We start from the raw sequence: 40,449 nt of genomic DNA, 5'->3' as shown, positions 1-40,449 counted from the left end.
CGCCTCCTCCGCCCGTGGCTCGGCCCCCGCCTTCGCTCGCGCCTCGGTCCGTGTCACCGCGGTCCGTGTCACCGCGGTCCGCGGCACCTCGGCCTCCATCGCCTCGGCCCCCGCCGCCCCGGTCCGCGTCGCCGCCGGGCCGGCCCGGCCGCCGCGGACACGTCCGCCGGGACGACCCACAGCGCGGCCGCACCGCACAGCACCGTCGCCCATGTTCGCCGCATCGCCCCCACGTTTCTCCCCTCTCCTCACGTCTCCTCACGGCTCCCCGGGCGGGAACCGCATCCCCCGTCCGGACGTGCTCTCCCTCCTGGACGGTCCCTGGCCCAGGCGCCGATCGGACGCTCCGGGCCGCACCATGCCGACGGTCCGAGGACACCCGGCCGACGGTCCGAGGGCACCGTGCCGACCGTCTGACGGCACCCGGTCGACAGTCCGGCCGTCCCCGACCGGCCGCCGTAACCTAAGCCCGCCACAGCCCCGCCGTCACCGGGTCCGGCGCCCCCGGTGCGAAAATGCGCGCTATGGATCGATTTTCAGCGGCGGGAAAGCCCGCGTCCGCGCGGGACGGCGCCGCGCGCGACTCCACGAGCGGCGGCGGGACGTTCGAGACCGGGTTCGCCCCGGGCGAGTCGTCCGGTGACGCGTACGGTTCGCCAGGACCGGGCCACGAGCACTCCGGCCCACCGTCGACCGCCGACCGGGCGAACCGGCCCGGGACTGCCGCGACGCGATCCGGCAGCACCGAGGCCGGGCCCGGTACGACCGAGCCGCGATCCCGTGCGGACGAGGCGCGGTCGGACACGGTCCAGGCGCGGTCCGGCCCGGCACGGGCGCAGACCGGCACCGCACAGGCGCAGACCGAGACCGCACAGGGGCGGTCCGGCACCGCACAGGCGTGGGCGGCGCTCGGCGGCGATCCGGCGCTGCTGGCCCGGGTCTCGCGCGAGCGGCGCCCCGGCCTCCTCCCGTCCGCGCTGCCGGTGCTGGAGCTGGCCTCCTCGGCGGTGACCGCCTGCTCGCTGGCGGCGGCCGAGTTCTCCTGCGTCCGGGCCCGCAGTGCGCTGCTGCCGCCGGTACGGGTGGACGACGGCGCCGTGGCCACCGCTTTCCACAGCGACCGGCTGGTGCGCATCGACGGCCGTGCGCCGGTCACTTTCGCCCCGCTGTCCCGGTTCTGGCGTACGGCCGACGGCTGGGTGCGCACCCACGCCAACTACCCGCACCACCGGGCCCGCCTGCTGTCCGCGCTGGGCATGCCCGACCACGGTCCGGCCGAGGACGAGGCGGCCGCGGGCCGGGTGGCGACCGAACTGGCGGGCCGCCGGGCACACGACGTCGAGGAGACCGTGTACCGGGAGGGCGGCCTGGCCGTCGTCGTCCGTACGCCGCAGGAGTGGGCCGCGCACCCGCAGCGCCAGGCGGTCGCCGCCGCCCCGCTGGTGACGGTCAGCAGGCTGGACGCGGCCCCGACACCGGCACTGGACGGGCCGCCGGGACCCGGCGGGCTGCGGGGCCTGCGCGTCCTGGACCTCACCCGGGTGCTCGCCGGCCCGGTCGCCACCCGCACCCTGGCGCTGCTCGGCGCCGACGTGCTGCGGATCGACGCGCCGGAGCGGCCGGAGTTCCTGGACACGCACGCCGACACCGGCCTGGGCAAGCGCTCCACGCTGCTGGACCTGTCCAGCCGCGCCGGACAGGCCACCTTCGAGGAACTGCTGGCCTCCGCGCACGTGGTGGTGACCGGCTACCGGCCCGGGGCGCTGGACCGGTTCGGGCTGGCGCCCGAGTCGCTGATGGACCGCCGGCCGGGCCTGGTGGTGGGCCAGCTCAGCGCGTGGGGCGCGGGCGGGCCCTGGCACCGTCGGCGGGGCTTCGACAGCCTGGTGCAGGCGGCGACCGGCATCGCGTGCCTGGAGGCGGCGGACGGCGCGGGCGGCGCCGGCCGCTCGCCGGATCTGGTGCCCGGCCAGTTGCCCGTCCAGGCGCTGGATCACGGCACCGGCTATCTGCTCGCCGCGGGTCTGCTGCGCGCCCTCACCGAACAGCGCACCGGTACGGCGGGCTCCCGGCTGGTACGGCTCTCGCTGGCGCGGACGGCCCACTGGCTGCTGTACGACCTGCCCCGTGGGCCCGGTTCCGGCGCGGACGCGGGGACCGGCGCGGACGAGGCCGAGGAGGAGGCGGACGAACAGCCGCCGCTGGACCGGAAGCCGTGGCTGGCCGAGGCCGACAGCCCGCTGGGACGGCTGCGGTACGCGCTGCCCCCGGTTGGTTTCGGCCCGCCGGAGTCGGCGGGTGCGGCGGCTGCGGGTGCGGCGGCTGCGGCAGGTCCCCGTGGCGGGGGCGGAGGTGGCACGGAGGTGGCCCCGGACGCCGCGCGCAGTCCCCGCGACTGGGCGCGCATGCCGGGTCCCGTGGGGGGCGACCCCACCGAGTGGACCTGACGGCCTCCGGGGCCGCGGAGTCCTCAGGGCCGGACGTTGCCAGGGTCAGAGATTCCCAGGGCCAGGGTTCTCAGGGCCCGGCCGAGAACCCCAGCAGCCACTCGCCGAACACGACGAGGACGAAACCGAGTGCCAGCACGGCCGTCGCCACCCGGGTGCGGCCGCGTCGGCTGAGGGCGATGGCGGTGCCCGACAGGATCAGTGCGACGCCGTAGAAGCCGACGGTGAGGACCGATGGGGCCGAACCCAGACGGATGACCAGGGCCACGGCGACGGCGAGCATGACGACGGCGGACAGGACTATGCGTACGCGCCGCGCCTGCCGGGGCGTCAGCGACGGCCGGCCCTCCTCGTCCCCGTGCGCGTACGGCTCATGCGCCTCAGGCGGCTGGTGCACCTCGCGCAGCTCATGCGCCTCACGTATTTCGTGCGCCTCACGCGCCTCGTGCGGGACGCGTTCCTGGCGCGCTTCGTGCGGGACGCGTTCCTGGCGCGCTTCGTCCGGACCGTGTTCCTGACGCGCTTCGTCCGGGCCGGGCGCCTCGTGCGCTCCGGACGCGCCGCCGCCCGGTGCGGTGGCCGGGGCGTCGGCGCGGGCGCGGTCTTCCGTGCTGACGTGGGGGGAGGAGGACGAGGGCGAGTTGGCTTCCGGCATGCACGGGAGCGTATCTGCCCGTGCTTCCGGGCGGGACCCTCGGCCACCCCGGTGCGGGACCGCCGGGAACCCCGGTGCGGCCCCGTCGTGGCTCCGGGGCGGCCCCGGCGGGCGGCCCCGCCCCGCCGCGCTCAGCCTTCCTTGCCACCGCCCGCCCAGGCGCGGAGCGCCTTGCGGCTGTCGAACTCGCCGAGATTCGTGTCGATGGGGTCGCTGGTGTACTGGTGGAAGCGCCAGCGGTGCTTGACGCCGGGCTCCCCCGGCTTCCCGTTGTAGTGCGCGATCCACAGGCCGTCGCCGGCGAACGAGGTCTTGTCGCGGTTGAGCCAGAAGTCGACGTTGCAGTACAGCAGGACCTTGTGTTTGGGGGCCTTGTCCTGCACGTACTTGATCCAGTCGTCCTTGTCCTCGTTGCTGACCTTCGGGTCCTCCCAGTCCAGCGCGAGCATGTCACCGGCGACGAGGTCGATCTTCGAGAGGAAGTAGTCGGCCTGCTTCTTCATGCTGCCCGACCGCACGAAGTGGTAGAACCCGGTGACCAGGCCCGCGTCACGGGCGGTCTTGCGCTGCTTGACCCACTTGGGGTTGGTGTAGGACGTGCCCTCGGTCAGCTTGATGAAGACGAATTCGATGCCTCGCGTGCTGTAGTCCGCCGGCTGGTACGAGGAGACATCGATGCCCTTGATCATACGGTGCGCCACCCACTCTCAATTCACTCTCCGAAGGAGGCTGATTACTCCTTGATACCCGCCGGGCGTCACACCGTACCGCCGCAGCTGGCGTGAGGCGTACGGAAGTTGTCGCACCGCGTGACCGGCGCGTCGGGAGGTGCGGGAGGCGTGGTGAAGGCGCAGGATCGGGTACTGCGACACTTGCGCGTAGGCGCGCCGTCCCGTGCCCCCGCGGCACCGGATGTGCGCCCGCGCCCGTTGGCACGACGTCACCGACGTCATCGACGTTACGGAGAGGGACCACCATGGCCACCACACGCACCGCCCACACGGTCTGGAACGGCAACCTGACGGAAGGGGCGGGCGCCGTCACCTTCGACTCCTCCGGCATCGGCGAGTACCCCGTCTCGTGGGCGGCCCGCGCGGAGGAGCCGGGTGGCCGGACCAGCCCCGAGGAGCTGATCGCCGCCGCACACTCCAGCTGCTTCTCGATGGCGCTCTCCAACGGCCTCACCAAGGCGGGCACCCCTCCCACCAAGCTGACCACCAAGGCCGCCGTGGACTTCCAGCCGGGCACCGGCATCACCGGCATCCACCTGACCGTGGAGGGTGAGGTGCCGGGCATCGACCAGGCCGCGTTCGCCTCGGCCGCCGAGGACGCCGCCCGGAACTGCCCGGTCAGCCAGGCGCTCAAGGGCACCACCATCACCCACGAGGCCAAGCTGGTCTGAGGCCGGCCGGGCCGGTCGCGTACCGGCCGGCCCGAGGCCCCCACCGGACCGCCGCTGGAGGCACACCATGCCCGAACTTCCCGAGGTCGAGGCGCTCACGGGCTTTCTGGCCGAGCGGATGACCGGCCGCACCGTCGCGCGCGTGCTGCCGGTCGCGGTCAGCGTGCTCAAGACGTACGACCCGCCCGTGCAGGCCGTCGAGGGCCGGACTGTCACCGGGGTGCGGCGGCACGGGAAGTTCCTCGACATCCGGCTGGGCGGCGAAGCGCCGCGGGACGACCGGAACGGCGGCGAAGCGCCGCGGGACGAGCTGCATCTGATCGTCCACCTCGCCAGGGCGGGGTGGCTGCGGTGGCAGGACGCGCTGCCCACCGCGCCTCCCCGTCCCGGCAAGGGGCCGCTCGCGCTCCGGCTCGAACTGGCCGACGCCCCGGGCGCCGGCGCACCGGACGGCGGGCGTCCGGGCGGCGGCGGGTCGGGCGAAGGCAAGCCGGCCGGTGGCGGGTCGGGGGAAGGCAGGCCCGGCGAGGGCTTCGACCTGACCGAAGCCGGCACCCAGAAGAGGCTCGCCGTCCACGTGGTGCGGGATCCGCAAGAGGTGCCCGGCATCGCGCGGCTGGGTCCCGACCCCCTCTCCCCCGCCTTCGACCGCGAGGCGCTCGCGGCCCTGCTGGCGGGCCGCCGCCAGCAGCTCAAGGGGCTGTTGCGGGACCAGTCGGTCGTCTCCGGGATCGGCAACGCCTACTCGGACGAGATCCTGCACGCCGCGCGGATGTCGCCGTTCAAACTGGCCGCCGATCTGTCCGAGGAGGAGGTCACCGCCCTTCACACGGCGCTGCACGAGACGCTCAACGGTGCCGTGGAGCGGGCACGCGGGCTGTCGGCGGCCGAGCTGAAGGCGGGCAAGCGGCTCGGCCTGCGGGTGCACGGCCGCGCGGGCGAGCCCTGCCCGGTGTGCGGGGACACCGTGCGTTCCGTCTCCTTCCGCGACTCGACGCTGGAGTACTGCCCCACCTGCCAGACCGGGGGCAAGCCCCTGGCCGACCGCCGGATGTCACGTCTGCTGAAATGAGGACCTGGCCGTGACCGACCGGTAACGGCTGTCGGCGGGAGGGTTGTTGTGAACGCTGTTGCACCGGAGCGCGGGTCGCGCGAGTTCGACGTCGTCCTGTTCGGAGCCACCGGATTCACCGGGCAGTTGACGGTCCGTCACCTGGCCGCGCACGCTCCCGCGGAGTGCCGCTGGGCGCTGGCCGGGCGGGACCTCGCCAAGCTGGAGGCCGTACGCGAGAAGCTGGCCGCCGTCCATCCCCGCGCCGCCGACGTCCCGTTGGTGACGGCCGACGCCGGTGACGGCCCTTCCCTGGCCCGCCTCGCCGCCCGCTCCCGCGTGGTGGCCAGCACCGTCGGCCCCTACATCCTCTACGGCACCCGGCTGGTGGCCGCGTGCGCCGAGGCGGGGACGGACTACCTGGACCTGTCGGGTGAGCCGGAGTTCGTGGACCTGATGTATCTGCGGCACCACTCCCGCGCGCGGGAGACCGGGGCCCGGCTCGTGCACGCGTGCGGCTTCGACTCGGTGCCGCACGACCTGGGCGTCCGCTTCACCGTGGAACAGCTCCCCGAGGACGTGCCGCTGAGCGTGGACGCGTTCGTCCGCACCCAGGCCGCCCCCTCCGGCGGCACGCTCGCCAGCACGCTGCTCGCCTTCTCCCGCGCCAACCGCATGGTCCGGGTGGCCAAGGCCCGTCGCGCCGCGGACCCGCGCCCCGCGCTCCGCAGGGTCCGGACGCCGGTGGGCCGGGTGCGCCGCGAGGACGAGCTGGGCGTGTGGGCGGTGCCGCTGCCCCTGCTCGACCAGCAGATCGTGGGCCGTTCCGCCGCCGCTCTGGAGCGGTACGGGCCCGACTTCACCTTCCGGCACTACGCGGCCCTCCCCCACCTTCCGATGGCCGTCGGCGCCCTCGCCGCGATGGGCGGCCTGTTCGCCGCCGCCCAACTGCCGGCCCTGCGCCGCCGCCTCTCGGCACGACTGGCCTCGGGCGAGGGCCCGGACGAGCAGCGGCGGGCCCGCAGCTGGTTCCAGGTGCGCTTCGTCGGCCGGGGCGGCGGGCGCCGGGTCGTCACCGAGGTGACGGGCGGCGACCCCGGGTACGACGAGACGTCCAGGATCCTCGCCGAGAGCGCGCTGTGCCTGGCCCATGACGACCTGCCGCCCACCTCCGGCCAGGTCACCCCCGCCGTCGCGATGGGCGAGGCCCTCACCGCCCGGCTGGCCCGCGCGGGGCTGGAGTTCCGGGTCCTGGAGGACGCGGAGGAGCCGACGGGGTCCAGGAGCACGGCGGGCGCGCCGGCCTGACGAAACGGCCCCGCGGTTGTCGGGGCGCCGCCGCGGCGGACCGGGGGTCAGGCTCCGAGGCGGTGGGCCGCGCGCCGGGCTTCCCCGGTGGCGCGGGCGGCGGTGAGGCCGTCCGCGTCCCGCGCGCCGCCCACGGTTGCGTAGGGGATGCCGGCGGCCCGCAGGGCAGGCTCCGCCGCGCGCTCGCTCTCCTGCCCGGTGGCGAAGACGACCGAGTCGGCGGGGATCAGCCGCTCGGCGCCGTCCGCCGCGCGCACCACCACGCCTTCCCGGGTGATCTCCCGGTACGAGACGCCGGTCACCGTCTCCACCCCGCACGCCCGCAGCCGTGCCGGCACGGTCCAGGGGGTGCCGGCGCCGGAGACGGCTCCCGGGACGGCACCGGCTCGGGGACCGCGCCGCACCAGGGTGAGCCGGTGCGGGCGCCGTCCCGGTGGTGCGGGAGGCGGGGCGCCCTCGCGCGGCCCGCGGGCCGCCAGGCGCTGCCCCGTGGCCACGAGGCCGCTGTGCCCGGTCAGCAGGTGCGCGAGGTCGAGGGCGATGCCGCCTGAGCCGAGGAGGACGACCCGCTCGCCGAGGGTCTGGGGCTGGGCGAATGCCTCGGGGTAGGTGAGGGTGTGCAGGAGGGGCCAGCCGGGGATGTCGGGCAGCCGGGGCTGAACGCCGGTGGCCAGGACGGCACCGTCGAAGCGCCGCAGCAGCGCCACGTCACCGAGACCGAGGCGTCGTCCCAGGTGGACGCGGACGCCGAGGTGGTCGAGCCGGGCCGCGCGGGAGCGGACCGCGGCGCCGAAGTCCTCCTTTCCGGGGACCTGCCGGGCCAGGCGGAACTGCCCTCCCAGCTCGTCCCGCGCCTCGAAGAGGTCGACGCGGTGGCCGAGCGCGGCCAGGGCCCGTGCCGCCTCCAGCCCGGCGGGGCCGCCGCCGAGCACGGCGTAGGAGCGGGCACGGCCCCGGGTCCGTCCGGGGCCGGCCCCGGTGCTGGGCGTCGCGACGGACCGACCGGTCGGTACGCTCGGCTCGTGCTCGTACCGGCCGGTCCCGGCGCGCACGGCGGTGGCGCGGTGGTCCGGCGTCGCCGCGCGCCGAGTGGTGAGGCGGTCCGCGCGCCCGCGACCGGTGGGGCCGACCGGGCTGGTCGGGCTGGTCGGGCCGACGGGGTCGGCCGGGCCGATGGAGTCGGGCGTGCCCGGGGCGTCGTTCATCGGTGCCTCCCTGGGAGTGCCGCCGCAGCGGTTCGCGGAGGACGCCAGTCTTCCGGACCCCGCTGGTGCCGCACTCGACCCGCGGCCACGTGTGTCGGGACCCCGGGGCGCCGGACGCGTCGTCAGGTCACGGAACCGTCGAGGTAGACCCACACTCCCTGGACCCGGACGAACCTGCTGCACTCCTCCTGCACCCCGCGCTCACCGTCGGCCCCCACCCAGTGGGCGCGGAAGGTCACGGTGCCCTCGTCGTGGAAGGCGCTGCCACCCGAGGTGGCGAGGATCTCCAGGCCGGTCCAGCGGGGCCCGTCCGCCAGGTCGAGCCGCGCGGGTCGGGTGCCGGGATGCCACGTCCGCGACAGGTAGGCCGCGTCGCCCACCGCGAAGGCGGTGTAGCGGGACCGCATCAGCTCCTCGGGGACGGCGGGCACCGCCTCGCCCCGGTGGAACCGCCCGCAGCACTCCGCGTACGCCGTGCCGCGCCCGCACGGGCACGGGGCCTGCGCGGCGGGGGCGGCGGGCCGGGGGGGGCGGCGGCAGCGGTGGAGCGGCGTCCCCGGGAGGGACCCTTGCGTCGGGACATGGGCCCATCATGCCGGACCCGGCCCGTCGTCCGGTCCCGGCCCGTCGGACCGGAGCCGCCTCGTCTTCCGGCCCCGGCCCGTCGTGCCGGACCCCTGGACAGCGGGCCGCCACGCGATCAGCCTTGCGGAACGATCAGTTCGCGTCGTGGACAGCCCGTCGAGGGCGAGGGTGAGGGACGCACATGTACCGGCCGGACCTGTCCCCCGTGGCCGACAGCCTCGCGCTGTCCGCACTGGTGGGAGCACTGCCCCTGCTGACGCTCTTCGTCCTGCTGGGCGGCCTGCGGCTGAAGGCGCACTGGGCGGGGCTCGCGGCCCTGGGCACCTCCGTCGTGGTGGCGGTGTGGGCGTACGGCATGCCCGTGGACCTCGCGCTGCTCGCGGGGACGGAGGGCGCGGCGTTCGGGCTGTTCCCGATCATGTGGATCGTGCTCGCCGCGCTGTGGGTGCACCAACTGACCGTCACCAGCGGCCGGTTCGCCGACCTGCGGGGCGCGTTCAACCTGGTCAGCGGCGACCCGCGCGTCCAGGCGCTGATCATCGCCTTCTGCTTCGGCGCGCTGCTGGAGGCGCTGGCCGGGTTCGGGGCCCCCGTGGCGATCACCGGGGTGATGCTGACGGCGCTGGGCTTCTCCCCCGTACGGGCCGCCGTCACGGTGCTGGTGGCCAACACCGCGCCGGTGGCGTTCGGTGCCATCGCGACGCCGATCATCACGGCGGGCAGCCTCACCGGTATCGCCCCCGAGGACATCGGCGCGTATGTGGGCCGCCAGACGCCGCTGCTCGCGCTGTTCGTGCCGCTGCTGCTGGTGGCGCTGGTCGACGGGGTGCGCGGGATACGGCAGACGTGGCCCGTCGCGCTGGTGTGCGGCGGGGCGTTCGCCGTGGCCCAGTTCGTGAGCGCGAACTACCTGTCCGTCGAGCTGACCGACATCATCGCCGCCCTGGTCGCGCTGGCCGCCGTCGTCGGTTTCCTGCGCGTATGGCAGCCGGGCGACGGGGAGCGCGTACGGGAGGACCTGCGACGGGCGGCCGGGCGGGAGCGGCTGGAGCAGCGGGAGACGGACGACGACACGGCACGCGCCGGTACGCCAGGCGACGGCACTTCAGGCGGCGACACCGCACGCGGCGGCGCGACGAGCATCCGCGCGACGGCGGGCGCGGCGGGTGCCGCGCCGCTGACCGGCTCCCGGATCGTGCTGGCGTTCGTCCCCTACCTCGTCGTCATCACCGTCTTCGCGGTCGCCAAGCTGTGGGAACCGGCCAAGGAGTTCCTCGCCGGCAGCGACGTCACCGTCCGGTGGCCGGGGCTCGACGGCGAGGTGCTCACGGCGGCCGGCAAGCCGTCGTCCACCACGGCCTACGTCTTCCCCTGGCTCTCCTCGCCCGGCTCGCTCCTGCTGCTGTGCGGCCTGCTGGTGGCCGCCGCCCACCGGGTCCGGCCGGTGGATGCCGTACGGGAGTTCGGGCGCACGGTGCTGACCCTGCGGTGGGCGCTGCTGACGGTCGGTTCGGTACTGGCGCTGGCGTATGTGATGAACCTGTCCGGCCAGACGATCACGATCGGGACGTGGATCGCGGGCGCGGGCGCCGCCTTCGCCTTCCTCTCCCCGCTGCTGGGCTGGCTGGGTACCGCCGTGACCGGCTCCGACACCTCGGCCAACGCCCTGTTCGCCACCCTCCAGCAGACGGCGGCGGGCAAGGCCGGTCTGGACCCGACACTGCTGGTCGCCGCCAACACCTCGGGCGGCGTGGTGGGCAAGATGATCAGCCCGCAGAACCTGACGATCGCGGCGACGGCCGTGGGCCTGCTCGGCAAGGAGGCGGTGCTCTTCCGCAAGGCCGTCGCCTGGAGCCTGCTCCTGCTGCTCGCGATCTGCCTGCTGGTGCTGCTCCAGTCGCACGCCCTGTCCTGGATGCTGCCCTGAGCGCCCGGGTACGGGCGCGTGGACGGGGCGGACGGGCGCGCGGACAGACGCGCATGGGCAGGCGCACGGATGCCCCGGGGCCAGGCGCCGGCTGCCGGGTGCCGGGTGCCGTGGAACGGCACCGGGGCCCGCACCTCAGTGGTGCGGGCCCCGGCGGTGGTACGACGCGTCAAGCGATCAGGCGGGGGTGATGTTCTCCGCCTGGGGGCCCTTCTGGCCCTGCGTGACGTCGAAGTTGACCTTCTGGCCCTCGTGGAGCTCGCGGAAGCCCTGGGCGGCGATGTTCGAGTAGTGGGCGAAGACGTCGGCGCCGCCGCCGTCCTGCTCGATGAAACCGAAGCCCTTTTCCGCGTTGAACCACTTCACAGTGCCGGATGCCATCTTCTTCTCCTTCAGGGTGGCTGGGAGCCGCACACCGCGTGGGCTCCGCGTCGCCGTCATGACCCCCATCCAGAAAGGCTCCGGATAAACAGAACGCGCCCAAGCCACGAAGCTCAGGCGCGCACAAGTCAATGGGTACCAAAACTGCAACATCACTAAGGTACCACGGCGCCCTGCCGGCTGGAAGAGACCCAGCTCACAGAGGCGACCGACCGCACCGGTGCGGCCTCAGTGGTGTCCGTCGTGGCCCGGGACGGTTCCGTCGGGTCTGGCGATCAGCAGCATGCCCGCCATCCCCATGTCGGAGTGGCTCTGGACGTGGCAGTGGTACATCCACGCACCCGCCCCCACGCCCTCGCCCGCGAGGAACTGGAAGCCGAAGGAGTCGGCCGGGCCGGTGATCTTGTTGTCGATGACCCGGCTGGTGTCCTCGGGGCCCTCCAGGAGCCCGGTGCGGTTGTCGGCCCAGCGGTGACCGTGCAGGTGGAAGGTGTGGTAGTACTCGCCGTGCGTGATCATGATGATCTCGACGCGGTCGCCGACCGTCGCCCTGAAGTCCGGCCCCTTGGCGCGGTTGTTGGTGGTCATGTCGTTGAAGACGATGGTGAACTGCCGGTCGGGGTCGGGCAGGATGTCGCCTTCCCGGCGCACGACGAGGGGCCCGTACAGGCCGTTGCGGATGCCTCCCGTGCCGTGCTCGGTGCCGACGACGTGGTCGTGGTAGTGCCAGTAGCCGGCGCTGCCGGGGCGCCAGGTGCCGTCCTTGCGGCGGCCGGGGGCGTGGGTGCGCCAGGTGTAGGTCCGCTTGCCGCCGGGCTCGACGTGGCTGCCGCTCATCCTGGTGCCGTCGTTGGCGATGTCGTAGTCCACCCCGTGCGGGTGGAGGCTGGCGGCCACGTCCATGGTGTTCTCGAACTCGATGTGGAGCGTGTCGCCCTCGATCAGCTCGATGAGCGGACCGGGGACCGTGGCCTTGCCCTTCTCCAGGCCGTATCCCATCTGCCCGTCGGGGAGCTTCTCGGCGTACATCGTGACCCTGCGGGTCGCGCCGCCCTTGCCCGCGCGGCGCACCTGGCCCGTGGCGGCCGGTGCCGCCCGCGTCGGCCCGGCGGCGGCCGTGAGTGCGGTGCCGCTGACGGCCGCGACGGCGCCGCCCGCCAGGAGCCGCCTGCTGAAGTCACGTCGGGTATGGGCGTCACGGTTTCCGGTCATCGTTCTCGTTCTCCCCCGGGCGGCAGGCCAATGGAGCGGTGCGTGAGGCGAGTTGAACGGATCAGCCTTCGGGACCGTAGCGCCGCGACGGGGGTTTATCCACACCCGGGACAAAGTTCGTCGAGTTGTGGTCATAGCCCTTGGCGAAGCACCGAAAGGGGTCTAGCTTCTGCCACGTTTCTGTGACCGAAGAGGGGTGGACAACCCATGCGGCACCAACCACACCCAAAACGGGCGAGACCCCGGCGGAGAAGGATCGCCGCACTGCTGGCGGGCGCCCTGGCCGCCGGTCTGCTCGGCGGCCCCGCGCTCGCCGGACCGCCGCCCGGCACACCCGCGCAGAAGCCGGCCCTGCCGAGTCCGCCGGGCGGCGAGGACGTGCGCGTCCTGGTCTTCCACGGAGCGACCGGCCAGGAGTCCCCCACCGTCGACGCCGCCATCGAGGCCATCGAGAGGATCGGGCGGGAGGGCCCGGCGCGCGAGCACTTCACCATCCAGGCCACCGACGACCCGGCCGTCTTCACGAAGGCGAAGCGGCTGGGCCGCTTCAACGCCGTCGTCTTCCTCACCGGGGACGGGGACGTGCTCGACCCGGAGCAGGAGGCCGGGCTGGAGAGCTTCATGGAGGCGGGCGGCGGGTTCCTCGGCGTCCACGACGCGGCGCGCGCCGAGCCGTACTCGGAGTGGTTCACCGGGCTGATCGGCGCCCGCCCGGCCGCGCACAGCCCCGAGAAGGCGCAGCGGGCCGTGGTGGAGGCCGGCGACCGGCAGCACCCGGCGACCAAGGAGCTGCCGGTCGCGTGGAAGCGCCTGGACAAGTGGCTGAACTGGAAGGACAACCCCTCCGGGAAGGTCCACACCGTCGCCCGGGTCCGCACCAACAGCTACGACCCCGGACAGGACGCGGGCAGCTGGGACCACCCGGTCTCCTGGTGCCGCGACTACGACGGGGGCCGCTCGTTCTACACCGCCATGGGCGGCACCGCCGCCAGCTACCAGGAGACCGACTTCCGCACCCATCTGCGCGGCGCCCTGCTGTGGACGACGCGGCTGGCACGCGCCGACTGCCAGGCCGCCATCTCGGCCAACTACGAGGCGAAGCGGCTGACGAAGCCGAACCAGCCGGGCCGGGCCGACCAGATCGGCGAGCCGCACGGGCTGGTCACGGCGCCGGACGGCCGGGTCCTCTACATCGGCCGGGGCGGCGCGGACGCGTCCCAGCCGGTGGTCACCGACTGGGACGACCCGGACATCGGCAACGGCAAGGGCCAGGTGCACATCTGGGATCCGAGGACCCAGAAGGTCACCCTCGCGGGCGAGCTGACCGTCTTCGGCAACAAGGGCGGCGGCGACGAGCTGGTCAAGAACGAGGAGGGTCTGCTCGGCATCGAGCTGGATCCCGACTTCGCCGACAACGGCTGGGTCTACCTCCACTACACGCCGCACAGCGAGATCGACCGGGACACGCACATGGCCAAGCGCCGGGTCTCCCGCTTCACCCTGGACGAGGAGACCGGCAGGCTGGACCTGGGCTCGGAGAAGGTCCTGCTCTCCTGGCCGGTGCAGATCCACAGCTGCTGCCACGCGGGCGGCGGCATGGCGTGGGACTCCAAGGAGAACCTGTACATCGCCACCGGCGACAACAACTCCTCCCGGTTCAGCGACGGCTACTCGGGCAACAACCCGGAGCCCGCCTTCAAGGGCGTCTCGTTCGCGGACGCGCGCCGCACGGCGGGCAACACCAACAACCTCAACGGCAAGATCCTGCGCATCCACCCGGAGGACGACGGCACCTACACGCTGCCCGAGGGGAATCTGTTCACCGGGAAGGAGACCGACGAGGGCGGCGGCAAGACACGGGGTGAGATCTATGTGATGGGCGTGCGCAACCCCGCGCGGATCGCCGTGGACAAGAAGACCGACACGCTGTACGCGGGCTGGGTCGGCCCCGACGCGGGTGAGCCGAGCCCCACCTGGGGGCCGGCGAAGTACGACACGTTCGCCAGGATCACCAGCGCGGGCAACCAGGGCTGGCCGTACTGCATGGGCAACAACCAGCCCTATCGCGACCGCAATCTGCCTGATCCGGGCAAGCCGCTGGGCTGGTACGACTGCGACCACCTCAGGAACGAGTCGCCCAACAACGACGGCCTGGTGAACATCCCCGCGGCGCGGCCCAACAACATCTGGTACGCGCCGCAGGGCGGTGGCCCGGACTTCCCGCGGAACGCGGACGGCGTGCCCAGCTACAAGCTCGACGAGCAGAAGCTCACACTCTCCTGGCTCAAGGGCGGCGGTCAGGCGGCGATGAACGGTCCGCTCTACCGCTACGACGGCGGTGGCGACGGCAACGGCGAGGACGGCAAGGGCAGATGGCCCTCCTACTGGGACGGCAAGTGGTTCGTGGGCGACCTGTACGACGGGGAGCAGCCGCGGCACGCGCTGGTGATGCCCGAGGGCGACAAGCCCGGGGCGCTGCCGGTCCACGCGGAGAGCCTGGATCAGATCGTGCCCGTGGGCGAGGGCGGCATCCGCAACCTCATGGACTGGAAGTTCGGCCCCGACGGCGCGCTCTACGTCCTCGACTACGGACGCGGCTTCTTCACCTCCGACGCCAAGTCAGCGCTGTGGCGCATCACTTACAAGGGCGGCGCGCCCACGCCGCTGCCCGGTGACATGGCCGAACCTGAGCTGCGGAAGGGAGCGGGCCGATGAGTCCCCGGGAGGTGAGAGCACGCCGGGAGCGGCGCAGAGTGCTGACCGCCGTGCTGGCGGCGCTGCTGATGGTGCTCGGACTGACCTCGGCCACGGCGTGGGGCCGGGGCGGTCCTGTCCCGAGCCCGGCCCCGGCCGGACGGGACAGCGCGAGGGCCGCCCAGGTGCTGACCTGGACGGCCGACGACGACATGACCAAGTACGCCTCGGCACCTGCCACGGCCGTGGCGGGCGAGGCGACGATCGTCTTCGAGAACAGCGCGGCCACCGGCAACACCTCCGGCATGGCGCACACCCTCACCTTCGTCACCTCGGACCCGGACTACAACCAGGACGTGGACCTCAACATCCTGGCCTCCCCCGGTGACGCGAAGGGGGGCAAGCACACGGCGCGGGTCACCCTGACCCCGGGCACCTACAAGTACCACTGCACCATTCCGGGGCACCAGCAGATGCAGGGCACGCTCGTGGTGACCGGCGGCGGCCCGGGCGAGGACACCACGCCGCCCGAGACCTCGGCCACGGTCGCGGGCGAGAAGGACGCCGACGGCAACTACCTGGGCACGGCGACGGTCACCGTGACCGCCTCGGACGCGGGGTCGGGCGTGGACACCGTCGAGTACGCCCTCGACGGGGGCGCGTTCCAGCCGTACACCGCGCCGTTGACGGTCACAGACGAGGGGGAGCACACCGTCCGGTACCGCGCCAGGGACAAGGCGGGGAACGCGGCCGGAGAGAAGGCGGCGACCTTCACCGTCGTCCGGCCGCCGGACACCGACACCACGCCGCCGACGGTGGAGGGCAGGGCCGAGGGCAGGAAGAACGCCGATGGCCACTTCCTGGGCAAGGCCACGGTCACGCTGACCGCCACGGACGACAAGTCCGGTGTGGACAGGACCGAGTACACGCTCGACGGCGGCCCCTATCTGGCCTACACCGAGCCGCTCGTCCTGGACCGGGCCGGGCACCACACGGTCGCCTACCGGGCGACGGACAAGGCGGGGAACACCGCGGAGCCGCAGAAGCTCTCCTTCCGCATCGTCGCGGGCGGCGGGGTGCCCTCGCCGGACTGCCCCGAGTACGACGAGCGGGAGACGGTCATCGTCGGCACCGTCGACACCGGCGTCCCCAACCGGATGACCCAGCGGCGCTGCACCGTCAACGAGCTGATCGAGGACGAGCGGGAGTGGACCTCGCAGGCGCTCTTCCTCAAGCACGTGCGGGGCGTCACCGAGCGGCTGGCCGAGGACGGCGTGCTGGTGCCCCGCGAGCAGAAGCTGATCAACCGGGCCGCCAAGCGCTCGGGCATCGGCACCCCGGGCCAGCACACCGGCTACCGCGATCTGTTCGACGGCAGCGAGGAGTCCTTCGCCGCGTGGGAGCAGGCCGGCGGCGGCGCGTTCGGGCTCAACGGCGACGGCACCATGACCAGCGACAAGAGCGTCGAGGGCATGGGCATGCTGTGGTACCCGAAGCGCCGGTACGGGGACTTCTCGCTGAAGCTGCAGTTCCGTGACGACGCGCCGGGCGGGGGCCGGGCCAACAGCGGTGTGTTCGTCCGCTTCCCCGACGTCCACGACCACCCGGAGGAGCCGCGCCCGGAGTGGGTGGCCATCAAGTACGGCCACGAGCTGCAGATCCTGGACCGCCCGGACGGCGACATGTACAAGACGGGCTCCGTCTACGGGTTCGACCGGGTGGGGCTCGCCGGCGCCGGCGTCACCCCGAAGGGCACCTGGAACGACTACGAAATCCGGGTGATCGGCCAGCACTACGAGATCCACCGCAACGGCAGGCTGATCAACGAGTTCGAGAACAGGGGCGGTCAGGTCTTCGCACCGCCGCGGGACGACGACCCGGGCACGGACGGGCGGCGCTACGCCTCGGGGTACGTGGGCCTCCAGGTCCACGGCACCGGCGACGTGGTCTCCTTCCGGAACGTCCGGATCAAGGAGCTGTAGCCTCCCGCCGTCCGGGCGCGGCCACGGGCGGTGCCGGTCAGCGGACCGGCACCGCCCGCACGCTGTCGGCCCGGCCCGGTCAGGCCGGGCGCTGCTCCGGGAGGCCCATCCGCGCGGTGAAGTCCTCGGGGGTGCCCTCGTAACCACGCAGCACCACCTTGTGGTGCCACTCCCCCGACTCGCCGCGCACGAACTCCGCGACCGTGGCCGCGGTGGCCTGCGGGACGCCGGAGAAGTCGTTGCCGGCCAGCTCCTCGTACCCCTCGCAGACCCGCACCGCGGTGTTGGCGATCTGGCCGAAGGTCTTGCGCCCCTCCCCCTGCTGGATGGCCACGCCGACGACGACCCGGACGTAGGTCTCCGCGAGCCGGTCGAGTTCGAGGGTCATCACCTCGTCGGAACCGAAGCCCTGCCCTGTCCTGCTGTCGCGGTTGAGCGTGATGGTGCCGTCGGGCGAGCGGCTGTCGAAGTGGACCAGGTAGCCGGGCGCGCCGTAGGGGTCGTCGGCGGTGTAGGTGGCGGCCACGATGTCGAGATCGTGATCCGGCTCCCCCATCGGGCTGGGATCCCACTTGAGGGTGACCTCCACCTTGCTGAGCCCCTTGCTGAGACTGCTCACCGTGCACCCCTCCTCGTCCCGCCGCCGGGCACCGCACCCGGCCGCAACCGGCCCGACCTTCGCGGCCGTTCCATCTTGCCATGCCGAACCGCCCCTCCTCAGTGCCTGTTCCGGCCTCTCCGGGAGGCTTCCCGCAGGCCCGCCAGCAGTTGGTCCTCGCTCGGCTCGGGGTGCGCCAGCCGGACGCCGTCCACGAACAGGACCGGGCCGGTGTCGCTGCCCAGCTCGCCGGTGCTGGCCAGTTCGGCGTCCAGCCACGCGGTCAGGTCGGGCTCCTGACGGACCCCCACCTGGGCCGCCAGCCGGGCCAGGACCCCGGGACCGGCGATGTGGAGCCCGTCCGTGAAGTACGCGCGGAAGAGCCGATCCGCCATCTGGAGTGCCCGGCCCTGCACCGCGGCCTGCGCCGTCAGGTGGTGCGCCGGGTAGCTGGTGGTGAACAGGGCGCGGTCGAAGCGGAAGACGAGGCCGTCCGCCGCCCCGAGCCCGCGGTCGGCACGGATCGCGCGGGCCACCTCCTCACCGCGCTCGCGCCGGTGCACCTCGAACAGCGGCTCCGCCTCGGCCGGGGCGTCGGGGCGGATCCGGTAGGGGCGCAGGGCATGGACGCACCGGCGGGAGACTGCCCGAGAACCGTCAGCTGCGGCAACGACCTGGGCCGGGCGCTGCGCCGGTGGCGGGACCGCGCCGACCCGGCCGACTCCGGGCTGCCCCTCGGCCGGGGGCGCAGAGCGGCCGGGCTGCGCCGCGAGGAACTCGCCGCGCTGGCGGGCATGTCGGTGGACTACGTCATACGGCTGGAGCAGGGCCGGGCCACCTCGCCCTCCACGCAGGTCGTCACCGCCCTGGCACGTGCGCTGCGGCTCTCGGACGACGAGCGGCGCCACCTGTTCCGGCTGGCGGGCCGCCCCCTTCCCGCCGACGGCCGCATGCCGGACCAGGTGCCACCCGGCGTACGGCGCTTGCTGACGCAGATGCCCGGCACCCCCGTCAGCGTGTACGACGCGGCGTGGACACTGCTGCGGTGGAACCCGCTGTTCGCCGCGCTGATGGGCGACCCGTCACCGCTGCGCGGCCGGGAACGCAACGTGCTGTGGCAGCACTTCGCGGGACGGGGGCCGGGGGCGGAGGTGGAGCCGGGGCCGGCCACGCGGGTGCGGCACACCGCGGAACAGGCCGCCCGTTTCGAGGCGGCGACGGTCGCCGATCTGCGGTCGGCCACCGCGCGCTACCCCGCCGACCCGCGGCTGCGCGGCCTCGTCGCCGCGCTGCACGAGTCCAGCCCCCGCTTCGCCGGACTGTGGGACGCCCATGCGGTCGGGTCGCACACGACGGCCGCCAAGACGGTCGACCACCCCCGGGTCGGGCCGCTGCTGCTGGACTGCGACGTGCTCCACGCTCCCGACAGCGACCTTCGCATCGTCCTGTACACGGCGGCACCCGGCACCGACGCGGCCGGGAAACTGGCGCTGCTGGACGTGGTGGGCACCCAGCGGATCTGAACCGGCCCGAGGTCGTCCCACGCCCGGACGGGCTGTACCGTGATCGCCTCCATGAGGCACAGAGCCCCCGGGCGGTACCCGGGGCGGGAACGGGACACACGGGACACAACGGTGTACACGGTAGGCGAGCAGGACGACCACGAGGAGATCTTCCCGTTCGTCGAGCACGAGGGAGGCCACTGGCAGGCCCCGGCCGACCTGGAGCGGCGGCTGTACAAGCTGAGCGAGGTCGACGAGAGCTACACCTACCTGCGCGCCCTCGCCCGGCACGGCGTCTACCATCCCGTACCAATCGAGCAGACCACCCGCGATCCGTCCCGGCGGCAGCCGCACATCAGCGAGGTGACCGGTTCCGACGGCGTCACCCGGGTCATGACCCAGGTCTACACCGACGGCGTTCTGCCGCGCCCGCACCCCTACGTCGTCTACGAGTTCATCACGCTGGGCACCCTCGCCCATGTCGTGCCGCCCGAGGTCGACGTGCTGGTCGTCAACGCGGCGACACCGTGCCAGGTGATCTTCCAGGTGGACGACGAGGAGCGGCGGGTCTGGTCGGACCTGCATGAGGAGCTGTTCGACCCGGACGCGCTCACCAACCGCATCGTCTCCCGCTTCACGGGCGCCCCCGGGACCGGACCGCTGCTGCACGGCCTCGCCGCCGGGGCGCACCTGTGCTACACCAACGGCGACCCCTGGAACACCCTCGACTGGCACGGCGCCGGCTACAGCAGCGAGGTGGAACGCCTGGAGGAGAGCTGGGGCGTCACCTCGCGCGAGGAGTGGCTGGAGACCCAGCAGCGGCTGCTGGAGTGCGAGGTCAGCCCCTGGTACTGGGACTTCGTGCTCGGCGCCCGGATCGCGCTGGAGAAGGAGCGCGGAAGCGGCGCGCGGGTGGACACGGGACAGTGGCGCGACTGCGTCGAGTCCACCCTGCGCCGCGTCGTCAAGGCGTCCGACGAGGCGGAGTTCGCCTCCTTCGTCGCCGACATGCGCGAGATGGTCGGCAAGATCCTCCGCTACGAGGCGCGCTTCCGCGCCGACGGGCTGCTCGGCCCCGACGAGACCGTCCGCACCGTCGCCGCCTGGGACCTGGGACGCGGCTCCCAGATGGCGCGCTGGGGGCGGGGCGCGCGCTACGCGACCCGGGCCGAGATGTACGACGCCCTGCAGCGCGTCAGCGCGGGGGTGCGCAGCACCTACACCTCGTGGAAGCAGTTCTCGGCCGCCTATGTGATGGGCCGCTGCCTGCACTTCGACGAGGAGCGGTTCGGTGAGTGGTACACCTCGGTGCTGGAGGCGCACCGGGCCCTGGTGCGCGCACCCCGCAGCCCGTGGAACACGGTGCCGTTCCAGTTGCCGGGGTGAAGCGGGACCGGTGGTTTCACCGGTGCGCGCCGGGGGCGCATACCGGGACAGTGGCCTGCACCTGTCCGGGACGGGCGCCGCCCCCGGGGCTGCGCCCGCGCACGGATACCCGGGGCCGGGGCGGGCCGGCGCCGGGGCCGCTGGCCCGGCAGACGCCGCAGCAGGTGCGTATCGCCCGCCAGGTCGCCGGGGAGCGGCCAACCGGAAGGTCGCGCTGCGGCCCTCGGTGAGTCCGCGCACCGTCGACCACCATCTGCGCACCATCTTCGCGGCGCTCGGCGTGCGGTCCAGGGTGGAGCTGTCGGCCCTGGTCGCCCGGGGCGATCCGCCCTCCGGCGCGGGGCACTGGGACGCCCGCGCCGTGGCCCCGGCCGGGGAGGCGGCGCGGGCCGTCGCGGTCGGTCGCGGTCAGTCGAGGACAGCGGCGACCGCCTCGATCTCGACCAACTGGCCGGTGTAGCCGAGGACGGTGACGCCCATGAGCGTGCTGGGCACGTCGTGGTCGCCCATGATGTCCCGGTAGACCTCCCAGGCCGCCACCAGGTCCTCCCGGCGGCTGGAGGCCACCAGCACCCGGGTGCTGATGAGGTCGCCGAGGTCGGCGCCCGCCTCCTTCAGCGCGATGCGCAGGTTCTCCACCGCGGCGGCGGCCTGCCCCGCGTAGTCGTCCGCCGGCGCGATCTCGCCCCCGGGGGTGAGGGGGCAGGCCCCGGCGAGGAAGAGCAGGCGGGCCTCGGCGGGCGCCGTGGCCGCGTAGGCGTACTCGGCGATGTCGGAGAGGGTCCGGGAGCGGATCAGGGTCACGGCGCGGGACATGGTGCTCCTTGGCAGAGGCCGGTGGGTTGCCGGTGCATCCCATCCGGTTGCCGCGGCCATGGCAACCGGATTTGCGGCGACCGGATGCGCGGGGACCCGACCGGTGCATGGGGCCCCGGTACCCGGGGCCTCGATGCCCGGGGCCCCGACGCGCGGAGCCCCGACGCGCGGAGCCCGGCCCGCGGCCCCGCCCGCGCGCTCCGCTCGCGGCCCCCGGCGCCGGGGAGGGAGGTCCGGCCCTCAACTCCTCGCGGGCGTCAGCTGCCTGAGCCGGCCGAGCAGTTCCGCGTCGCAGAAGTCGAGGAAGCCCCTAGGGTCGGGCCCGGCGTTCATGAGGACCAGGCGGTCGTAGCCCGCGTCGGTGAAGGGTTTGGCGACCTCCAGATAGCGCCCAGGGTCGTTGCCGCAGGCGAAGCGGGCGCGGATGTCCTCTTCGCGGACCTGCGCGGTGGCGGCCTCGAAGTTGACGGGGTTGGGGAGTTCGCTCATCACCTTCCAGCCGCTGAGCGCCCATCGGAAGTACTTCAGCGCGGACTCGGCGCCCTCGCTCTCGCTGCCGGCCCAGGCCATCGGCACCTCCGCGTAGCCGGGGCCGGTGCCGCCCGCCTCGCGGTAGTGGCGGACGATCTCGGGTTTCTCCTCGGTGGCGAAGAGGGCGTCGCCCAGTTCGGCGGCGATTCGGCAGGAGGCGGCGCCGCTGGCGGCGACCGCGATCATGGGCTGCTCGGGGGGCAGATCGAAGACACGGGCGTCCTCCAGGCGCAGGTACTTGCCCTCGTAGGAGCGGTAGCCGCCCTGCCACAGCAGACGGATGATCTCCAGGGCCTCGCGGAACATGGCGTGCCGTTCGGAGACGGCGGGCCAGCCGGTGCCGATCACGTGTTCGTTGAGCCGCTCGCCGGAGCCGACGCCGAGGACGAAGCGGCCCTCGGAGACGAGCGCCATGGTGGCGGCGGCCTGGGCGACGATGGCGGGGTGGTAGCGCATGCTGGGGCAGGTGACGCCGGTGACCAGCTGGATGCGCTCCGTCCTTGCGGCGATGGCGCCGAGCACGCTCCAGGTGAACGCGGAGTGGCCCTGGTCGTTCAGCCACGGGTGGTAGTGGTCGCTCATCTCGACGAAGTCGAACCCGGCGGCCTCGGCCGCGATGGCCTGCCGGATCAGTTCCTGGGGGCCGTACTGCTCGGTCGCGAGCTTGTAACCGATCTGCATGTGTGCTGCTCCCTTGGTCGTTCTCCCCCCGCGGGTACCTTCTCTGCCTTTCGCACATTCGCACCGGTCCGCGGCCGGTGGCGGGTGTGACACGGCGCATGCGGGGAACCGCCGGGTACCGACACCTCCGCCCGGTGGACACCCGGGCGTCAGCCCGGGGGACCCGCCCCCGACCCGCCCGCGAAGGAGGCCGCGATGGACGCGCTGAAGGACCTGTCGGTACTGGTGACAGGCGGCTCCCGGGGGCTGGGACTGCTGCTGGCCCGGCAGTGCGTGGAGCGGCGCTGCGACGTCACGGTCGCGGCACGTGACGAGGAGGAGCTGGACCGCGCCGTCGGTCTGCTGCGCCGCAGGGCGCGCGACACCGGCGTCACCGGCCGGGTGTGCGACGTCACCGACCGGGCCGCCGTGCGCGAGCTGGTGGAGCGGACGGCCGAGGAACAGCGGGGTCTGGACGTGGTGGTGGCGAACGCCGGCAACATCCAGGTGGGGCCTGCCGAGGAGTCGGGTACGGAGGCGTTCCGCAGTGCGATGGAGACGATGTTCTTCGGCGCGCTGCACACGTCGATGGAGTCGCTGCCGCATCTGCGCGAGAGCCCGGCCGGGGGACGGCTGGGGCTGATCGGCTCGGTGGGCGGACTGCTGCCGGTGCCGCATCTGGTGCCGTACTCCTGTGCAAAGTCCGCGGTCGGGGCACTCGCGGAGGGGCTGCACGCCGAGGAGGCCGCCCACGGGGTCACCGTGACCGCCGTCCACCCGGGCCTGATGCGTACGGGCTCGCACAACCAGGTCGAACTCTCCGGCGACGAGGGCAGCGAGTTCGCGTGGTTCGCCACGCTGGCCGGGCTGCCGGGGCTGTCCATGGACGCCCTGCGGGCGGCCGAACGCATCGTGCGGGCGCTGGAGCGGCGCCGGACGCGGGTGGTGCTCACCCCCGCGGCGCAGCTCGGCGCCAAGGCGTACGGCGTGGCCCCGACCCTGGTCACCCGCACCAACGAGGTGGTGGCCCGGCTGATGCCCGGCGCGCAGCGCTCCGGGAGGACGGGCCGGTCGCGTTGGCAGTCCGCCGTCAGCGCGCTCAACGACCGGGCGGCCCGCCGGCTCAACCAGACCGGGGCGTGACGGGACCGTGCGGGGCGCCCCCGCACGGGCGAACCCGCCACCGGAGGACACCGCAACCGGAACCGCAACCCGAGGACGAGGAACGCATGAGGGCTCTCACCTACCAAGGCAAGCGCGACGTCAGCGTGGAGACGGTCCCCGATCCGGAGATCACCGAGCCGGACGATGTGCTCGTCCGCGTCACCACGACCGGTATCTGCGGTTCCGATCTGCACCTGTACGAGGTGCTGGGGCCGTTCCTGGACCGGGGCGACGTGCTGGGGCACGAGGCCATGGGCGTGGTCGAGGAGGTCGGCCCGGAGGTGGCGGCGCTCTCGCCGGGCGACCGGGTGGTGGTCCCCTTCAACGTCAACTGCGGCACCTGCTGGATGTGCCGGCAGGGCCTCCAGTCGCAGTGCGAGACCACCCAGGTGCGCGCGTACGACAGCGGGGCCGCGCTGTTCGGCTACAGCAAGCTGTACGGCCAGGTGCCGGGCGGGCAGGCGGAGTTCCTGCGGGTGCCGTTCGGCAACCACCTGCCCGTCAAGGTGCCCGAGGGGCCGCCGGACGAGCGCTACGTCTACCTTTCCGACGTCCTGCCGACGGCGTGGCAGGCCGTAGCGTACGCCGGCATCCCCCAGGGCGGCAGCGTCACCGTGCTGGGTCTGGGCCCGATCGGCGACATGGCCTGCCGTATCGCCCTGCACCAGGGCGCGGGCCAGGTCATCGGCGTCGACCTGGTGCCCGAGCGGCTGGAGCGGGCCCGCGCCCGCGGGGTGCACACGCTCGACCTGCGCGAGCACAAGGACATCGGCGCCGCCGTGCGGGAGCTGACGCACGGGCGGGGCACCGACGCGGCCATCGACGCGGTCGGCATGGAGGCACACGGCGCCCCGGTCGCCAAGGCGGCGCACCAGGCGGTGGGGCTGCTGCCCGAAGGGCTGGGCCAGAAGCTGATGCAGGCCGCCGGGGTGGACCGGCTCGCGGCTCTCAACGCGGCGTTCGACGTCGTGCGGCGGGGCGGCACCGTCTCGCTGTCCGGCGTCTACGGGGGCGCCGCCGACCCGCTGCCGATGCTGAAGCTGTTCGACAAGCAGATCCAGCTGCGCATGGGCCAGGCGAACGTGCACCACTGGGTGGACGAGATCATGCCGCTGCTGACCGACGAGGACCCGCTGGGTGTCGACACGTTCGCCACCCACACCCTCCCGCTGGAGAAGGCGCCCGAGGCGTACGGCACCTTCCAGCGCAAGGAGGACGGCATGGTCAAGGCGGTGCTGAAGCCTTCGGCGGCGTGAGCGCGCCGGCCCGGCCGGAGCGCCGTCGCGCCCCGCGCTCCCGGGGCCGCCGGAGGGCCGCCGGGACGCGGCGGGCCGCCCCTCCCGCCCCAGCGGGCTTCCCCTCCCGGCGGGTTCCCCCGGAGGGTCATCCCCAGCGGGCCAGCAGCGCCCCGCAGTAGGTGTCCACGCCCATCACCGGGGGCGGCGGGGCGGCGGGCTGGACGGCCAGGACGAGGTCGGCCAGCCCGGCGGCGAAGGTGCGCAGCGGCAGCCAGGCGGCGACGTGGGCCTGTTCCCGGTCGGTACCGGGGCGGCCGGCGCCGCTGACGTCGTGCCGCATGCGGGGGCCGCGGGAGCCGCCCTCGGCGGCGGTCGGGTCGACCACGTTCCTGGCGAAGGTGGCCGCCACCGCCCGCATGTCGTCGTCGGTGAGGACCGGGGGCACCACGCCGGGCGGCTGCCGGTGGTAGAGGTGCAGGAAGTCCAGGTCGATGAGGGCGTGGGTGACGTCTTCCGGGGCGGTGACCGGCGTGTAGGAGGGGCGGTAGAGGGAGCCGTCCGTCCCCGGGGAGCCCGTGGCGGTCCAGCCGTTGAACACCCGGCCGAAGGCGGGCCAGTACGGCCACACGGCGGCGCCCTCACGCCGTGTCAGGTCCGCGCGCAGGCACCGGGCCATGGCGGCGGCCCGCTCCGCGTACCCCGTCTCCCCGGTGAGCGCGGCCAGGTGCACCAGGGTGCGGCCCATCGCCAGGAACTCGTTGGTCGGCAGTTCGGCCCCCGCGAAGGAGACCGGCTCATCGGGCAGCCACCGGTAGCAGCCGCGCCCGCCGGGCACGTCCTGCCACTGGTGGTCGTGCGCGGCCACCGCGCGCACCACGGCGTCGAGATAGCCGTCGAGCCGGTCCCGTACCAGGGAGGGCACGATCCGCCGGCGGGAGGGTTCCTTGCTGGCGAGCCGTACGAGGCCGGCGATCGGGTAGGCGATCATCCCGGTCTGCGCCGCGAGGGCGACCCGGGCGGGGCGGACCGGGTAGGTGCCGGGGCGCAGGCGACGGGGCGAGGCTGCCGAGGGGGCCGCCGGGGAGGGGCTCGTGACGCCGCCCGGGGCGGGCGGCTCCCCGTCCGCCCGCTCGCCGTGCCGCTCCCCTCGTCGCACCAGGCGTCCGGTGACGGCGGTGCGCTGGTCGTGTGCCGCGTACAGGGCCCGGTCGGCGCGGCGTTCGTCGGCGGGGTCGAGGCTGAGGCCGGTCAGGGACAGGGCGGGGCGGCCCTGTCCGGTCACGCTGAGGGAGAACCGGTCGCCCTCCGGGCGGACCGTCACGACCGCGTCGAGGGCGCGCGGCGGGCAGACGGTCACCTCCAGGGCGACCTCGCCCTCCTCGTCCAGCAGCGCGGCCGTGGCGGCGGTGAACTTCGACGCGGTGCTCCAGACGGGCGCGCTGCGGCCCCGGTGGTCCACGGTGCCGCGCTCGTCGTCACGCGCGGCCAGCACCCGGTCGGCGAGCTGGGCCAGGCGGGTGGCGTAGACGGGATCGCCCGTCCGTTCGGCCATCAGCAGATAGCCCTGCATCCGCCAGGAGGTGCCCCAGCCGATGACCCCCGCCTCGTTGTCCTCGGGGACGCCGAAGGTGTCCGAGCCGCGGACGAGGGTGTCCTCCACCTGGTGGAAGTAGCGCACTCCGGCGCGGTGGCCACGTGCACGGGAGGGGAGGGTGAGCGCCCCGCCGAAGCGGGGGCGGGTACGGACGCGGGGGCGCGGGCGGGACCGGGGACGGCCGGGAAGGACGCTCATAAGCGCAGTAAACCGGACATCCGGGGCGGGCGCTCCGCGAGTTCACCCACGGTGGCGGACTCCGCTCCGCGAGTTCACCCCGCGGTGGCGGACTCCTCGACGCGCAGGTCGCGGATGCGGCGGAACTTGCCGACGGAGCGTTCGACCGTCTCCGGGTCCACCACCCGCGCCTCGACCGTCACCCCTATGCCCTCCTTGATCTCCCGTACGAGGGCGGCCCGGGCCGCGTCCCGCTCCGCGCGGGTCGCCGTCGGGCGGGCCTCCACCAGTACGCACAGGTGGTCCATGCGGCCCTGCCGGGTGAGCTGGAGCTGGAAGTGCGGCGCGAGGGCGGGCAGGGTGAGGACGACCTCCTCGATCTGGCTCGGGAAGACGTTGACGCCCCGCAGGATGATCATGTCGTCGCTGCGGCCCGTGATCTTCTCGATGCGGCGGAACGCGGGGCGGGCCGTCCCCGGGAGCAGCCGCGTCAGGTCCCGCGTGCGGTACCGGATGACCGGGAGGGCTTCCTTGGTGAGCGTCGTGAGCACCAGTTCGCCCCTCTCGCCCGCCTCCCGGACGGGCTCCTCGCCCAACGGGTCCACGACCTCCGGGTATATGTGGTCCTCCCACAGGTGCAGGCCGTCCTTGGTCTCCACGCACTCCTGCGCGACCCCCGGGCCCATCACCTCCGACAGCCCGTAGATGTCCACCGCGTGGAGGTCGAACCGCTCCTCGATCTCCCGCCGCATCGGGTCCGTCCACGGCTCGGCTCCGAAGATCCCGATGCGCAGCGAGGTGGACCGCGGATCGATGCCCTGCCGCTCGAACTCGTCCAGCAGGGTGAGCATGTAGGTCGGGGTCACCATGATGATGTCCGGCCGGAAGTCCTGGATGATGCGCACCTGCCGGGCCGTCATCCCGCCCGACGCGGGGATCACGGTGCACCCCGCGCGCTCGGCCCCGTAGTGCGCCCCCAGTCCGCCGGTGAACAGGCCGTATCCGTAGGCGACATGCACCTTGTCGCCCGGTCTGCCGCCCGCCGCGCGGATGCAGCGCGCGACGAGGCCGGCCCAGGTGTCCAGGTCGCCCTGGGTGTATCCGACGACGGTCGGCCGCCCCGTCGAACCACTGGAGGCGTGCAGCCTGCGGACGCGCTTCATGGGGACGCCGAACATGCCGAAGGGGTAGGTGGCACGCAGGTCGTCCTTGGTGGTGAAGGGGAATCTCGCCAGGTCCGCCAGGGAGCGGCAGTCGTCGGGGTGGACGCCGGCCGCGTCGAACTTCTCGCGGTACAGCTCCACATCGTCGTAGGCGTGCCGCAGCGTCGCCCGCAGGCGCTCCAGCTGAAGCGCCTCCAGCTCCGCGCGGCTCATGCGCTCCGCCGGGTCGAGAAGGGATGCGTCCGTCATGACGGGGCCACCTCCTGCCTGCCGGGCGTCGCCGTACGGCTGCGCCCCCGGAACTCGGCGACCACCTGCTCACCGCGCAGCACGGTGACGTCGTAGAGGCCGCTGCGCCCGTAGCTGACCCGTTCCTGGGCCACCGCCCGCAACTCGTCGCCCTCCCAGGCGGGCGCCACGAACGTGATGTCGGCCCCGGCCGCGACGGTGACCGGGCCTCGGCTGTTGCAGGCGCAGGCGAACGCCGTATCCGCGAGCAGGAAGAGGTAACCGCCGTGCGCGGTGCCATGGCCGTTGACCATCTCACCGGTCACCCTCATGCGGCAGGTGGCCGCTCCCTCTCCCCGGCCGACCAGTTCGATCCCCAGCGCGGCGGACGCCCTGTCGGCCTCCAGCATCGCCTCCACAGGCCCGTTCCCCACCTGCGACCTCCTCACCTCACGGCGCACCGACCGACCATTCGGTGCGGTCAGTAATGCAGGGGGGCTGCCGGGCTGTCAAGGAGCGCACATTTCCCTGATCCCCCGCGGGCCTCCGCGAGTCCTGCTCGCCGGGCGCTCCGCGAGCAACCGCTCCGGACTCTCGCTCTGCCGGGAGCGGCGGCATCCCGGCCGGGGGGATGGCGCCAGGTGCGAGGCCCTCCGCCGCGGGTGCGTCGCCCGGCAGGGTGGAGCAAAGGACATTCCGACGGCGCGAACAGCGGGAACCAAACGTGGCGTTCGCGCGTGAAACCACACGATCAGTTGTTCGCGTTCTCTGGGGGATCGGGGAGTCATGGAACTCACGGCGGAGATTGCCGCGACGCGTGCGGGGAGGGGTGATCCCCGATCGCTGGTGGGCGAGTTCCGGCGGACGGTGGTGCTGGTGCCGACGGTGGGCGAGGACCGGGTGAGGACCGGTCTGTACGGCGGGGTGCGCTGGATCTACGCGTTCACGGACGAGGCCGCGCTGGCGCGCTTCGCACTGGCTCGCGGGGAGGCGCCGGACCGCCCGCTGGCGTACGCGGCGGTGCTGGGGGCCCGGCTCCTGGACACGGTCGTCCCGGCGCTCGGCGGGCCGGCGGGGGTGGCGGTCGACGTGGCCGACGAGGAGGGCTCCATGCTGTTCCCGCCGGCCGCCGGCATCGTTCCCGACGAGGCAGCCGTGGGAGCCGCGCGATGAGCAAGGGCGGCGGGGGCGACGGCGTCGACTGGAACAAGGAGTCCCTCGGTCTGATCGAGAAGGGCCTCAAGGGCGCCATCGACGAGCTGAAGCAGTCCGGCGGCGGCGCCACGGACGCCTTGCAGGGCTCCGGTGTCGAGGAGCTGTCGCTGACCGGCATGGAGGCCGGGGACGGCGATGTCGCGCACGACTTCGAGGACTTCTGCGAACGGTGGGAGTGGGGCGTCCGGGCGCTGGTGCAGAACGCCAACGCGCTGGCCGAGAAGCTGGGGCTGTCGGCGGGGATGGCGTACGAGGAGGACCAGTACCGGTCAGGAACGCTCAAGGTCGCGGTGAACTCCCTGTCTCCCACGGGCAATCCGCATGCCACGGAGGAGGAGATCGCCAAGCAGAGCTACGGCGACATCCTGCGGCCCGACGCACCGGACTACAGCGCCGAGTCGTGGCGGCAGGCCCGCGGAGACATCGTCCAGGACTGGAAGGACACCGGCCGGGAGCTGAGCACCAAGGGGCAGACGGGCGCGTACATGGATGCCGCGTTCGACTCCGCCGGGCTGACCGACCAGCAGCGCGAGGCAGTGCTGGACGAGGCGTACGGACCCTCTCCCCAGGAGCGGGCGCGGCAGGCGAGCGGCGGGCAGGGAGAAGGGGGTGAGGGCTGATGGGCTTCGATCTGATACCGGACTCCTGGGAGGACAAGGCCGAGGAGATCACCGAGGACATCGGTGACGGCATCGAGGGTGCGGGCAACTGGACCGCGGACCGCATGGACGACGTCGGCTGGGAGAGCGGCGCCGACTGGACGCGGGACAAGAGCCGTTCGGTCGCCAACCGGCTGGGCGCCGACACCTCCGAGTTCCAGTTGGACGAGACGGAGGACCCGAAGAAGCTGATCTTCGGCAGCCCGAGCAAGCTGCGCGCGACCGCCAAGCACCTCACCGACCTCCAGAAGTCGTTCGACGACGTCGCCAAGGGCCTGCGGGGCCTTCCCGAGGGCACCCTGAAGGGCAAGGCCGCCGACGCCTTCTGGGAGAAGGTCGGCATGGAGCCCGGCAAGTGGGTCAAGGCCGCCGACGCCTTCGAGAAGGCCGCCGGGGCGCTCACGGATTTCGCCCGGACGGTGGAGTGGGCCCAGAAGCAGGCCGCCGACGCGGTCACCAAGTGGAAGAACGACGACAAGCAGGCCGCGAAGGATCTGCTCGGCCACGCCCGTACGCAGCGGAACACGGCCGCCGCGACGGCCCGTACCAAGATCCAGGAGGCCCGGGACGCGGCCCCGCCCAAGCCCGACTACTGGGACCAGGCCGGTGACGGCCTCGAGGGGCTGAAGCTGGACGCCACCCACTTCGGCGGCGGCGTCGTCAAGGGCGCCGCGGGGCTGAACAACTTCGTGCGCGGCCTCAACCCCCTCGATCCGTACAACATCACGCACCCGGCGCAGTACGTCACCAATCTCAACTCCACGGCCACGGGACTGCTGCGCGTCGCCAACGATCCGGTCGGCACCGGCAAGCGCATGTGGGACACCTTTCAGAAGGACCCCGGCGAGGGGCTGGGCCGGCTGGTGCCCGAACTGCTGGGTACCAAGGGCGCGGGCATGGCCCTCAAGGCGGGGCGCGCCGGCCGGTTGGCCAAGCTCGCCGACGAGGTGCCCAGCGGGCGGCGGGCGCTCGGCCAGAAGGGCGCGCAGGCGTCGTCCAGAGGCCCGAAGGAGACGCCCTGCAAGGGCACCGACCCGGTCGACCTGGCGACGGGACGCATGTTCCTGCCGCAGACGGATCTGCACCTGCCGGGGGCGCTTCCCCTGGTGTTCACGCGCCGCGCGGAGTCGGGCCAGCGCCTCGGCCGGTGGTTCGGCCCGTCCTGGGTCTCGACGCTCGACCAGCGGCTGGAGGTGGACTCCGAGGGTGTCGTCCTCGTCGCGGAGGACGGCCGCCTGCTGTCCTTCCCGCACCCGGCGCCGGGCCTGCCCACCGAGCCGTCGGCCGGTCCGGTGCGGATGCTGCTCGAACGCACCCCGGACGGCGGCTACACCCTCACCGACCCGGACACCGGGTGGGTGCGCCACTTCGACCCGCCCGCGGGACACGGCGGTCCCGGAACGGCCGCCGACGGCGAGGCGCGCATCGCACAGCTGACGGACCGCCTCGGGCACAGCATCACCTTCGAGTACGACGAGGCGTCGGGCACCCCGCTGCGGATGGTGCACAGCGCGGGGTACGAGGTGACGACCCGGGTGGCGGACGGCCGGGTCACGGAGCTGGTCCTGGCGAGCGCCCCGGACGGCGGCGCCACGGTGACGCGCTACGGCTACCGCCACGGCAACCTGACGTCGGTCACCGGCTCCTCGGGGCTGCCGCTGCGGTTCGAGTACGACGACGAGCTGCGGATCACGGCCTGGACCGACACCAACGACCGCCGCTACGACTACGTCTACGACAACCTGCACCGCGTCATCGCCGAAGGCGGCACCGCCGGCCACCTGCAGATCCGTATCGACTACGACGGCGTCGACGAGACCACCGGGCACCAGGTCACCACGGTGACGACGCGTGAAGGGCATACGACCCGCCACCTGTTCGACGACCGTGGCCACTCCATGGGCCAGATCGATCCGCTGGGCCACCGCACCCGCATCGAACGGGACCCGCACAACCGGCCGCTCTCGCACACGGACGCGCTGGGCCGCACCACGAAGCTGGCCTACGACGACGCGGGCCGCCTGGTGTCGGTCACCCACCCCGACGGGGCGAGAAGCACCATCACCCGCGACACGCTCGGCCGCCCGGTCGCCACGAGGGAGCCGGACGGCTCCGTATGGCGCCAGGAGTGGGACGCCCGCGGCAACCGCACAGCACTGACCGACCCGGCGGGGAACACCACCCGGTACACCTACGGCGCCGAGGGCCACCTCACCGCGGTCACCGACGCGCTCGGCGCCGTCACCCGGGTACGCTGCGACGCGGCCGGCCTCCCTCTCGAGATCACCGACCCGCTGGGCGGTACCACCGTCTACGAACGGGACGCCTTCGGCCGGCCGGTGGCGGTGACGGACCCGGAGGGCGCCCGTACCGAGCTGGAGTGGACCGTGGAGGGGCACCCGGCCCGCCGGGTGCACCCGGACGGGGCTGTCGAGGTGTGGGAGTGGGACGGCGAGGGCAACTGCGTCCGCCATGTGGACGCGGCGGGCGGGGAGTCCACGTACGAGTACGGCGACTTCGACGTTCTCGTGGCAAGAACCGGCCCGGACGGTGTGCGCCACACCTTCTCCTACGACGCGCAGCTGCGACTCGTCCAGGTCACCAACCCGCAGGGCCTGACGTGGGACTACACCTACGACCCGGCGGGCCGGCTGGTGGCCGAGACGGACTTCGACGGGCGCACCCGCCGCTACGAACACGACGCCGCCGGCCAGTTGACGGCCCGCGTCACACCGCTGGGCGAACGCGTCACCTACCAACTGGACGAGCTGGGCCGCACCGTGCGCAAGGACGCGGCCGGCGCGGTGACGGCCTACACCTACGACCCGGCGGGCCGGCTGCTGGAGGCCGCGGGCCCCGACTCCGTACTGCGCTTCCAGCGTGACCGGCTCGGCCGCGTCAAGACGGAGCTGGTGGACGGCCGGGCGTTGACCCGGACCTACGACGCCCTGGGCCGCCCCGTCCGCCGGGTCACGCCCACCGGGGCCGTCTCCACCAGCCGCTACGACGCGGCGGGCAACCGCACCTCGCTGACGGCCTCGGGCCACACTCTGGGCTTCACCCACGATGCCGTCGGCCGGGAGACCGAGCGTGCCATCGGCGACTCGGGCCTCACCCTCTCCCACCTGTGGGACCCGGCGGGACGGCTGACCGCCCAGACGCTCACGGGCCGCACGCCCACCGGGCCGGACACCGTCCAGCAGCGCCGTTACAGCTACCGCGCCGACGGCTATCCGACCGCTGTGGCGGACCTGTTGTCCGGGGAGAGCACGTTCGACCTGGACGCCGTGGGCCGCGTCACCGCCGTGCACGCCCACGGATGGACCGAGCGCTACGCCTACGACGAGGCGGGCAACCAGACCCACGCCTCCTGGCCCGGGCGCCACACCGCCGCGGAGGCCGTCGGGCCCCGTGCCTACAACGGCACCGCCGTCACGACGGCCGGAAAGGTCCGCTACGAGCACGACGGGGCGGGACGGCTCGTCCTGCGACAGAAGACCCGGCTGTCGAAGAAGCCCGACACCTGGCGCTACGCCTGGGACGCCGAGGACCGGCTGACGGAGGTGACGACGCCCGACGGCACCGTGTGGCGGTATCGGTACGACCCGCTGGGCCGGCGCACCGAGAAGCGGCGGATGGCCGCGGACGGGACGACGGTGGCCGAGCGCACCGTCTTCACGTGGGACGGCTCCACGCTGGTGGAGCAGACCACCACCGCGCAGGAGCTGCCGCACCCGGTCACCCTCACGTGGGACCACGACGGCAGCATCCCGCTGACCCAGAACGAACGCCGCATCGACGAGGCCACCCAGCGCGAGATCGACTCCCGCTTCTTCGCCATCGTCACCGACCTCGTCGGCACCCCCTCGGAACTCGTGGACGAGCGGGGCCAGGTCGCCTGGCGCACCCGGAGCACGCTGTGGGGTGCGACCGCCTGGCACACCAGCAGCACCACCTACACACCGTTGCGCTTCCCCGGCCAGTACCACGATCCGGAGACCGGCCTCCACTACAACTACTTCCGCCACTACGACCCCGAGACGGCCCGCTACACCAGCCCCGACCCCCTGGGCCTGGCCCCGGCCCCGAACCCGGTGGCCTACGTCCACAACCCGCACGCGGTCACCGACGTGCTCGGGCTGGCGCCCAAGTGCGGGCCGAGCCTCAAGGACCGGCTCAAGGGGCTGTTCGGCAGGGGAGCCCGCGAGGAGCCGGCCGCCCCCGAGCCGCCCAGGGAGCCGCTCGCCCTGCCCCCGGGCCGCCCGGACATCGGCTCGCCGGCCACCCTGCACGGGCCGTTCCACCGGCTCGGCTCCCCCACGCAGACGCCGGACGTGACGGCCCAGGTGCTGGACAGCGGTGAGCTGTGGGGACGGGTACCGCGGACCGGGACCCGGGAGATGGTGCAGGCGCACGACGGCCCGATCCCGGCCGACGCCAAACCCGGCAGCTTCGAGTTCTACACCTCGGTGGCTCCGAGTTCGCACAGCAGGATGACCGGCTATGTGGGCTGGGAGCTGGGGGTGAGCCCGGAGGTGGGCCACATCTTCCACAATGGCGAGGACTTCGCCCGCATCCCGGTGTTCGTCACGGAGGTGAGATGACGTTGGAGCGCGTCGATGCCGCCTTGCTGCGCGGCAACGTGTACGTAGCGGAACTGGACCTGAGCACGGAGCAGGCCGTCCGGGAATGGGGGGAGCCGGAAGTCACCTGGGACGATCTCGGGCCGTGGAACACGTTCGTCTTCCGGCTGGCGGACGGCACGCTGGCCGGGCTCGTCCGGGAGGTCGAGAACGCGCCGAATCCCGGCTACTTCCTGGTCGCCGCCAATGAGGAGACCGGGGATCCCACGGGTGTCGTCCCGGCCGACGCGCTGGCCGCGTTCCTGGCGGAGGCCGGAATGGACGAGAGCCGGGTGCTGGTGCGCGGCTTCGACTGAGGGTCTCACCACGAGAAGCGAGCGCGGGATTGGGGGATCACCTCGGAGGGCGGCGCCGACGGTGCCCGGTGGGCGGTGCCGGGTGGCGCGTGCTCCACTCCCCCGTCCCGCTCCGCGCCCCTGCCACTCCCCACTCGGTAGCCTGGCGGGCGCCGCCCCCATGGGCGGGTCCCGCCGTCCCGACAGCACCGAGGAACCGATGAGCCTATGAACGCCGGCCGCCGCAACCTGCCCCAACTGCTCGGTGAGGCCAGGCGCTGGTTCGAGGAGGCGCTGCTGGCGGCGCTGGCCGCGACCGGTGCCCGGCCGGTCTCGCCCGCGCAGGCGCAGCTGTTCGCCGTCCTGGGCGAGGAGGGCGCCACCGTCGCCGAGCTGGCGCGGCGCATGGGAGTCACCCGGCAGACCGCGCACCAGGCCGTGCACGGGCTGGTGGACGCCGGGCTGCTGGAGCGCGTCCCGGACCCCGCCTCGGCACGGCAGCGGCTGATCCGCCGCACGCCGGAGGGCGAACGCGTCCACGGCCAGGCCCAGCGGGTCCTCGGCGAGCTGGAGGACCGGCTCGCCGAGCGGATCGGTCCCGCGAGGGTCGCCGCGCTGCGGGAGGCGCTGGAGGCCCCGTGGGGCCCGCCGCCGTCACCGCAGGTACGGGTACCGCTGGTATAGCCTCCGCCTCGCGCGCCGGTGCTCCCCGACCGCGGCGAGCACCGCGAGCACCCGTACCCCGACCACCGCGGGGAGGCACACCAGGGCCAGCGTGCGCCAGGAGCCGTCCCCCTTCAGGTCCCTGGTGGGCAGGGGCTCCATGCGGCCCCGCGGGTCGTACGTCACCTGGAGGTGCTCGCCCTTGCCGGCCTTTTTCTCGTCCCGGGTCATCGTGTCCGGGCGGCCGGCCGCGCAGTCGAGACGGTGCTTGTAGTCGACCGTGGTGGTCGTGTGGGAGATGCCGTTGCTGTCGGTGTAGGTGCTGGTGTGCACCTGCCGGTCGACGTCCAGCACGGTGCAGCGGGTGGACACGCCCCTGAGGCGCATGGCCTCCTTCTCCACCGCCGAGGAGACGGCGACGACGCCGAGCGCCAGCACCAGGCTGGTGACGATGGCCACGAACGGCTGGAGCGGGTGGCTGGTGTCGGTGAGGAACCCGGAGGCCAGTGCGCCGAAGAAGGCGACCGTGACGGCGGCGTTGCCGAAGTAGACGCTGGAGTGCGGCCCGCCGTTCACGGCGTAGGAGGCGCCCCAGTAGGCGAGGGCCATGGCGCACAGCGGCGCGAGCACCGCCCCCGCCGTGTGGAAGAGCACCTCCGCTCTCTTTCCGGTCCCGTGCACACGACCACCCCCTGGGACACTCCTACCCCGTACGGGGCCGCCCTCCCCCCGGTCAGCCGGAGCGCAGCCACCGCGCGCCTTCGGTGAGCCTCTTCTCGTCCCACCCGCGGCGCCAGGGCCGTTCGGGGTCCGGCCGTGCCCGGAAGGCGGCCACCAGCGGCAGCACACCGTCCAGGGAGCAGGCGGCGCGGCCCAGCACCTCGCGGACGACGACCAGCGCCGAGGCGGGCGGCACGTGCCCGGAGTACAGCCGCTCCAGCACGCCGGGAAGCCCGTCCGCGGCGTACACCGTGCGGCTCTGCTCGATCAGCGGGGCGAGCCAGCGAGCGTACAGCTGGTAGCGGGAGGGCTCGCCGCTGCCGTCGTCCAGTGCGAACGTCGGTGCCAGCGCGGTGGCGAGGCGGTCGAGCCAGTCCGTCGTCGGGGCGTGGTTCACCGAGTGCGGCGGGCCCGCGAGGCGCGGGTGGTCCTTGGCGAACTCGAACCACTCGGTGCCGCCCGCCTCGGACACGATCATCTCCAGCAGCACCGGGTGGCGGTCGTAGGTGCCGTGCTCGACGTCGCGGAAGACCGCCCGCAGCAGGTCGAAGGAGAGGGTGAAGGCGGGGTCCTCGGCGAGGAGGACGGCGTCGTAGAAGTCCTTGCCCTCCGGGTACATGTCGCCGACGAGCCACAGGATCTTCCAGGCCAGCGAGAGTTCGCGGGTCGCCGCACGCAGCGACAGCGGCGCGCCGGGCACGCCCGCGGGGCGGGGGACGCCGGTGCGGGCGGCGGGGGCGGGGAGTGGTTCGTTGAAGACGAAGTCGAGCTGGACGGTGCCGCCGGGCAGGCCGTCGGCCGTCCACGGGATGACCAGGCGGCGCCCCGGCACCCGGTCGTAGGTCCAGATCTCGTCGCGGACGGCGCCGTGCGCCTCCAGCCGTACCGGTCCGCCGGCCGCACCGGAGACCTCCTCGGCGGCGCGGGCCAGTCCGTCCAGCATCCGTTCGGTGCGCGCGTCCGCCACGCGCCAGGTGGCCGGTTCCACGACGAAGTCGAGGTCACCGGGCTCCCGCGCGGCCTCCCCGTACCAGGCGCGCAGCAGCACACTGCCCCGCAGCACCAGGTGCTCCGCCCACGGCGAGGCGGCGACGGCGGCCAGCACGTGGTCCAGGGCCCGGCGGCGCGCCGCGTACCACCGCTCCCCCGTCGCGTCGTCGGCGAACTCCGGCTCGCCCAGCCGCATCGCCTTGCTGTGGTGCTGCGCCGACGGGTCGAACACCGGGCGCTGCACCACGCTGTCGCCGCCGAGCACGGGCCGCAGCGTGGGCGGCAGATCCAGCTCGGTGCGCGTCTGTTCGTCCAGCTCCATCTGCGGGACGGTCTCGTCGGCCGCCCAGGGCCCGTAGCCGAACTTCCGCCACTGAGATGCGGACGGCCGCCCGGTCTCCGGTGTGCTCACCGCCCCGCCGCCTTCGTGCTCATCCCGGTCCCCTCCTCGTCGCCGTCCTCCTCGGGCAACCACCCGGCGTCCAGTGTCAGGGCACTGTCGTACACCACGAACTCCCTCTCCACGGAGAGGATTTCGTAGGGGAACGCGGCGAGTGCCGCCATCAGCGCGTCCAGCCGGCGTGCGGCCGTGGTGCCGCCGGTCCGGTGGCAGCGCTGGGTGACGAAGCACTCGCGCTGTCCGTCCTCGCGTGTGCGGCGCGCGTTGCGGGACAGGTGGGCGGTGTGTCCGCTGACGGCGCGGGCCAGCGGGGCCGGGTCCGCGTCCGGCGGCAGGAGCAGTTTGACGTGGTGCTCGAAGTAGCGGGCGGACCCGAGCGCGGCCCCCTCCTCGTCGGTGCCGGGCACGCCCCGTGCCCAGGGTGCCGCCTCGATCTTGGTGCGCACCACGGGGCAGCCCGCGGCGGCCAGGTCACCGGACGCCGTGCGGGCGGTGGTGAGGACCGCGTCGAAGGTGCCCTCGGCGTCGAGCGTGACCATCGGCTGCGAGGGGGTGCGTCCCCGGTCGAGCACGATGTGGGCGTACTTCCAGCCACGTTCGGCCGCGCGGGCGGCGAGCGCGCCGGACGGCAGGGCCGGACAGCCGCCGTCCACCGTCAGATGGATCTCGAACTCGCCGGAGAAGCGGGACAGCATGGGGTCGGACACGCGTGCGATGGTCTCAGGCCCCGGCAGGCCGTCCCGTACCGGGCCCGGGCCCGGTGGCGGTGCCGCTCTGCGGAGAGGGAAGTGACCGCCGTCATCCAAGCGGGGGATTCGAGGGGGCGCGTTGCAGCGGTGCCGTTCCCCGGGTGGCCCGCAAGGCGGACGATGCGGGAACCGGCGCCGTTCACGGACGGTACCGAACAACAGCGCAAGTGCCCGACGAACAGTGCCCGACAAACGAGGTGTCGCATGCTCCGTACCGCCGCCCGCGCAACCGTCACGACCGCCGCCCGCAGATCCGTCACGACCGCCCTCACCGCCCTCGCCGCGTCCGCGGCGGCACTCGCCCTCACCGCCCCCGCCGCACAGGCGGCGCCCTCCACGCGGACAGCGCCCTCCGCACCCACCGCGCAGGCGGCGCCCTCCACGCCCGTCCCCCAGGTGTACGCACCGCCCACCGGGCACGCCGCGCAGGTGAGGAACCGCCACACGGGCCCCGGGATCCACCGCTTCCTGACCTGGTTCTACGGCCAGCACGGGCCGACCGAGCAGCGGCGGGAGCACTTCGTCTCCGACTTCCTCAAGCAGAAGCAGGCCCAGAACCCGGACCACGACGTGATCCTGTGCGCGCAGAACACCCCGCAGCGGATCGAGGTGGGCCCCGTGACGGTCGCCCAGTCCGCCGGGTTCGGGTGGGCGACCGTGACCGCCTACTGGGCGGACGGCACCACCAGCACCTCGACCGCGTACGTGGCCCTGGACTCCCACCCGATCGAGCTGCACGATGTGGTGTGTGCCGAGTGAGTCGCGTGTGCTGAGCAGGTCGTGTGTGCCGGGTGGCCCGCGTCAGCGGTGACCCGCGAGAGCAACGGGGTGGAAGAGCGTGCGGATACGGGGGGCGTCGCCCGGCGAGTGGCCCGCCACGGAGGCGGAGGCGATCGCCGCGCAGGAGCGGCTGCGTGAGGCCGCCGACCTGACCGGGCCGGGGCCGGCGCCCGACGAGGTGCGGACCGTCGCCGGTGTGGACGTCGCCTACGCGGACGGCGGCGGCCTGGTCGCCGCCGCCGTCGTGCTGGACGCCGCCACGCTCACGGTGGTGGAGGAGTCGGTGCACGCGGGGCACACCGACTTCCCCTACGTGCCGGGACTGCTGGCCTTCCGCGAACTGCCCTCCGTGGTCGCGGCGCTGGAGGGGCTCACCCGCCGTCCGGACGTCCTGGTGTGCGACGGCTACGGCATCGCCCATCCCCGGCGTGCCGGACTGGCCGTCCACCTGGGTGTGCTGACGGGCGTCCCCTGCTACGGCGTGGCCAAGACCCCGTTCCTCTTCACTTACGAACAGCCCGGTCACGAGCGCGGCTCCTGGTCGCCGCTGACCATCGACGGCGAGCAGGTGGGCCGCGCGCTGCGCACCCGGACCGGCGTCAAACCGGTGTTCGTCTCCGTGGGCAGCGGCATCGGCATCGACCACGCCACCGCCTTGACGCTCCGCCTGACTCCCGCCTACCGCCAGCCGGAGACCACCCGCCGGGCCGACCATCTGTGCCGCACCCGTCTGGCGTCGTCGGCGCCCTAGGGAGCCATCCGCGTTCCCTTCCCCGCGTCCACCTCCGTCACGCACGGTTCACTCCCCGGTGGGGAGAGTGCAAGGTCACACCTGTGCCCTCTGCTACTCACGGGTTACCTCACCTAATCTGCGGCCATGACGGTCCCGCCTGAAGAAGGGTCCTCGCTCTCCCTCGCTCAGGACTTTCCGGACGCCACGTACGCACAGTGGCAGCAGCTGGTCGCCGGGGTCCTGCGCAAGACGGGAGCGCCGGTCCCGGACGAATCCGAGCCCGAGTCCGCCCTCACCACGACGCTCGCCGACGGCATCGCCGTACGCCCCCTCTACACCACCAGCGACGGGGGCGGGCTGTTCCGGGAGCAGAGCCCGCCCGGTTTCGCTCCGTTCACCCGGGGCGGGCGTGCCGAGGGGAACACGGCGCGCGGGTGGGACGTACGCCAGCGGCACACGCGCCCCGACGCGGCGGGCACCCGTGAGGCCGTGCTCGCCGACCTGGAGAACGGCGTCACCTCGCTGTGGCTGACGGTGGGTGCGGGCGGCCTGCCCGTGCCGGAGCTGGAGCGCGCGCTGGAGGGCGTCTACCTCGACCTGGCGCCGGTCGTCCTGGAGGCGGGCGCCGAGTTCGGGCCGGCCGCCGCCGAGCTGCTGCGCCTGCGCGGGCAGCTCGCGGACGGCACCCCCGCCCCGCGCCCCGGCAGCGTCCCTGG

The 40,449-nt window shown here is 73.5% G+C and carries 34 protein-coding genes and 2 pseudogenes; 20 read left to right on the top strand and 16 right to left on the bottom strand.

The window, feature by feature from the left end:
• Positions 1-515: 515 nt before the first annotated feature.
• A complete protein-coding gene (locus FM076_RS27550; RefSeq protein ID WP_428815063.1) occupies positions 516-2,447 on the top strand; it encodes a CoA transferase in 1,932 nt (643 codons plus the stop codon).
• A 70-nt stretch (positions 2,448-2,517) separates the two neighbouring features.
• Here the strand turns inward: FM076_RS27550 and FM076_RS27545 are convergent, their stop codons facing one another.
• Both FM076_RS27545 and FM076_RS27540 read right to left on the bottom strand, forming a co-directional pair.
• Entirely contained in the window at positions 2,518-3,102 is a 585-nt protein-coding gene (locus FM076_RS27545; protein WP_173873571.1) for a hypothetical protein, read from the bottom strand.
• A gap of 131 nt (positions 3,103-3,233) precedes the next feature.
• On the bottom strand, positions 3,234-3,791 hold the full coding sequence (locus FM076_RS27540; RefSeq protein WP_173875057.1) for a glycoside hydrolase family 25 protein: 558 nt from the start codon (positions 3,789-3,791) through the stop codon (positions 3,234-3,236).
• Between the two features lie 287 nt (positions 3,792-4,078).
• Between FM076_RS27540 and FM076_RS27535 the strand changes: the two genes are divergently transcribed.
• From FM076_RS27535 to FM076_RS27525, 3 genes are all read left to right on the top strand, one after another.
• On the top strand, positions 4,079-4,504 hold the full coding sequence (locus FM076_RS27535) for an OsmC family peroxiredoxin (RefSeq protein ID WP_173873570.1): 426 nt from the start codon (positions 4,079-4,081) through the stop codon (positions 4,502-4,504).
• A gap of 67 nt (positions 4,505-4,571) precedes the next feature.
• Complete coding sequence (locus tag FM076_RS27530; protein WP_173873569.1) at positions 4,572-5,576, top strand: Fpg/Nei family DNA glycosylase; 1,005 nt, start codon at positions 4,572-4,574, stop codon at positions 5,574-5,576.
• A 48-nt stretch (positions 5,577-5,624) separates the two neighbouring features.
• The gene (locus tag FM076_RS27525; RefSeq protein ID WP_173873568.1) at positions 5,625-6,863 is read left to right on the top strand and encodes a saccharopine dehydrogenase NADP-binding domain-containing protein; all 1,239 of its coding nucleotides are present in this window, start codon (positions 5,625-5,627) and stop codon (positions 6,861-6,863) included.
• A gap of 47 nt (positions 6,864-6,910) precedes the next feature.
• Here the strand turns inward: FM076_RS27525 and FM076_RS27520 are convergent, their stop codons facing one another.
• Together FM076_RS27520 and FM076_RS27515 are read right to left on the bottom strand one after the other, a co-directional pair.
• A complete protein-coding gene (locus FM076_RS27520) occupies positions 6,911-8,068 on the bottom strand; it encodes an FAD-dependent oxidoreductase (RefSeq protein WP_173873567.1) in 1,158 nt (385 codons plus the stop codon).
• 122 nt (positions 8,069-8,190) lie between these two features.
• Positions 8,191-8,598: pseudogene (locus FM076_RS27515) on the bottom strand (YchJ family protein); the annotation flags it as partial.
• 236 nt (positions 8,599-8,834) lie between these two features.
• Here FM076_RS27515 and FM076_RS27510 point away from each other — a divergent pair.
• Positions 8,835-10,580, top strand: coding sequence for an L-lactate permease (locus FM076_RS27510; RefSeq protein ID WP_173873566.1), 1,746 nt, complete (start codon positions 8,835-8,837; stop codon positions 10,578-10,580).
• Positions 10,581-10,757: 177 nt separating this feature from the next.
• On the opposite strand, the gene FM076_RS27505 is transcribed toward FM076_RS27510, so the two are convergent.
• Both FM076_RS27505 and FM076_RS27500 read right to left on the bottom strand, forming a co-directional pair.
• Positions 10,758-10,961, bottom strand: coding sequence for a cold-shock protein (locus FM076_RS27505; RefSeq protein WP_173873565.1), 204 nt, complete (start codon positions 10,959-10,961; stop codon positions 10,758-10,760).
• A gap of 228 nt (positions 10,962-11,189) precedes the next feature.
• Positions 11,190-12,173, bottom strand: coding sequence for a multicopper oxidase domain-containing protein (locus tag FM076_RS27500; protein ID WP_173873564.1), 984 nt, complete (start codon positions 12,171-12,173; stop codon positions 11,190-11,192).
• Between the two features lie 207 nt (positions 12,174-12,380).
• Here FM076_RS27500 and FM076_RS27495 point away from each other — a divergent pair, with 207 nt between their 5' ends.
• Complete coding sequence (locus FM076_RS27495; RefSeq protein ID WP_173873563.1) at positions 12,381-14,888, top strand: ThuA domain-containing protein; 2,508 nt, start codon at positions 12,381-12,383, stop codon at positions 14,886-14,888.
• Positions 14,885-16,849 carry an OmpL47-type beta-barrel domain-containing protein gene (locus tag FM076_RS27490; RefSeq protein ID WP_173873562.1) on the top strand — a complete coding sequence of 655 codons (1,965 nt, stop codon included), beginning with the start codon at positions 14,885-14,887 and terminating at the stop codon, positions 16,847-16,849. Before FM076_RS27495 ends, FM076_RS27490 begins: the two co-directional genes overlap by 4 nt.
• A 79-nt stretch (positions 16,850-16,928) precedes the next feature.
• Here the strand turns inward: FM076_RS27490 and FM076_RS27485 are convergent, their stop codons facing one another.
• Positions 16,929-17,468: a TerD family protein gene (locus FM076_RS27485; RefSeq protein WP_173873561.1), complete on the bottom strand. Its 540-nt coding sequence runs from the start codon at positions 17,466-17,468 to the stop codon at positions 16,929-16,931.
• A 98-nt stretch (positions 17,469-17,566) separates the two neighbouring features.
• Positions 17,567-18,067 (bottom strand): DsbA family protein, encoded by a 501-nt coding sequence (locus FM076_RS27480; RefSeq protein WP_173875056.1) that lies wholly within the window; start codon positions 18,065-18,067, stop codon positions 17,567-17,569.
• A gap of 3 nt (positions 18,068-18,070) precedes the next feature.
• Between FM076_RS27480 and FM076_RS27475 the strand changes: the two genes are divergently transcribed.
• The 3 genes and pseudogenes from FM076_RS27475 to FM076_RS27465 form a co-directional block, all read left to right on the top strand.
• Entirely contained in the window at positions 18,071-18,970 is a 900-nt protein-coding gene (locus tag FM076_RS27475) for a helix-turn-helix transcriptional regulator (RefSeq protein WP_173875055.1), read from the top strand.
• 111 nt (positions 18,971-19,081) lie between these two features.
• Positions 19,082-20,335 carry a DUF1266 domain-containing protein gene (locus FM076_RS27470; RefSeq protein WP_173873560.1) on the top strand — a complete coding sequence of 418 codons (1,254 nt, stop codon included), beginning with the start codon at positions 19,082-19,084 and terminating at the stop codon, positions 20,333-20,335.
• Positions 20,336-20,463: 128 nt separating this feature from the next.
• Positions 20,464-20,657 (top strand): annotated as a pseudogene (locus FM076_RS27465) (helix-turn-helix domain-containing protein); the annotation flags it as partial.
• Between the two features lie 86 nt (positions 20,658-20,743).
• Here FM076_RS27465 and FM076_RS27460 read toward each other — a convergent pair.
• Both FM076_RS27460 and FM076_RS27455 read right to left on the bottom strand, forming a co-directional pair.
• Entirely contained in the window at positions 20,744-21,151 is a 408-nt protein-coding gene (locus FM076_RS27460) for a RidA family protein (protein ID WP_173873559.1), read from the bottom strand.
• A 240-nt stretch (positions 21,152-21,391) separates the two neighbouring features.
• Positions 21,392-22,363: a TIGR03557 family F420-dependent LLM class oxidoreductase gene (locus FM076_RS27455; protein WP_173873558.1), complete on the bottom strand. Its 972-nt coding sequence runs from the start codon at positions 22,361-22,363 to the stop codon at positions 21,392-21,394.
• A gap of 195 nt (positions 22,364-22,558) precedes the next feature.
• Between FM076_RS27455 and FM076_RS27450 the strand changes: the two genes are divergently transcribed.
• A complete protein-coding gene (locus FM076_RS27450; protein WP_173873557.1) occupies positions 22,559-23,485 on the top strand; it encodes an SDR family NAD(P)-dependent oxidoreductase in 927 nt (308 codons plus the stop codon).
• Positions 23,486-23,571: 86 nt separating this feature from the next.
• Positions 23,572-24,762 (top strand): zinc-dependent alcohol dehydrogenase, encoded by a 1,191-nt coding sequence (locus FM076_RS27445; RefSeq protein WP_173873556.1) that lies wholly within the window; start codon positions 23,572-23,574, stop codon positions 24,760-24,762.
• Between the two features lie 127 nt (positions 24,763-24,889).
• Here the strand turns inward: FM076_RS27445 and FM076_RS27440 are convergent, their stop codons facing one another.
• From FM076_RS27440 to paaI, 3 genes are all read right to left on the bottom strand, one after another.
• Positions 24,890-26,536: a hypothetical protein gene (locus FM076_RS27440; RefSeq protein ID WP_173873555.1), complete on the bottom strand. Its 1,647-nt coding sequence runs from the start codon at positions 26,534-26,536 to the stop codon at positions 24,890-24,892.
• A gap of 74 nt (positions 26,537-26,610) precedes the next feature.
• The gene (gene paaK / locus FM076_RS27435; RefSeq protein WP_173873554.1) at positions 26,611-27,927 is read right to left on the bottom strand and encodes a phenylacetate--CoA ligase PaaK; all 1,317 of its coding nucleotides are present in this window, start codon (positions 27,925-27,927) and stop codon (positions 26,611-26,613) included.
• On the bottom strand, positions 27,924-28,316 hold the full coding sequence (gene paaI / locus FM076_RS27430) for a hydroxyphenylacetyl-CoA thioesterase PaaI (protein ID WP_173875054.1): 393 nt from the start codon (positions 28,314-28,316) through the stop codon (positions 27,924-27,926). The genes paaK and paaI overlap by 4 nt, the downstream gene beginning before the upstream one ends.
• A 376-nt stretch (positions 28,317-28,692) precedes the next feature.
• On the opposite strand from paaI, the gene FM076_RS27425 reads away from it, so the two are divergent.
• From FM076_RS27425 to FM076_RS27405, 5 genes are all read left to right on the top strand, one after another.
• A complete protein-coding gene (locus tag FM076_RS27425; RefSeq protein ID WP_173873553.1) occupies positions 28,693-29,079 on the top strand; it encodes an SseB family protein in 387 nt (128 codons plus the stop codon).
• Complete coding sequence (locus FM076_RS27420) at positions 29,076-29,741, top strand: hypothetical protein (RefSeq protein ID WP_173873552.1); 666 nt, start codon at positions 29,076-29,078, stop codon at positions 29,739-29,741. Before FM076_RS27425 ends, FM076_RS27420 begins: the two co-directional genes overlap by 4 nt.
• Positions 29,741-34,384, top strand: coding sequence for a putative T7SS-secreted protein (locus FM076_RS27415; protein WP_173873551.1), 4,644 nt, complete (start codon positions 29,741-29,743; stop codon positions 34,382-34,384). Before FM076_RS27420 ends, FM076_RS27415 begins: the two co-directional genes overlap by 1 nt.
• Positions 34,381-34,719 (top strand): hypothetical protein, encoded by a 339-nt coding sequence (locus FM076_RS27410; RefSeq protein WP_173873550.1) that lies wholly within the window; start codon positions 34,381-34,383, stop codon positions 34,717-34,719. The genes FM076_RS27415 and FM076_RS27410 overlap by 4 nt, the downstream gene beginning before the upstream one ends.
• A gap of 207 nt (positions 34,720-34,926) precedes the next feature.
• Positions 34,927-35,382: a MarR family winged helix-turn-helix transcriptional regulator gene (locus tag FM076_RS27405; RefSeq protein WP_173873549.1), complete on the top strand. Its 456-nt coding sequence runs from the start codon at positions 34,927-34,929 to the stop codon at positions 35,380-35,382.
• Here FM076_RS27405 and FM076_RS27400 read toward each other — a convergent pair.
• From FM076_RS27400 to FM076_RS27390, 3 genes are read right to left on the bottom strand one after another with little or no spacing between them, the layout of a single operon-like run.
• Positions 35,353-36,042 carry a hypothetical protein gene (locus FM076_RS27400; protein WP_207730276.1) on the bottom strand — a complete coding sequence of 230 codons (690 nt, stop codon included), beginning with the start codon at positions 36,040-36,042 and terminating at the stop codon, positions 35,353-35,355. The genes FM076_RS27405 and FM076_RS27400 overlap by 30 nt on opposite strands.
• Before the next feature lie 52 nt (positions 36,043-36,094).
• Positions 36,095-37,483, bottom strand: a complete 1,389-nt coding sequence (locus FM076_RS27395) for a nucleotidyl transferase AbiEii/AbiGii toxin family protein (RefSeq protein WP_345945264.1) — start codon at positions 37,481-37,483, stop codon at positions 36,095-36,097.
• The gene (locus FM076_RS27390; protein ID WP_202034928.1) at positions 37,480-38,178 is read right to left on the bottom strand and encodes a hypothetical protein; all 699 of its coding nucleotides are present in this window, start codon (positions 38,176-38,178) and stop codon (positions 37,480-37,482) included. Before FM076_RS27390 ends, FM076_RS27395 begins: the two co-directional genes overlap by 4 nt.
• A 246-nt stretch (positions 38,179-38,424) precedes the next feature.
• Between FM076_RS27390 and FM076_RS27385 the strand changes: the two genes are divergently transcribed.
• The 3 genes from FM076_RS27385 to FM076_RS27375 all read left to right on the top strand — a co-directional run.
• Positions 38,425-38,979, top strand: a complete 555-nt coding sequence (locus FM076_RS27385; protein ID WP_173873547.1) for a hypothetical protein — start codon at positions 38,425-38,427, stop codon at positions 38,977-38,979.
• A gap of 79 nt (positions 38,980-39,058) precedes the next feature.
• The gene (locus FM076_RS27380) at positions 39,059-39,751 is read left to right on the top strand and encodes an endonuclease V (protein WP_173873546.1); all 693 of its coding nucleotides are present in this window, start codon (positions 39,059-39,061) and stop codon (positions 39,749-39,751) included.
• A gap of 126 nt (positions 39,752-39,877) precedes the next feature.
• Positions 39,878-40,449: methylmalonyl-CoA mutase family protein (locus tag FM076_RS27375; RefSeq protein ID WP_243274652.1), on the top strand; the 572-nt coding region annotated here is incomplete at its 3' end.

The organism is Streptomyces albus subsp. chlorinus (assembly GCF_013302895.1).
GTDB lineage: Bacteria > Actinomycetota > Actinomycetes > Streptomycetales > Streptomycetaceae > Streptomyces > Streptomyces chlorinus.
The sequence above is the reverse complement of the archived record's forward strand: the minus strand, read 5'-3'. Positions and strand labels throughout refer to the sequence as shown.

What these genes read in the sequence shown, in the direction of transcription:
- FM076_RS27550 (WP_428815063.1), top strand. Translation starts at nt 516, where the DNA reads ATGCGCGCTATGGATCGATTTTCAGCGGCGGGAAAGCCCGCGTCCGCG.
- FM076_RS27545 (WP_173873571.1), bottom strand. Translation starts at nt 3,102, where the DNA reads ATGCCGGAAGCCAACTCGCCCTCGTCCTCCTCCCCCCACGTCAGCACG.
- FM076_RS27540 (WP_173875057.1), bottom strand. Translation starts at nt 3,791, where the DNA reads ATGATCAAGGGCATCGATGTCTCCTCGTACCAGCCGGCGGACTACAGC.
- FM076_RS27535 (WP_173873570.1), top strand. Translation starts at nt 4,079, where the DNA reads ATGGCCACCACACGCACCGCCCACACGGTCTGGAACGGCAACCTGACG.
- FM076_RS27530 (WP_173873569.1), top strand. Translation starts at nt 4,572, where the DNA reads ATGCCCGAACTTCCCGAGGTCGAGGCGCTCACGGGCTTTCTGGCCGAG.
- FM076_RS27520 (WP_173873567.1), bottom strand. Translation starts at nt 8,068, where the DNA reads ATGAACGACGCCCCGGGCACGCCCGACTCCATCGGCCCGGCCGACCCC.
- FM076_RS27510 (WP_173873566.1), top strand. Translation starts at nt 8,835, where the DNA reads ATGTACCGGCCGGACCTGTCCCCCGTGGCCGACAGCCTCGCGCTGTCC.
- FM076_RS27505 (WP_173873565.1), bottom strand. Translation starts at nt 10,961, where the DNA reads ATGGCATCCGGCACTGTGAAGTGGTTCAACGCGGAAAAGGGCTTCGGT.
- FM076_RS27500 (WP_173873564.1), bottom strand. Translation starts at nt 12,173, where the DNA reads ATGACCGGAAACCGTGACGCCCATACCCGACGTGACTTCAGCAGGCGG.
- FM076_RS27495 (WP_173873563.1), top strand. Translation starts at nt 12,381, where the DNA reads ATGCGGCACCAACCACACCCAAAACGGGCGAGACCCCGGCGGAGAAGG.
- FM076_RS27490 (WP_173873562.1), top strand. Translation starts at nt 14,885, where the DNA reads ATGAGTCCCCGGGAGGTGAGAGCACGCCGGGAGCGGCGCAGAGTGCTG.
- FM076_RS27475 (WP_173875055.1), top strand. Translation starts at nt 18,071, where the DNA reads ATGGACGCACCGGCGGGAGACTGCCCGAGAACCGTCAGCTGCGGCAAC.
- FM076_RS27460 (WP_173873559.1), bottom strand. Translation starts at nt 21,151, where the DNA reads ATGTCCCGCGCCGTGACCCTGATCCGCTCCCGGACCCTCTCCGACATC.
- FM076_RS27455 (WP_173873558.1), bottom strand. Translation starts at nt 22,363, where the DNA reads ATGCAGATCGGTTACAAGCTCGCGACCGAGCAGTACGGCCCCCAGGAA.
- FM076_RS27450 (WP_173873557.1), top strand. Translation starts at nt 22,559, where the DNA reads ATGGACGCGCTGAAGGACCTGTCGGTACTGGTGACAGGCGGCTCCCGG.
- FM076_RS27445 (WP_173873556.1), top strand. Translation starts at nt 23,572, where the DNA reads ATGAGGGCTCTCACCTACCAAGGCAAGCGCGACGTCAGCGTGGAGACG.
- FM076_RS27440 (WP_173873555.1), bottom strand. Translation starts at nt 26,536, where the DNA reads ATGAGCGTCCTTCCCGGCCGTCCCCGGTCCCGCCCGCGCCCCCGCGTC.
- paaK (WP_173873554.1), bottom strand. Translation starts at nt 27,927, where the DNA reads ATGACGGACGCATCCCTTCTCGACCCGGCGGAGCGCATGAGCCGCGCG.
- paaI (WP_173875054.1), bottom strand. Translation starts at nt 28,316, where the DNA reads ATGCTGGAGGCCGACAGGGCGTCCGCCGCGCTGGGGATCGAACTGGTC.
- FM076_RS27425 (WP_173873553.1), top strand. Translation starts at nt 28,693, where the DNA reads ATGGAACTCACGGCGGAGATTGCCGCGACGCGTGCGGGGAGGGGTGAT.
- FM076_RS27420 (WP_173873552.1), top strand. Translation starts at nt 29,076, where the DNA reads ATGAGCAAGGGCGGCGGGGGCGACGGCGTCGACTGGAACAAGGAGTCC.
- FM076_RS27415 (WP_173873551.1), top strand. Translation starts at nt 29,741, where the DNA reads ATGGGCTTCGATCTGATACCGGACTCCTGGGAGGACAAGGCCGAGGAG.
- FM076_RS27410 (WP_173873550.1), top strand. Translation starts at nt 34,381, where the DNA reads ATGACGTTGGAGCGCGTCGATGCCGCCTTGCTGCGCGGCAACGTGTAC.
- FM076_RS27405 (WP_173873549.1), top strand. Translation starts at nt 34,927, where the DNA reads ATGAACGCCGGCCGCCGCAACCTGCCCCAACTGCTCGGTGAGGCCAGG.
- FM076_RS27385 (WP_173873547.1), top strand. Translation starts at nt 38,425, where the DNA reads ATGCTCCGTACCGCCGCCCGCGCAACCGTCACGACCGCCGCCCGCAGA.